Below are 57,270 nucleotides of genomic sequence, written 5' to 3'. Positions count from 1 at the left end.
TTGTTGATCAGCTCTTCGGCGACGCGCTTGCCCTGGTTGATGGGGATCGCGAAGCCCAGGCCGATGCTGCCGCCCTGGCCGCCTTCGAGGCCCGAGCCGGTGTCCGCGGCGCGTATCGCGCTGTTCACGCCGATGACATGGGCCTCGGAGTCCAGCAGTGGGCCACCGGAATTGCCAGGATTTATCGGAGCGTCGGTCTGTAGCGCGTTCACATAGCTGACATCGCTGCCGTCGCCCTTCTCACCGCCCGCGGTGATGGGGCGCTCCTTGGCGCTGATGATGCCGGAGGTCACGGTGTTCTGGAGGTCGAAGGGGGCGCCGATGGCCACGACCGGGTCGCCGACCTGCACGTTGTCGGAGTTGCCCAGGGGTAGCGGCTTGAGGCCCGCGACCCCGGTGACCTTGACGACCGCCAAGTCGTAACCGCTGTCCTTGCCGACGACCTTCGCCTTGGCGGTCTCGCCTCCGCTGAAGGTGATCGTGATGGTGCCGCCGGTCCCGGCGGGCTCCACGACATGGTTGTTGGTGAGGATGTGCCCCTGCCCGTCAAGGACGAAGCCAGTGCCCGTGCCCTGCTCTCCGGCGCCGCTGACGTGCAGGGTGACGACGCTGGGCAGCGCACTGGCGGCGATGCCCGCGACGCTGTCGGGGGCGCGTCCCTTGCCCTCGGCGTCTCCCGCCTTGGCGGCCTGGGGCAGCTCGACGGTGGTGAGCCCGCCGTTGCGCTCGATGTACGCACCGATGCCGCCACCGACGCCACCGGCGGTCAGCGCGATGAGCAGCGCCCCGACCAGCAGCGTGCCGCGCCGGCCCCCCTTGCCGCGCCCGGAACCGCCGCTGGCACCCGGGGCCCCGGGGCCGCCGTGATGGGTCAGCGCCTCCTGGGGGGCGCCCCAGGGGTCGTACTGGAGCCACTGGGGCGGCTGGTTTGGGTGGGGGGAGGGCTGGGGCTGGTGGAGGTGCCGCGGCGGCTGCGGTTGGTCAGGGGTGTGCGGCTCCTGCTGGGGCTGCTCCGCGTACGGCGGGGGCGGCTGTGTGGGAACACCCGCGCCGTTCGCCACAGGTGCGCCCCGCGGCGTCGGAACCGGAACCGGGCGCTGCACCGGCGGCGCGAGCGCCCAGGGTCCTGGGCCGCCGTACGGCGGTGTGCTGTAGGGATCGGGGGCGTGGCGCGGCTGCGGCTGGTCCGCGGGCTCCGGTATCCGCTGCGACGGCTCGGCAGACCTGGCTACCGGCGGGCCCGGCTCGGCGGCCACCGCGGGGTCTGCGGGGTCTGCGGGGTCAGCGGGGTCAGCGGGGTCAGCGGGGTCAGCCTCTCGGGGTGCGTCAGCATCAGCCGCAGCCACTGTCCCCACATTCGAATCCGCATTCGCGCTCGCATCCGCGCTCGCGCTGCGTGCACTCGCCGGACGGCTCCACCACTTCGCCTTCGGCCCCGCGGGCTTGCCCTCGTCCATGCTCTCCCCGCAACCCCATGAGCACGCCGCTTGGGCAGTGCCACCTTGTTCGCCGCGCCCCGTGAAGGGCCCCTTCCAGGGATTCAACCAGGTTTGTGAAGGACCGCGCAGGAGCCGGTCGGCGTCAGCGGGAAACAGGCAGTCCGGACTTGGCCGGGACCGCCGACTGAGTGGGCGGCGGCGAGAGCGCCATCGCCGGGCCATGGGTGGAGGCGTTGATGAACGACGGAGCCGATCCCGACGGACGTATCAACGGCAGCGGAGAGACCGCGGACAGCGCCGGTGCCGGTGCCGAGAACGGATGCGTCATGGGGTGCGTCATGGAGTGACCCTGCCCCGGGCTCGGTCGCGCTCCGAGGAGCACGGACGGCGGCGCGGTGGCCGAGGTCGACGCGGCGGCCGAAGCAAGGGCCGAGGTCGACGCGGCGGCCGGAGCAAGGGCCGAGGCCGAGCGGCTGCCGGAGCCGGACAGCGCGAGCAGGCCGCTCCCGCCGCCCTGACGGCGGCTGTTCTCGGGTGTGACGCCCGCAGGGCCGGTGGTGCGCATCGGTGTGACACTGCCGGAGCCTTCGCCCCTGGCATTGGTCTCGGGTGTGGATCCCAGCGGCATGGCGCCGCCGAGCGCGATCGCCGCGAGCGAGACCGCGCTCGCCGCCACGAAGGCGAATCGCCAGCCCCGTCCGCCGGAGCGCTCCGCGTCGGAGCGGCCCACGTCGTGAATGCGGAACCCACGCCGGCGCGCCGTTTCCGGGAGGGGCCCGGAATGCGCCCCGGCCGGTTCATAACCGAAGGGCCCGCCGAAACTCATTCTTCGCTCGTCGACTCCGAAGACCCCGTTTCCGAAGCCCCCGCCGCCGAACGGCCTTTCCTCGTCACGGCCGTCACCTCCGGGCCCACCGGGCAGCCCCTGGAGCCGCGCGAGCAGCCCCTCGGAGGGGGGTGGCGGTGCCGCCTGCGAGAAGACGCTCTTGAGCCTGCGCTGGGAGTCGGCCTCGGTCTTGCATTTCGTGCAGGACGCCAGATGCGACAGGACACGCTCACGGACGTCATGGCTCAGCTCGCCGTCCACCAGAGCCGCGAGCCGGTCGCCGAGATGCTGTTCCGCGGGGGTCGGTCGGGTGCCACTCACTCGGCTCCGCCCTCTCCGCCCACCACAGGGATGCCATGGCCCACCGTCGCGAAGGAGCGCTGCTCGGCGCGCGCCTGGGGAGACCGGTGCTGCAGGGCCTTGCGCAGGTGGGAGCGGCCGCGGTGGATACGGCTGCGCACGGTGCCGAGCTTGACGCCCAGCGTCGCGGCGATCTCCTCGTAGGAAAGGCCCTCGATGTCACAGAGAACGACTGCGGCACGGAACTCGGGCGCGAGAGTGTCCAGCGCCTGCTGCACGTCCGCGTCGAAGTGGGAGTCGTTGAAAACCTGCTGCGGGGACGGCTCACGGCTCGGCAGCCGCTCCGCCGCGTCGTCGCCGAGCGCGTCGAAACGGATCCGCTGCTTGCGCCGGACCATGTCCAGGAACAGGTTGGTGGTGATGCGGTGGAGCCAGCCCTCGAAGGTGCCGGGGGTGTAGGTCGACAGCGAGCGGAAGACACGGACGAATACCTCTTGCGTGAGGTCTTCGGCATCGTGCTGATTGCCGGTCAGACGGTAAGCGAGGCGGTAGACACGGCCGCTGTGCGTGCTGACGATCTCCTCCCACGAGGGAGGTGTCCACGCTTGAGATTCCGCATCTGAGGCGAACGTCGCGGTCTGTACGGAGGCAGCGGAGCGGGAGCTGTCAGCATTGTCGGTCACGGATTTCGGCTCGCCCGTCGACCTGAGGAAGCGCTTCAGCGCTCCCTTGCGGTCACCGGTCGCAGCCGCACCTCCCCTGTCGGCTCTGGTGGTGTCCAGTGGAGCCCCTACCATAGCCACCTCGCCCGTTAGCTCCGGATAAGCGTCTTTACGTGAATTTGGAACTCGCATACGGTCCACATCCACGCTTCCCTCTCTCTTCATAACGCCCGGTCCCATCTGCGGGTTCCCGACACCAACGGATACAGTCACCGTTGCGCGAACTACGGGGACAGGAGAGGGCCATTACCGCCAACCGGCAGACGAACTGGGCGTTCGCCGACGCCTATGTCGCCGAGGACGAGGCCCTGCGCTGGGCTCGTGATCGGGCCCGGGAGGCAGGGATCCGCTCGGTGACCCCCGGCACCGGCGCCGCGCTGCGGCTGCTCGCGGCCACGTCGGACGCCAAGTCGGTGGCCGAGATCGGGACGGGCACCGGCATTTCCGGCAGCTACTTGTTGCACGGGATGCGGCCCGACGGCGTACTGACCACCGTGGATCCGGAGCCGGAGTGGCAGCAGTTCGCCCGTGAGGCCTTCCGCGCCGCGGGTTTCGCGAGCAATCGGGCGCGTTTCATTCCGGGCCGCGCCCTCGATGTGCTGCCGCGGCTCGCCGACGGCGGTTACGACCTCGTCTTCTGCGACGGCGACCGGCTCGAGTACATGGACTATCTCGCTGAATCGTTGCGCCTGCTGCGGCCGGGCGGGATCGTCGTCTTCGAAGGTGTCTTCGCCGACGGCCGTACGGTCGATTCCTCGGCCCAGGCGCCCGAGGTGCAGCGGCTGCGTGAACTGCTGCGCGCCGTCCGGGAGAGCCGCGGGCTGATGCCGACGCTGCTGCCGGTCGGCGACGGGCTGCTCTGCGCCGTACGCCGCTGAGGGCCGTACGCCGCTGAGAGCCGCCGTACGCCGCTCAGCACGGCTCCCCACTCCCCTGCGCCTGCACGGACCCGCCGCCGGGGATCTTGACCGGGCTCGACGCGCCCGGGGCGCCGCCCCCAGGACACACCACTGCCCCGGGACGCTGTGTGCGTACCGGGGCAGTGACAGTGTTGATCGGGGTCCAGCCCCGTAGCCCGAAGTGTCTGGGCGCGTTCCGCGTCAGCCGACGACCTTCTTCAGAGCGTCGCCGAGGGCATCGGCCTCGTCCGGAGTCAGCTCGACGACAAGTCGCCCGCCGCCTTCGAGCGGAACGCGCATGACGATGCCCCGCCCCTCCTTGGTCACCTCGAGCGGGCCGTCGCCCGTCCGCGGCTTCATGGCCGCCATGCTCGTTCCCCTTCCTGAAACCAGCTCATCGCAGCCGACAACCCAGGTGTCACCGGCATCGAACACATTGCTTCCAGGCCATTATCCCGCATCCCAGGACCCAATGACCAACATCAGTCGGCATCGCTTGTGCAACGCGCTCTCTCAAAACGCCGCAATTCGGCGGTACGGCTGCGATACTTCGCCGCTGTCGGCCGCTCCTGGGCCCCGGTTTGTTAGACACACGTCACATGCCCACGTCCCCGGATCTCCGCCATGCTGGGCTCGACATGCCTGCCCGAGCCGCAAAAGGGGACCTACTGATGGCCGACACCGTGCTCTACGAGGTGACCGCCGGACTCGCGACGATCACGATCAATCGTCCCGATGCCATGAACGCCATGAACACCGCGGCGAAGGTCGCCCTGCGTGACGCGGTGCAGGCCGCGGGGGCGGACACGGCGGTGCGCGCGGTGCTGCTCACCGCCACCGGGCGGGCCTTCTGCGTGGGCCAGGATCTCAAGGAGCACATCTCCATGCTCACCGCGGACCGCGAGGCGGGCACCGGCAACACCATGAGCACCGTGCACGAGCACTACAACCCCGTCGTGCGCGCCCTGACCGGGATGCCGAAGCCGGTCGTCGCCGGGATCAACGGCGTGGCGGCGGGCGCGGGCTTCGGTTTCGCCCTCGCCGCGGACTACCGGGTCGTCGCCGACACGGCCTCGTTCAACACGTCCTTCGCCGGGGTCGCACTCACCGCCGACTCGGGCGTTTCGTGGACCCTGCCGCGTCTGATCGGCCAGAGCCGCGCCGCCGACCTGCTGCTCTTCCCGCGCTCGATCAGCGCTCAGCAGGCCTACGACCTGGGCATCGCCAACAAGCTGGTGCCCGCAGCCGACCTGGCCACCGAGGCCGCGGCCGTCGCCCGCGCACTGGCCGTCGGCCCGACGCTCGCCTATGCCGCGCTCAAGGAGTCCCTGGCGTACGGGGCGGGCCACACCCTGAGCGAGACGCTGGAGAAGGAGGACGAACTCCAGGCGAGGGCGGGCGCGTCGGAGGACCACACCATCGCCGTTCAGGCCTTCGTCGGGAAGACCAAGCCGACGTACCTGGGCCGCTAGGAACTGCCGGACGCCCGCGTCCCCGGCCCCCTGAGCCCGCCGGACACCGCTCCGGACGCTCAGGGGGCTATGCGCGGCGCCTCGCGGGCCACGCAGCGCACCAGATGGTCATTGACCAGGCCACAGGCCTGCATCAGGGCGTACGCCGTGGTCGGGCCGACGAAGCGGATGCCGCGCTTCTTGAGGCCCTTGGAGAGCGCGGTGGACTCCGCGGTGATCGCCGGGACGTCCGAGATCGTGCGGGGCGCCGGGCGCGTCGCGGGATCCGGGGCGTGCGACCAGATCAGCGTATCGAGCTCGCCGGCCGGCCAGTCGGCGAGCGTCCTGGCGTTCGCGAGGGTGGCTTCGATCTTGGCGCGATTGCGGATGATTCCGGGGTCGGCGAGCAGCCGGGCGGCATCGGTGTCCGTGAAGGCCGCCACCGAAGCGATCTTGAAATCGGCGAAGGCGGTACGGAGGCCCTCGCGCCGGCGCAGGATCGTCAGCCAGGACAGGCCGGACTGGAAGGCCTCCAGGCAGAGCCGCTCGTACAGCGCGTCGTCGCCGTGGACCGGGCGGCCCCACTCCTCGTCGTGGTACGCGACGTAGTCCTCGGTGGAGAGGCCCCAGGGGCAGCGGAGGCCGCCGTCAGGGCCCGCCGCGACGCCGCCGGCGTCCGTCATGAGCTCGGCTCCTCGCCGGTGCGCTTGTAGAGGTCGAGGCCGCCTATGGCGTCGGCCTGCAGGCCGGCCAGCGCCACCTCCAGCTCGGCGATCCGCGCGTCCCGCTCGGCCAGCTCGGCGCCCACTCTGCCGAGGACCTCGTCGACGTCCGACATCCGATATCCCCGCACGGCCAGCGGCAGACGCAGGGCCTCAATATCCGCGCGGCCCACCGGGCGCGTCGCGGGCAGCGGGTCCACCAGGTGATCGGGCGCCGCGTCGGGCAGCACGCCGCCACTGTCGCTGCCGACCACGGCGAGGGTGACCGCGGCGACCACCACGACCATCGCCACCACCAAGAACAAGAACACGAGCGTCTCCCCGGGCCACGCGCAGAGCGGAAACTGTCCAGCCCCGATCGTGCCATGCGGGACTGACAGTTAAGGTCGCAGGCGACCGATGCGAGGAGGAAACACGGTGCTCAGGCTGGGACAGCGCGGGTTCGACGCGCACGAACCGGTGATCATGGCGATCGTGAACCGGACCCCGGACTCCTTCTACGACCAGGGCGCGACCTTCCACGACGAGCCCGCGCTCGCCCGGGTCGAGCAGGCGGTGTCCGAGGGCGCCGCGATCGTCGACATCGGCGGGGTGAAGGCCGGCCCCGGCGAGGACGTGAGCGCCGAGGAGGAGGCGCGGCGCACGGTCGGATTCGTGGCCGAGGTGCGCAGGCGCCACCCGGACGTGGTGATCAGCGTCGACACCTGGCGGCACGATGTCGGCGAGGCGGTCTGCGAGGCGGGGGCGGATCTGCTCAACGACGCGTGGGGCGGGGTCGATCCCAAGCTGGCGGAGGTCGCGGCCCGATTCGACGTGGGCCTGGTCTGTACGCACGCGGGCGGCGCGGAGCCGCGGACGCGGCCGCACCGGATCGCGTACCCGGACGTGATGGCCGACATCCTCGGCGTCACGCTCGGTCTGGCCGAGCGCGCGGCGGATCTGGGCGTGCGGCGCGACGCGATCATGATCGATCCGGGGCACGACTTCGGCAAGAATACCCGGCACAGCCTGGAGGCGACGCGCCGACTGGAGGAGATGGTCTCGACGGGCTGGCCCGTCCTCGTCTCCCTGTCCAACAAGGACTTCGTCGGCGAGACGCTCGACAAGCCGGTGAAGGAACGGGTCATCGGGACGCTGGCCACGACGGCGGTCTCGGCGTGGCTGGGGGCGCGGGTGTACCGGGTGCACGAGGTCGCGGAGACGAAGCAGGTGCTGGACATGGTGGCGTCGATCGCGGGGCACCGGCCGCCGGCGGTCGCCCGACGCGGGCTGGTGTAGCCGGGGGCGGACGCGTGGGCCGGATGCCGGGGCGGGGAGGGGCGGGGAGGCCGCTGCGGGGAGCTGCCCCCTACCCGCCCCTTCCCGCTATGACATTTCGCGGCTGCCGCCGCGTGGTGGGCCTCCGCCCCGGACCCCGGTCCTCAATCGCGGGGGGGGCGGATTTTGGGCCGGCCCGGCGATTGAGGACTTCGGGAAGGGGCGGGGTGGGGAGAGCCCCGCGCAGCGGCCCCACACTCCCCGCCCCTTGGCGGTCGCGCTACTTCCCCGTCTCCTCCGCCACCAGCGCCACCGCTTCCTTGACGTCGTCCGTCACGTGGAACAGCAGCAGGTCCTTCTCCGACACCTTGCCCTGTGCCACCGCCGTGTCCCGCAGCCAGTCGACCAGGCCGCCCCAGTACGCCTTGCCGAAGAGCACGATCGGGAACCGCGTCACCTTCTGGGTCTGGACCAGGGTCAGGGCCTCGAAGAGTTCATCGAGGGTGCCCAGGCCGCCCGGCAGGACCACGAAACCCTGCGCGTACTTGACGAACATCGTCTTGCGGACGAAGAAGTACCGGAAGTTCACGCCGATGTCGACGTGCTGGTTGAGCCCCTGTTCGAAGGGGAGCTCGATACCCAGGCCTACCGAGACGCCCTTCGCCTCGCGGGCCCCCTTGTTCGCCGCTTCCATCGCACCGGGCCCGCCGCCCGTGATCACCGCGAAGCCCGCTTCGACCAGGGCGCTGCCGAGCTCCACGCCCGTCTCGTACTCGGGGCTGCCCGGCGGTGTGCGTGCCGAGCCGAAGACACTGATCGCACTGGGCAGTTCGGCGAGTGCGCCGAAGCCCTCGATGAACTCGGCCTGGATGCGCATGACCCGCCACGGGTCGGTGTGCACCCACTCGGAGTCGCCCTCGGTGTCCAGCAGCCGCTGGTCCGTGGTGCCGGGCTGGACCTGGTCGCGGCGGCGCAGCACCGGACCGAGCCGCTGCTCGTCGGGTGCCCGCTCCTCCTCAGGAATCGTCATGCCGTACTCCCTCCGCTGCCGAACGTTGTCCGGTCAGGGTAGGTCCACAGACGTGACGAAAAGTGAAATTCAGGCGGTCAGCCAGGTGCGGAGTCGCTCTTCGCAGTGCGTGATGCGTTCCACGGCGACGTGCTCGTCCCGCTTGTGCGCGAAGAGCGCGTCACCGGGCCCGTAGTTCACCGCGGGCACGCCGAGCGCGCTGAAGCGTGAGACGTCCGTCCAGCCGAACTTGGGCTGCGCGGTGCCGCCCACCGCGGCCATGAACGCGGCGGCGGCCGGGTGCGAGAGGCCCGGCAGGGCCGCACCCGAGTGGTCGTCCACCACGAACTCCGCGATGTCGCAGTCCGCGAAGACGTCCCGGACGTGCGCCAGCGCCTCGTCGGCGCTGCGGTCGGGCGCGTAACGGAAATTGACCGACACCGTGCAGGCGTCGGGGATGACATTGCCCGCGACCCCGCCCTCGATCTTCACCGCGTTGAGGCCCTCGCGGTACTCCAGGCCGTCGATGACCGGCCGCCGCGGCGCGTACGCCGCCAGCCGCGCCAGGATCGGGGCGGCCGTGTGGATCGCGTTGGAGCCCATCCAGCCGCGTGCCGAGTGCGCCCGCTCCCCCGCCGTCCTCAACAGAACCCGCAGCGTGCCCTGGCAGCCGCCCTCGACCTGCGCGTCGGACGGCTCAAGGAGTACGGCGAAGTCGCCCGCCAGCCAGTCCGGGTGCGCCTCGGCGACATGGCCGAGGCCGTTGAGGTGGGCGGCGACCTCCTCGTTGTCGTAGAAGACGAAGGTCAGGTCCCGGTTGGGCGCGGGGACGGTCGCCGCGATACGCAGCTGGACGGCGACCCCGGACTTCATGTCGCTGGTGCCGCAGCCCCACAGGACGCCGTTCTCGTCGAGCCGCGAGGGCACATTATCGGCGATCGGGACGGTGTCGATGTGCCCGGCCAGGATGACCCGCTCGGCGCGCCCCAGGTTCGTGCGGGCCACCACGTTGTTGCCGTACCGGTCGACGGTGAGGTGCGGCAGGGCACGCAGCGCCTCCTCGACCGCGTCGGCGAGGGGCTTCTCGTTGCCGCTCTCCGACCGGAAGTCGACGAGCCGGGCGGTCAGCGCGGGGGCGTCCAGAGCGAGGTCGAGCGGGGTTTCGGGCATGGCCCCGAGCCTAACGCTCCGCCCCGGAGCGGTCCGAAGCAGTGGGACCCAGCAGGCTCTTCACTCGCCTCCAGTACCTTTGGCCACGTGTCTGAGTCCACCGTTTCCAACCGCCGTGGCCGCGCCCTCCGCATAGCGGCGGGTGTCGCCGTGCTGCTCGCCCTGGCCGGGTACCTGGTGGCGCAGTACGTGACCGGCGGCGGGGGCGCGCCCCGCTGCACCGTGCGCCCGGCGGAGGGCGACGGGGCGACGTACGAGATCAGCCCCGAGCAGGCCGTCAACGCCGCGACGATCTCCGCCGTGGGCACCTCGCGAGGGCTGCCCGAGCGCGCGGTGACGATCGCGCTGGCGACCGCGCTCCAGGAGTCGGCGCTGCGCAACATCAAGCACGGCGACCGCGACTCGCTCGGCCTGTTCCAGCAGCGCCCCTCGCAGGGCTGGGGCACCGAGAAACAGATCTTGGACCCCGGCTACTCGGCGGGGAAGTTCTACGAGTACCTGGAGAAGGTGCCCGGCTATTCGCGGCTGCCGCTGACCGTCGCCGCCCAGCGCGTCCAGCGCAGCGGCTTCCCGCAGGCGTACGCGAAGCACGAGCCGGACGCCGCGCTGCTGGCCGCCGCGCTCACCGGCCGCTCCCCCGCATCCCTCACCTGTACGGCGGCGCGGGACGCGCAGGTGGGTAAGCCGGCCGACGTACGGGCCGCGCTGGTGCGGGACTTCGGGTCCGATGTACTGCCCGGGACCCGGGCGGTGGGCGCCGGGGCCACCGCGAATCTCGGCGGCTCCACGGCGAAGGCGACCGTGACCGTCCCGGTGCCCACTCAGGCGGCGGGCGTCGCGGGGACGGCCCGGGGAGCGGGCGGGGAGCGGCGCGGCTGGGAGCTGGCCCACTGGGCGGTCGCCCACTCGTCCGCGTTGCGCATCGAACGCGTCACCTACGGGGGCCGGGTGTGGACCGCGGGGGATTCCGGGAAGGCGTGGAGCGAGGCGAAGGGCGCCGCATCCGGCCCGGCAGAGGTCCGGATCAGCACCGCGCAATAGTGCGGACGGCCACTCGAAAGAGGTAAGCGGCCCCTCTCGGTTCCGCTATTCGCGGCAGGCCGCACGCCCCCTTCCCGCCACCCCCAGAAAACCCTGCGAACAAAGGGAACCGGCGGCACGGCAGGCCATTTCGGGGCGGCTCTTTTGCCCGTATTCATCCATAACTGATAATGCGACGCATTACTAATTCTTTACCTTGGTGTACCGCAACCAACCCCTCCCCCCGAGGGGTTGTTCAGTGCGTCCGATCGCCGGACAAGACAGCGTCCACGAACGTCTTCTCCCGTTTAAGGAGCACCATGTCCCTCCCCCTGGCCCGTCGGATCGCCCGCGCCGCACTGATCATCGCGGCCGGCGCAGCCCCCGTGGTCGGAGCGGCCGGTTCCGCGAGTGCCGTGGACCTTCCCGCGGCTCCCAACCTGGGCGGCGTGACCGCACTGGACGGCGCCGGACTAGGCAACGCCGTCGACGGTGCGGCACAGAAGTCCACCGATGTGGCGGGCGACACCGGCAGCAAGGCCGTCAAGAAAGCCGTACCGACCGCAGGCAAGACCGTAGGCAAGGCAAGCAAGACGGCCACCCCCGCCGCGCAGAACGCGACCGGTGATGTCGCGGGCAGCGCCGGCGAGATCCTCGGCGAGACCGCGTCCACCGCGACCGGCGCCGGCAGCGGACTCCCCTCCGGCGGCGGCCTGCCGACCGACCAGCTGCCGCTGAAGGGCCTGCCGCTCGGCTAGTCCGTACGGCACGGAAAGCGGAACCAAAGCGGAAGGGGCCCCGGGGAGCACGAACTCTCCGGGGCCCCTTCTTCCACATCCAAATACCCGCACGAATACACGCACAAATCGCGCACGAATCTCGTACGAATCACGCGGAATCCGTACGAGGCCCCCGCACGCGCGGTCAGGTCAGGCGAGGCGCTTGACCGCCGCCGCGACCCGCTCGTCGGTGGCGGTGAACGCCACCCGTACGAACCGCTCCCCCGCCGGGCCATAGAAGTCCCCCGGCGCCACCAGGATCCCCAGCTCCGCCAGGTGCCCCACCGTCTTCCAGCACGGCTCGTCGCGCGTCACCCACAGGTACAGGCTCGCCTCGCTGTGCTCGACCCGGAAGCCGTGCGCCTCCAGCGCGGAGCGCAGGGCCGCGCGCCGGGCCGCGTACCGCGCGCGCTGCTCGGCGACATGCGTGTCGTCCCCGAGCGCGGCGACCGTCGCGGCCTGCACCGGGGCGGGCGTCATCATCCCGCCGTGCTTGCGGATCAGCAACAGGTCGCCCAGGACGTCCGCGTCACCGGCGAGGAAGGCCGCGCGGTACCCGGCCAGGTTGGAGCGCTTGGAGAGCGAGTGGACGGCGACGATGCCCTCGTACGTACCGCCGCAGATGTCCGGGTGCAGTACGGAGACGGGCTCGGCCTCCCAGCCCAGCTCCAGGTAGCACTCGTCGCTGAAGACCAGCACGCCGTGCTCGCGCGCCCAGGCCACCGCCGTACGCAGCTCGTCGGCGCCGAGCACCTGGCCGGTCGGATTCGACGGCGAGTTCAGCCACAGCAGCTTGAGGCCGGCCGGGTCCAGGTCGGTGACGTCGTCGTACGCGACGGGTTCGGCGCCGCACAGCCGCGCGCCCACCTCGTACGTCGGGTACGCGAGCCGCGGGTACGCCACCTTGTCCCCGGCGCCGAGCCCGAGCTGCGTCGGCAGCCAGGCCACCAGCTCCTTGGAGCCGACGACGGGCAGGACATTGGTGTGCGCCACGTCGCGGGCGCCGAGCCGCCGCTCCACCCATCCGGTGAGCGCGTCCCGCAGTGCGACCGTGCCCCACACCGTCGGATACCCGGGCGAGTCGGCGGCGTCGACGAGGGCGCGGCGGATCAGCTCGGGGACGGGGTCGACGGGCGTGCCGACGGACAGGTCCACGATGCCGTCCGGATGGGCCGCCGCGGTCGCCTTGTACGGCTCCAGCTTGTCCCAGGGGAAGACGGGCAGACGGTCGGTGACTGCGGACACGGTGCATCACTTTCTTGTGCTCGTACGGGCTCGTACCGACTCCTACGACCCCGCACGGGCGGTCTCGTACCGGGGTCTCGTACAGCGTTCTCGTACTGCGGTCTCTCGTACCGGCGGCAGGACACGGAAACACCTCGGTCCCGTACGGCGGACAGGCCCGTACGGGACCGGGGCGGCGCGGCTTGCGAACGCCTACTGGTTCTGCGGCGGCAGCGCGGCGATGAAGGCGTGGTCACGCTCGATCAGGCCGAGCTTGGAAGCACCACCGGGCGAACCGAGTTCGTCGAAGAACTCGACGTTCGCTTTGTAGTAGTCCTTCCACTCCTCAGGAGTGTCGTCCTCGTAGAAGATCGCCTCGACCGGGCAAACCGGCTCACAGGCGCCACAGTCGACGCATTCGTCCGGGTGGATGTACAAGGACCTGGAGCCCTCGTAGATGCAGTCGACCGGGCACTCTTCGATGCAGGCCTTGTCCTTGACGTCGACACAAGGCTGCGCGATGACGTAGGTCACGCTGTCGTTCCTCCTCGATAGGGCGCGGCGGGCCGATCTGCGGCTCCGTCGCGCGGCGCGCGGGAGCGCGGCGTCGTCGATGCCCGCCTCTAGTATCTCCGTTCCCGGGCACGATCCGAACAGGAGGGGCGGACAGAGCTGTGGAATTCACCAGCAGCGGACAACTCACGGTCCGTATTACGCCCGATGACGTGGGCAAACGGGTATCAGTCAGGCGTACGGACGAGGCTGGACTTCCGGGGGCGAAGTTCACCGACACGGTCGGCGTTCTCACATCCTGGAAGGACGGTGTGCTCTCGATCACACGAAGGAGTGGCGAGTCCGTACACATCGACGCTTCGACCCTGGTCGCGGGCAAGGTCGTCCCCGCCGCCCCGGCCAGGCGGCGCGGCCCCGCGGCGACCTTCGACGAGCTCTCCCGGGTGACGGCACGCGCCTGGCAGCCCGTCGAGAGCGAGCGGCTCGGCGCCTGGCAGCTGCGGGCAGCCGGCGGCTTCACCCGGCGCGCCAACTCGGTGCTGCCTCTGGGCGACCCTGGGATGCCGCTCGACGCGGCGCTGGAGCGGGTGCGTGAGTGGTACGCGGAGCGCGGACTTCCGGCGTATGTCCAGACCGCGACGGGCGCGAAGGGCACCCAGGAGCTGCTCGCTGCGGAACTGGAACGGCGCGGCTGGGCACTTGAGGTGACCGCCGAGGTGTGGACCGGTGCGCTCGCGCCGGTCGGAGACCTGGACGCGGACGTCTCGCTGGTGCGTCTGGACCGGAGCTGTGACGCGGGGTGGCTCGCCCGCTACCAGCGGTTCACGGAGCGGGGGCCGCATGTGCTGAAGGTGCTGGGCAGCGGGCCTTCGGTGTGGTTCGCGTCCGTTCCCGGCGCCGGGAACGCGCCCGCCGCGATCGGGCGGTGCGTGGTCGACGGGCGCTGGGCGGGGTTCATGGCCGTCGAGGTCGCCCCGGAGTACCGGCGACAGGGGCTGGCCACCGCCGTGATGGCCGCGCTCGCGCGCCGCGCGCTGGACGAGGGGGCTTCGGCGGCCTGGCTCCAGGTCGAGGCGGACAACGGCAGCGCGCGGGCCCTTTACCGTCCGCTGGGCTTCGCCGCCCATCACAGCTATCACCATTTCCGGTCGGCGTAGGCGGGGTACGAACCGCATATGCAACCGGAACCCGAATCCGGATTCGCCCAGCGGCGGCAGCGATTCGCCGATGAGGTCCGCTCCGAGCGGCCCGACCTGGCTCTGTTGTGTCTGCTGGTGAGCGCCGAAGCGGATGAATCGCTGGACCAGGCCGGGATCGACGCGGCCGAGATCGAACTGGACCGGCTGGCCGGGCTGCTGCCCTTCGGACCGCCCGCCGGGGCGCGGGGCTGGGCTGCGGCAGCGGCCGAGCTGCTCGGCGCGCGCTGCGGCTTCAGGGGCGCCCCGGGCGACTATCAGCGGCTCGGGTCCTCGCTGCTGCACGAGGTGCTGCGGCGGCGGCGCGGGCTGCCGATCCTGCTGTCCGTCGTGTGGATCGAGGTCGCCAGGCGGGCGGGCGCCCCGGTGTACGGCGTCGCCCTGCCCGGCCACTTCGTGGTCGGCTTCGGCCCCCCGGAGGACCAGATCCTCGTCGACCCCTTCGACGGCGGACGGCTGCTGACGGGACAGGACACGGACCTGCTGGTCGCGGGCGCCACCGGCGCGCCGCTCGACCCTTCGATGCTGGCGCCGGCGGATCCGCTGGAGATCGTGCTGCGGATCCTCAACAACATCCGGGCATGGGCGGCGGCCCGCCCCGAGCGCACGGACGTCCAGCTGTGGGCGGTGGAGCTGTCGCTGCTGCTGCCCGCGCACCCGGCGCGGCTGCGCTACGAGCGCGCCCAGTTGCTGATCCAGCGCGGCGACTTCCTGGGCGGCGCGGCGGCGATGGAGGCGTACGCCGATGTGGTGGCGGCGGTCGAGCCGAGCACAGCGGAAACGGTCCGACGCCGGGCACGGGCGGCTCGGGCGCGGCTGAACTGAGGGGCCCCGGCGCGGGTTCCCGCTCCGGGCGGGCACGGCCGTGCCCCCGCCCGGAGTCCAGGTGGGGGCCCGTGAAACTGCCGTGGATCAGCTCCCGTTGAGGTTGATCTCCTGGATGCGCTCCGCCGGCGTCTTGCCGATGAGCGCGGTCTGCATCGCCTGGGCCACGTCGTCCGCGGTGATCTGGTGCTTCTTGCCGTCGCCCTTGGTGGCCAGGACCCCGTCGAAGACGCCGTCGAGAAGCTCCTGGATCGCCGGCTTGTTGTAGACCGGGACCAGGGTGCCGTCGATCGCCTTCATGGAGAGGATCTTCGGCAGCGACCTCTCCGGGCCGAACTGGATCTGCTTGCCGCCCGCCTTGATCGTGATCAGGCCGGACATCGCGGGCTCCGCGAACTCCTTCATGGCCCGGGAGATCTCGGCCTGGGTGATCGTCGGTTCCTTGGAGGCGACGGGCAGTTCGACGACGTTCGGCTTGCCGGTCTCGACCTGGGCGCGGTACGCGTCCTTCACCGAGCGCACCGACTGGTTGACGTCGAGCTGCTTGCCCGATTTGCCCGGTACGGCGACGGCCTTGCCCGGTACGAACGTGACGGTGCCCTCGACCGCGGTGCCCGAGTCGCCCGCGAGGTCGGCCAGTGCGACGCTGAGCTTCTCCTCGTCGGCCGGGAGTACGGGCTCGGCGACCCGCTCGCCGCCGAAGAGCGAGCCGATCACCGAGACGGGGTTGTAGTCCGCTCCGGCGGCGGCGCGGACCGTCTCCTGGCTGTCCAGGGTGAGGCCCGCCTGCTCGGGCGAGAGCTTGGTCTTCTCGCCGTCGACGGTCAGCTGGAGCGGGCTGGCGGCGCGCTTGCCGAGCGCGCCGTCGAGCTTGCCGACCGCCTCTTCCCTGGTGCCGCCACCGATGTCGACGCCGAGGACCGTGGTGCCCTTGGGTACGTCGGAGTGGTTCATCAGCAGCCCGGCGCCATAGGCGACACCGGCCAGTCCGACGACGCCGACGGCCGCCAGGACCAGCTTGGAGCGGCCCTTCTTGGCGGGCGGGGTCGTGGCCCGCGCGGGGGCCGCGGCCGGGCCCGGCGCCGGGGGCTTGGCGCCGTCCGGCAGGCGGGGCGTCGGGTCGGGGGTGAAGCGGGCGGCCTGGCCGTTGCCGCCGCCGGCCTGGGGCCCGGTGGGGAAGGGCGAGTGCCGGTCGGCCGAGGGGACGACGGGGATGCCGCTGCTCAGCGTGTCACCGGAGACGTTGCCGCCGCCGGGAGCCGGCTTCTGCGGGGTCAGCACGGCGGTGTCGTCGGACAGGCGCGGCGGGAACGGCGCGCCGGTCTGCGGATCGAAGGACGGGTCGCCGCCTGGCGGACGCGCTCCGTTGCCGGGGCGCGAAGCGGACGGCGGGCCGGCCGGGCCGTAGCCGGGCGTCGGACCGTTCGGGTCGTAGCCCGACATCGGCCCGGACTCCGGGCTGGACGCCGTTCCTGGCAGGCCCGGCTGGTAGCCGGACAGCGGTGAGCTGCCGGTGGCCGGGCCCGTCGTCGGCCCCGAGGGGCCGCCGCCGGAGAAGCCGCCCGGCGGCGGGCCGCCGTTGCCCGTGTCGAGATCGCTGAGCGCGCTGCGCGGCCGGCCGCCCTGCGGCTGCTGCGGGTCCGGCGTGAAGTACGGGAGGTCGGGGCGCTGTCCGCCGCCCTGCGGCGGGGTGGGCGCGGCCGGGCCGGGGGCTCCGGGCGCCGACTTGCGCGGGGCGAACCAGTCGCTGGGGGCGCCCGGCTTCTCCTCGCCACCCGCGTCACCGCGCTCGGCCGGGGGCGGCGGGCCCTCCCGCTTCGCCTCGGGCCACGGCGTGCCCGAGGTGCGCTCGGTTCCGGCGTTCCCGGCGCCGTTGCCGTTTCGGTTGCCGGCGCCTCTGGTGCCACTGCCCGCGGCCGGCTCGGAGGCCGCGGCCGGAGCGGCCCCCGGCGCCGGATCGAGGTCGCTCATCGGCGTACGCATGACGACGGGCGGGATCGGGCGCGACCCTGGGATGTTGATCCGGATACGTGTGGTCAGCGTGGTCTCGGTCCTGGGCTCGTCGGGCTCCACCGGTGCGGGGGCGGCCTGGGAGGCCTCCTCCGGCGCGTCCTGCGCGGGGTGCGGCGACGGATACTGGCGCGATCCGTACGGCGGGGTACCCGAGGGGTACGCGGCTCCGCCACGCCCCTGGGGGCCGGACGACGAACTGTCAGTTTCACGACTCAAGGCAGGTTCTCCCGGTTGGCTCCACCGCCCGCTCTTACGTTCTTGCATGCCTGGTGCGGGCAGCTCGGCGGCGCGCACCACCATACTTGGCGCCGACCGCACGCACCCCGCGACCGTCGGAAGCGAGGACCGACGCTCGTGCGGGGGTGCTCAATTCACCGACTCAAGTGGTACGTCATTTGCCAAGTCGAGTGGCGCGTCTGCCCGGTTGCGGCAGGTCCAGCATCGTGGCACACATCACAGCGAGCGCCATTCCGCCCAACATGTAGAAGTACGAGACGGAGCTGCCCCCGATGAGAAGGTCACCCTCGGGCCGACTGAGGCTCAGCAGCACGATCGAGACGATCCATCCGGCGGCGGCCGTACCCGCTCCCGCCTTGGTGCCCATCGCTTGCATGGCGCCGCAGAAGAGGGCCGTGGACGCGAGCAGGGCGAGCAGCAGCCCGCCGGGGAACCAGCCGGCGTGGACGAGCACGCCCGCCGCGCCGACGACCGCGCCGAGCACGGCGATCAGCGCGTAGGCGGCGAGGCGGGCCGGGGTGGTTCCGGTCATGACGCCGCCCCCGCGCTGCCAGGAGCCGCCGCGACTCCGGTGGTTCCCGCGATTCCGGCGAAGAGGTCGGTCTCGCGCCCGCCGTCGGCGGCGCCGGACTCTCCCCGTACCAACTCGTAGAACTCAGTGGTGAAGATGGGCTGTCCCAGGTGGTTGGAGAGCGCGAAGAAGGGGTCATAGACCGCGATCTGGGTGGCGTGGGCGCGCATGGCGGCGACCTTGGCACCGGCGTACGCCGTGCCGTCGATCTCCGTGGTGACCGAGGCGTCATCGGTCACACCCGGCACATCGCTCACGGCGGCGGTCCCGGGAAAGTCCGGGCCTGCCGCACGGAGGCGGGCGAAGCCCTCCTCGACGACGGTGCGCGGCACCCGGTTCCAGTAGATCTTGCTGATGGTGTGCGGTGCGCCGAGGTCCGGGCGGTGGTCCGGGTCGGCCGCGAGTTCGGCGCCGCGCGTCGCGACGCGATGCGCCTGAATGTGGTCCGGGTGCCCGTAGCCGCCGTCCGGGTCGTACGTCACCAGCACCTGGGGGCGTACGGAACGGATCACCTCGACGAGGGACGCCGCGGCGTCGTCCACGCGTGCGTGCCAGAAGGCACCCTCCCGGTGGTTCTGCTCGGTGCCCGTCATCCCGGAGTCACGGAAGCGGCCGGGGCCCCCGAGGAACCGGTGGTCGGTGACCCCCAGCTCCTTCATCGCGGCGGCGAGTTCACCGGCGCGATACGGGCCGAGCGTGTCGTCCCGGTCGGCCGCGAGGTGGGCGAGCGGGGCCGGGATGACCTCGCCCTCCTCCCCGAGGGTGCAGGTCACCAGGGTGACACCGGCGCCCTCGGCCGCGTACTTGGCCATGGTGGCGCCGTTGTTGATCGACTCGTCGTCGGGGTGCGCGTGCACCAGGAGCAGACGACGAGCTGGAAGGTCCGTCATGGGAACAGCCTACGAGGCGCCGCGGCCGGGGGGTGTCCTAGAACTTGATGCCGCCGATCATCCCGGCCACGTTGGTGGTCAGCTCGTTGATCGTGGGGGCGATGGACGAGCTCGCGAGGTAGAAGCCGAGCAATACGCAGATCACCGCATGTCCGCCTTTGAGTCCGGATTTCCGGACCATCAGGATGACGATGATCGCCAACAGCACTACCACCGAAATAGAGAGTGCCACGGCGGTTCACCTCCACTTACCGTAAGGGCCGTTTGTACGGAACGGGCATGACGACAAGCGCCAGCAGCTTCATACCCACCTAGCGCTACGGATCATAACTATCCGTGCCTCCGCATTGATCGCGCACGGCAGCACGAGGGGCGCATGGCGGCGGAGGCGGAGCGGTAGTTTCGGTCGTATGACCTCGCAGCAGCTCACCTTCCCAAGGCAGTTCGCCAGGACCCAGCGCTTCACCCTCGGCGCACCGCGCGCGTTCACGGTGTCACCGGACGAGGCGCGTGTGGTGTTTCTGCGCGCCCCGTCCGGCACCGATCGCGCCAACGCACTCTGGGTGCTCGACCTGGAAGGGAGCGCACAGGAGCGCATCGCGGCGGATCCGCAGGTGCTGCTCGGCGGGGCGGCCGAGCAACTGTCGGCGCAGGAGAGGGCGCGCCGCGAACGCAGCCGCGAAGGGTCCGCCGGCATCGTCGGCTACGCGGTGGACGGCGCGGTCGAGCTGGCGGCCTTCGCGCTGTCGGGCCGGCTTTTCGTGGCGGAACTGCGGGCCGGGACCGCACGCGAACTGCCTGCGGCGGGGCCGGTTATCGACCCCCGACCGTCTCCCGACGGGCGGCACATCGCATACGTCGCCGGGGGCGCCCTGCGGATGGTCGGCGCGGACGGCAGCGGGGACCGGGGGCTGGCGGAGCCGGAGGACGAGCACACGACGTACGGTCTGGCGGAGTTCGTCGCGGCGGAGGAGATGGGGCGCACGCGCGGCTTCTGGTGGTCGCCGGAATCCGACCGGCTACTGGTCGCCCGCGCCGACGACGCGGCCGTGACGCGTTGGTGGATCTCCGACCCGGCCCATCCGGACCAGGAGCCCTCGGCGGTCGCGTATCCGGCGGCCGGGACGGCGAACGCCGACGTACGGCTGTTCCTGACGGAGGTGGTGGCGGGGCCGGAAGCGGCTCCCGGCGCGGGCTCGGAGGTGGCGCGGACCGAGGTGGTGTGGGACCGGGAGCGCTATCCGTACCTGGCCCGGGTCCACTGGTCGGGCGCGGGTGCGCCGTTGTTGCTCGTGCAGGCCAGGGACCAGCACAGCCAGCTGTACTTGGCGGTGGACATGCAGACCGGGGCGACCCGGACGGTGCACGCCGACGAGGACGAGGTGTGGCTTGATCTTTTCGACGGGGTGCCGGTGTGGGCGCCGGACGGGCGGCTCGTGCGGGTCGCCGACGAGGGCGGCGTGCGGGTGCTCGCGGTCGGCGACCGGACGCTGACCGGGCCTCGGTTGCACGTACGGGCGGTGCTCGACGTCTCTGCCGACGACGTCCTCGTCTCGGCGTGGGCGGGCGTGGAGGCCGAAGAGCCGCAGACCGGTGAGGTGCATGTCTACCGGGTCGGCGAGCGAGGCGTGGAGCGTGTGTCGGAGGGGCCCGGCGTGCACTCGGCGACCCGGTCCGGCGGGGTGACCGTGCTGTCCTCCGCCCGTCCCGACCGCAGCGGCACGGTCGTCCAGGTCCTGCGCGACGGCAAGCCGGCGGCCGTGGTCGCCTCGTGCGCGCAGGAGCCGGCGCTGCACGCACGCGTGCGACTCGTCGAGGGGGGCGCGCGGCGAATTCCGTGCGCCGTCCTGCTCCCCACGGACCACAAGGAAGGGGATAGTCCGCTTCCGGTGCTGATGGACCCGTACGGGGGGCCTCACGCACGGCGTGCGATTGCCGCGCACGACGCGCATCTCACCTCGCAGTGGTTCGCCGACCAGGGCTTCGCGGTGGTCGTCGCGGACGGGCGCGGCACGCCCGGCCGCTCCCCCGCCTGGGAGAAGGCCGTCAGGAACGACTTCACGCTCACGCTCGACGACCAGATCGAGGCACTGCACGGGCTGGCCGGGGAATTCCCGCTGGACCTGGAGCGGGTCGCGATCCGCGGCTGGTCGTACGGCGGCTATCTGGCGGGCATGGCGGTGCTGCGGCGTCCCGACGTGTTCCATGCGGGGATCGTGGGGGCGCCGGTCACCGACCTGCGGCTGTACGACACGCATTACATGGAGCGGTATCTCGGGGATCCGCGCGAGCAGGCGGACGTGTACGCGGCGAATTCGCTCGTCACGGACGACGGGTTGTCCGGGGCGGCGGAGCAGCACCGACCAATGATGATCATCCATGGGCTGGCGGACGACAACGTGGTGATGGCGCACACGTTGCGGCTGTCTTCGGCGTTGCTCGGGGCGGGGCGGCCCCACGAGGTCCTTCCGCTGACCGGGGTCACGCACATGACGGCTCCGCAGGAGCAGGTCGCGGAGAATCTGCTGCTGCTTCAGGTGGACTTTCTGAAGAGGGCGCTGGGGATGCGGCGGGGGTAGCCGGGGGGGATCGGCCGGGAGCGAGTGCGGGTCGCCCGGCCGCGAGTGCTTGCGGGTGCGGGGCGTGCAGGTGCGGGGCGTGCGGCGCTGTTCCCCTACCCGCCCCTTCCCGTTGTGTCATTTTGCGGCTGCCGCCGCGTGGCGGGGCTCCGCCCCGGACCTCAGTCCTCAAACTCCCCCATTGCTAAAGACCTCGGGGGCAATGGAAGCGTGGATCAGCGAGCGGCGTCCTGCGGCTTCGCGTCCAAGGCGGAGGAGGGAGGCGACGCGGAGCGTCGTCGACCGACGACAACGCCGGAGGCGGAGTCGCATGACGCCGGGAGCCCGCGCACTATTGCCCCCGAGGTCGTAAGGGGGTGGGAGGGGCCCCCTCGACAGGCTGAAATGGGCGGAGGGGCCAAGGGGGTGGAGGGGCAGAGCGGGCTTGGATGGGGCGGGAAGCGGGCCGGCCGGGTGTGCGCGGGAAACGGCGCGGCCGGGTGTGCCCACCGGCCTGGCTTCGAGGCTTGCGGGTCGAATCACCAACCCGGCGGTCTCGAAGCCGGGGCAAGCGTCCCCCACCGGCCCGGCTTCGAGGCTTGCGGGCCGAATCACCAACCCGGCGGTCTCGAAGCCGGGGGTGGTGGGGCCAACGCGCGGGGGGTCGTTGTTGGGCGGATGGCCGGTGGGACTCCTCTGCGGGCCAGGGCCAGCAGCACCACCGTGCCCGCCAGCAGCTCGAACAGAGCGCTCGCGTACTGGAGTTGGGTCGACGTCGGCGCGCTGCCCACGTCCGTCAGCGCGCCCCCGCGCATCGCGTCCGCCAGCGCCGTCCCGCCCGTTCCCGCCAGGAGTGCCGCCGCCACCATTCCCAGGGGGCGTGAGTAGACGGTGTGGAGGAGCGCGCCGATCGCCGCCGCCCATGCCATCAGGACGAGTGCCACCGCCAGCCAGCCCGGTGGCGCTCCCAGCAGCGGCGCCCTGATCGCGTCGCTGCCCGTGAACCGGTCCAGATACGCCACCGGGTCCCGGCTTCGGGTGGCCCAGTGGACCTCCCACGCGGCCACCACCGAGGCCGCCGCCCCCAGGAGAAGGAACGCGGTCACCGAGGGGCCCCGGGCCGGGCGGGTCGGCCGGGGTTCGTACACCGAGACGGTGGGCCTGCGGCCGGCCGCCGCCGTGACCAGCAGGGCCGCGCCGAGCGCGAGTGCCACGAACGTGCTCAGCACCGCCTGCTCCCGCAGCTCGTGGTGCATGCCGTCGGAGCCTCGCGCCCACACCCCGGGCAGGCGCCACGCCAGGGTCGCGATCCCGGCGGTGAGCAGCGCGGACGCGGCGACCGTCGAGCGCAGCGCCGCGATGCCCACCACGACGTACACACAGAACAGCAGCGGGTCGCGGAAGGTGGTCACGATGTCCGGGGCGGAAGGTCCGCCGCCCGTCCAGAGGGGCCAGAGCCGGGACGGCTCCGCGAGCCCGAGGTCCCGGCCGATCCAGGCCGCCGTCTGCAGCGCGAGCAGCGCGCACAGCACGGCACCGACGAGTCGTGCCCCGTGTGCGAGTACCTGTGGTTGCCGCATGACCGGACACCCCCAACGGCGATGCTCCACCACCGCCCCACGGTGAACAAGAGGCCCAGCGGCACGGAATGCGACCGGCCGGGGCGACATGGCGCGTCCCGGCCGGCCTACGGCACCCGCACGGCCGTACGCTGTTCAGAATGACGCGTTCGTATATCGGTGTTGGGACAGTCAAGTTGCTTGTTTGTTAACGAAATTGATGAGCATTCATCATCAGATGTCGCCCGCCTTTTGGGTTTGTCAAGCACGCCATCACGCCGATCCGCGCACAACCTTCGCTCAAGATGATCGAGAATGCCCGCCTCGCTCTGCCAGACCCTCGACTCGTGCAGACCCGCCTTGCCACAGTCCGCCCATCTGCGACGAGTTCGTTGGCGGGGGCGTGCGGCGACGACAAGTCCATCCCAGGCCGTTGCGAGGGGAGTTGACACTCTTTCATCGGACCCGGGGCAAACGCCCGGGGCACGGGCGAGGAGTCGGAGAAACTCACGGGCCGCTCCCCCGGGCAGCTCATGTGGCGTCGCTTCAGGCGAGACGGAACCGGTGCGATTTCCACGTACGTCGTGATCCCGTTCCTGGCGGGCGAGGCGCTCGACCCGGCCTTTTCCCGGCTCTACGGAAAAGATCCTTACACCACCTACGGACTCGACCGTCCGGCCTGCTCAATGAATTCTTCTATCCGGTGAAGCCGAACGGCGGCATCGACGGCGAATTCCGGTTCGGCCTCGAACCGGGCCCGGGCCGCGACGTATTCACGCAGCTCTTCCACGGCAGGCACACCTCCCTGATGATCGCCACGGCCACCACCGTTCCGTACGTGCTGAGCGGCATCCTGACCGGCTTCACCGCGGGGTACCTGGGCGGCAGGACCGACTACCTCCTGGGCCGCTCCATCGACCTGCTGCTCGCCTTCCCGGCCCAGCTGTCCTTCATGGCCTTCACGACGGCCGACGCCAGGCCCGAGGACATCATCCTGGATCCCGCCCTGCGCGAGCTGGAGAGGCACCCCCTAGGGGGTGCCGTCCGGCCCGGCCGCCACCGGGACGACCTGCTTCTCCTCGGCGAAGTGGCAGGCCGAGTCGTGCGCCGCCGGGGTGCCGACATCCCGGAACGCCGCAGGCACCGCGAGCAGCGGCACCTCCAGCGCGCAGCGCTCCTGCGCCTTCCAGCAGCGGGTGCGGAACCGGCAGCCGGACGGCGGGTTCGCCGGGGACGGCACATCGCCGGTGAGGATGATCCGCTCGCGGTGCTCACGCGCGAGCGGGTCGGGCACGGGCACGGCCGACAGGAGTGCCTGGGTGTAGGGGTGCGTGGGGTGGTCGTAGATCTCCTCGTCCGTGCCGATCTCGACGATCCGGCCCAGGTACATCACGCCGACCCGGTCGGAGATGTGCCGCACGATCGACAGGTCGTGCGCGATGAAGATGTACGACAGCTGGAACTCGCTCTGCAGCTTGTCCATCAGGTTGACGACCTGCGCCTGCACGGACACGTCGAGCGCGGAGACCGGCTCGTCGGCCACGATGATCTCCGGCTGGAGGGCGAGCCCGCGCGCGATACCGATGCGCTGGCGCTGGCCGCCGGAGAACTGGTGCGGATAGCGGTTGATGTACTCCGGGTTGAGGCCGACGACGTCAAGGAGGTCCTGGACCTTGCGCCGCCGCTCCCCCTTGGGCGCCACCTCGGGGTGGATCTCGTACGCCTCCCCGATGATGTCGCCGACCGTCATGCGCGGGTTCAGCGAGGTGTACGGGTCCTGGAACACCATCTGGATGTTGCGGCGCACGGTCCGCAGCGCGCGCCCGGACAGCTTGGTGATGTCCTCGCCCTTGTACTTGATCGACCCGGCGGTCGGCTGCTCCAGATTGACCAGCATCCTGGCGACGGTGGACTTGCCGCAGCCCGACTCCCCGACGATGCCCAGGGTCTCGCCCTTCGACAGGTCGAAGGAGACCCCGTCGACGGCCTTGACCGCGCCCACGTGCTTCTTGATGACGATGCCCCGGGTCAGCGGATAGTGCTTGACCAGGTCGCGCACTTCCAGAATCGGCTCGATCGCCTGCCGGGGCCGCTCGGCCCGCTCAAGCTGCTGCTCAGGCATCGAGCGTCTCCTTCCAGAAGTGGCAGGCGCTCTGCCGGGTCTCGGAGACCTGCGCCAGCGGCGGCACATCGGTCCTGCACACGTCCTGGGCCATCGGGCAGCGCGGGTTGAAGGCGCAGCCGGGCGGGATGTGCATCAGGTTCGGCGGCAGGCCCTTGATCGCGTACAGCTCCTTGCCCTTCTGGTCCAGGCGCGGAATCGATTCGAGCAGGCCCTTGGTGTACGGGTGGGCGGGTGCCTTGTAGATCTCGTGGACCGGCGAGGTCTCCACGATGCGTCCCGCGTACATCACCGCGATCTTGTCGGCGACGTCCGCGACCACCCCGAGGTCGTGGGTGATCAGGATGAGCCCCATGTTGAGCTCGCGCTGCAACTCGGCCAGCAGCTCCATGACCTGGGCCTGCACGGTCACGTCCAGCGCGGTCGTCGGTTCGTCCGCGATGATCAGGGAGGGTTCCAGGGCCAGCGCCATCGCGATCATGATGCGCTGGCGCATGCCGCCGGAGAACTGGTGCGGGTAGTCCCCCACCCGGTCCTTCGCCGCCGGGATGCGCACCCGGTCCATCAGCTCAATGGCCTTCGCCTTCGCGTCCTTCCTGGACATCCCCCGGTGGACGATGAACATCTCACCGAGCTGCTCGCCCACGCTGAGTACCGGGTTCAGTGAGGAGAGCGCGTCCTGGAAGATCATGGCCATCTCCCGGCCCCTGACCTTGCGCCGCTCCTCCTCCTTGAGCTTCAGCAGGTCGCGGTCCTGGAAGATGATCTCGCCGCCGGTGATCTTCCCCGGCGGCATGTCGAGGATGCCCATGATCGCCTGTGCGGTCACGGACTTCCCGGATCCTGATTCGCCGAGGACAGCCAGCGTCTCGCCCTCGGACACCGAGTAGTCGACCCCGTTGACGGCCTTGGCGACGCCGTCCCGGGTCCGGAACTCCACGTGCAGATCGCGCACTTCGAGCAACATGGCAGCGGGCTCCTCAGCGCAGCTTGGGGTCGAGGGCGTCGCGCACCGCGTCGCCGAGCATGATGAACGCGAGCACGGTGACCGCCAGCGCACCGGCCGGCCAGAGCAGCATGTGCGGGGCGTTGCGGATGTACTGCGAGGCGGCGGAGATGTCGATGCCCCAGGACACGGCGGGCGGCTTCAGGCCCACGCCGAGGTAGGAGAGGGTCGCCTCCAGCGAGATGTACGTACCGAGCGCGATGGTCGCCACGACGATGACCGGGGCGATGGCGTTGGGTGTGACGTGCCGCAGCAGCATCCGGGAGTTGCTGGCGCCGAGCGCGCGGGCCGCCTGTACGTAGTCGTTCTGCTTGACGGTGATGACCGAGCCGCGCGCGATGCGGGCGATCTGCGGCCAGCCGAGCAGCACGATGAATCCGATGACCGGCCAGACGGTGGTGGAGGTGATGACGGACAGGAACACCAGGCCGCCGAGGACCACCGGGATGCCGAAGAAGACGTCGGTGATCCGGGACAGCAGCGCGTCCCAGCCGCCGCCGAAGAAGCCGGCGAGGCCGCCCAGGAAGGAGCCGAGCAGGGCGACTCCGAGGGTGGAGCAGACACCGACCGTCACCGAGGTCCTGGCGCCGTACACGGTGCGCGTGTAGACGTCGCAGCCCTGGCCGTCGTAGCCGAAGGGGTGGCCGGGCGCGGGGCCCCGCTGGGCCTTGCCCAGGTCGCACTGGAGCGGGTTGCCGCTCGCGATGAGCGACGGCCAGATGGCGATGAGGACGAGGAAGGCGATGACGAGCCCGGAGATGATGAAGACCGGGTTGCGGCGCAGATCGCGCCAGGCGTCGGACCACAGGCTGCGGGGCTTGCCCGTCGAACCGGTCCCGTTGGGGCCGCCCGGGTTCTTCTCCAGCGTCTCGCCCTCCTGCATGGCGAGCTGCGTGGCGCCGCCGGCACCGGCCGGCGACATCGCTGCGTCGGGTTCGTTGCGCGGCTCAGGCATACCGGATCCTCGGGTCGAGTACGGCGTACAAGAGGTCGACGATCAGATTCGCCACCAGGAAGACCAGCACCAGCACGGTCACGAAGCCGACGACGGTCTGTGAGCTCTGCCGAAGGATGCCCTGGTAGAGCTGGTAGCCGACGCCGTGGATGTTGAAGATCCGCTCGGTGACGATCGCGCCGCCCATCAGGGCGCCCACGTCGGTGCCGATGAAGGTGACGACGGGGATCAGCGAGTTGCGCAGCAGGTGCCGGGAGATGACGCGGCGCCTGGGCAGGCCCTTGGCGACGGCGGTGCGGACGTAGTCGGCGCGGGCGTTCTCGGCCACCGACGTCCTGGTCAGGCGGGTGACGTAGGCGAGTGAGACCGAGGCGAGCACCAGGCCCGGGATCAGCAGCTCGTCGACGGTGGCCTCGGGCGATACGGCGGGCTTGATGATGCCCCACTTCACGCCGAGCAGCAGCTGGAGCAGCAGGCCGGTGACGAAGGTCGGGATCGAGATGACCACGAGCGTCAGGAGCAGGACGACGGTGTCGACGGGACGGCCGCGGTGCAGGCCGGTGAGCACGCCCAGGCTGATGCCGATGACGACCTCGAAGACGATGGCCACGATGGTCAGCCGGATCGTGATGGGGAACGCCGTCGACATCAGCTCGGTGACCTCCTGGCCGTTGAAGGCCGTACCGAAGTCGCCGGTGAAGACATTGCCCATGTACGTCAGGTACTGCTGCCACACCGGCTTGTCGAGGCCGAACTCCGAGCGCAGCTGGGCGGCGGTCGCCGCGTCGCACTGCCGGTCGCCGCAGAGGCCCGCGATGGGGTCGCCCATCACGTTCACCATCAGGAAGATCAGCAGCGTGGCGCCGAAGAAGACCGGGATCATCTGCAGCAGACGCCGGATCACATAACGTCCCATGAAGGGCTCCGGGGGTCGTGGGAAGCGGTGCGGCCCGGCACCCTGGGCGCCGGGCCGTACGGGTGCTCGACGGCGCGTCAGTTGACCGTGATCTCGCTGTAGACCGGGACGCTGAACGGGTTCAGGGCCACGTTGGAGACGCGGTCGGAGTAGCCGGCGCTGCCGTTCTGGTACCAGAGCGGGATGGCGCCCATCTCGTCCCGCAGGACCTTCTCGGCCTGCTGGAAGAGGCCGACGGCCTTACCCACGTCCGATTCGGCGTTGGCCCGGTCGACGAGCTTGTCGAACTCGTCGTTGGTCCACTTGCCGTCGTTGGACGAGGCGTCCGTGTAGTACAGCGGCTGGAGGAAGTTCTGGATGAGCGGGTAGTCCATCTGCCAGCCGGCCCGGAACGGGCCCGTCATCTTGGACTGGGTGATCTGGTTGCGGTAGTCCGCGAAGGTGCCGATCGGGTTGCCCGCGCACGCCTTGTCGTTGCCGAGCGCGTTGTTGATGCTGTTGCACACCGCGTCGACCCACTCCTTGTGGGAGCCGGTATCGGCGTTGTACGAGATCTTCAGCGTGCCGCCGGGGATGCCGCCGCCGTCGGCGACCAGCTTCTTCGCCGCGGCCGCGTCGTAGACGCACGCGTCACCGCACAGCCCGTCGTCGAAGCCGCCGTCACTGCCGAGGACCGGGGAGGTCCAGTCCTTGGCCGGGGTACGGGTCTTGGCGAAGATCGTGTCGGTGATCTGCTCGCGGTTGATCGCCTTGGACAGGCCGGTGCGGACCTTGTCCATGCCGGCGGCGTCCCACTTCTTGTCGTAGAAGGGGAAGGCGAGGGTCTGGATGATGCCGGCCGGGGTGTTGATGTAGCGGTCACCGAGGTCCGCCTTGACGTTCTTGAGCTGCGAGGCCGGGACGTCGTCGACGAGGTCGAGGTTGCCCGCGGTCAGGTCGGTGTAGGCGGTGTTGTTGTCGGTGTAGACCTTGAGGTCGACCCCGCCGTTCTTCGCCTTGTCGCTTCCGGGGTAGTCCTCCCACTTGCGCATGCTCATCTTGGAGCCCTTGGTGTACGAGTCCACGGTGTACGGGCCGTTGCCGACGGGCTTGGACAGCCACGCGTCGTGGTCGTCGAAGAACACCTTGGGCAGCGGCGCGAAGGCGGCGTAGCCGAGGGTCTCGGGCCAGGTGGAGAACTTCTGCGTGAGCTTGACCGTGAAGGTCCTGGGGTCCTTGACCTTGAGGCCGGAGAGGGCGCCCGCGGAGGCCTTGCCCTTCTCCGGGTGCACCTTGTCGTAGCCCTCGATGTAGCCGAAGAAGTAGGCGTTCTTCTGGTTGTTCTTGAGGTGCGCACCGTAGTTCCAGGCGTCGACGAACGAGGTGGCGGTGACCTTCTCGCCGTTGCTGAAGGTCCAGCCGTCCTTGAGTGTGACGGTGAAGTTCTGCGAGTCCTTGGTGTCGATCTTCTCGGCGAGCATGTTCTTGGCCTCGCCCGTCTTCGGGTCGTACCGCTTGAGGCCGCGGAAGAGCATGTCGAGGACCTTGCCGCCCTGCACCTCGTTGGTGTTGGAGGGCTCCAGGGGGTTCTGCGGGTCGCCCCAGGAGGAACTGACCACTCCCGAGGCCCCGCCACCGCCGCTGTCGTCCCCGCCGCCGCCACAGGCCGTCGCAGTGAGGGCGACGGCGACCGCGCAGGTGGCCCACTTGGTGTGCCTGGCTCCGCGCATGGATCTCTCCTAGGGTCCTCAGCGTTACTTAGGCCCAAATATCACCGCACAACCACACACATCGCATGTTCTCCGCGTCCATACGGATCATGACCGCGCCCCGGAAAATCGCTGGAGCGGAGCCGGACCTGCTGGCACACTCGGCGTCATGACGACTGATCACGCCACGGCTCCGTCCCTGACCACCGGGGGCAAGGACGCCGACCTCACCGCCCGCCTGGACAAGGAACTGGACGCCTTCAACGAGGGCCCCACCGGCGCGGCCCCCCAGAGCTCGCTCTCCGTCCGGGTCGACAACGCGGCGGGCGAGCTGATCGGCGGCCTGGCGGGGTGGACCTGGGGCGGCCTGTGCGGCATCGAGATGCTGTGGGTGCGCGAGGACAGCCGCACGGACGGCTGGGGAAGCAGGATCCTGCTGGCCGCCGAGGCCGAGGCCCGGCAGCGCGGCTGCGACCGCGCGATCGTCTCCTCCTTCACCTTCCAGGCCCCGGCCTTCTATCAGCGCCACGGCTACATCGAGACGGGCCGCACCCCGGGCATCCCCGGCGGCCACGAGGACGTACACATGTTCAAGATCCTGGCGCCGCCGGCATCGACGCCCGCCGGGTGAGGAGCCGCTCGAAGGCCGTGGGGGCCTGCCGCCGCGACAGGAAGTCCTTGATCTCCCCCGCGCACTCCGCCGGGCCGCCGGTGCTGGTGTCGCACTCGACGTCGTAGACGCCGTGGGCGTGCACGCGTGCGAACTGCTGGGCGGCCAGCCCCCGGCCGCGGTCACCCCGGGCCCGCTCGCGCCGTTCCAGTTCCGGCAGGGGGCAGTGCACGCCCACCAGGACGACGTCCTCGGGAGCGAACAGGTCCAGGCAGTCGGCCAGGCGCCACGGTCGGCTCAGCACATGGTCCACCACGACCGTGTTGCCACTCGCGGCCATGCCCGCGACCGCGCGGTGGAAACCGCGGACCGCGCGGTCGATCTCACCCCGCAGCTGCTCCGGCGGGATCGGCCACGGGGACCGCATGGCGTGGAAGGCGTCCACCCGCAGATGGAAGGACGTGGTGTCGAGGATCTTGAGGAGTTCGGGCGGCGATGCTCGACTTCCCGGAACTCGACGTGCCGTTCAAGAAGATGATCAACCCGGTCGGCGCGGTCATCAAGAGGCCCCCACTTCGCATCTCGGTGCACGACTGGCGGTGCACGACTGGCGGTGCACGACGAAGCCCCCGCGGGCCGGTGTCGGTCCGCGGGGGCTTCGTCGTGAGCATGTACGGGTATCAGCCGGTCTTGGCGGTCCCGGTGTTGCCCTGGTCCTTCTCCATCGCCACTAGGGCGGGGTCGAGGATGATGTCGTGCTCCCGCGGGCCGGTCGTCGGGTCCTCGGGAAAGTGACAGGCGGTCAGGTGCCCCGCCTTATTGCCCGAGATCTGGACGAGCGGCGGCTCCTGAGTGGCGCACTTGTCCTGCGCCTTCCAGCAGCGGGTACGGAAGTGGCAGCCGGACGGCGGCGCGATCGGCGAAGGGACGTCACCGGAGAGCCGGATCCGCTCCTTCTTGTCCACGTCGATGTCCGCCTCGGGCACCGCCGAGAGCAGGGCGTGGGTGTACGGGTGGCGCGGGCCGTTGTAGAGCGAGTCGCGGTCCGCGACCTCGACCACCTTGCCCAGGTACATCACGGCCACGCGCTCCGAGAAGTGCCGTACCACCGCGAGGTCGTGCGCGATGAAGACGAACGCGATGCCCATCTCCCGCTGCACTTCCTGCAGCAGGTTGACCACCTGGGCCTGGATGGACACGTCGAGGGCCGACACCGGCTCGTCCGCGACGATCACCTTGGGCTTGAGCGCCAGGGCGCGGGCCACGCCGACACGCTGGCGCTGGCCGCCCGAGAACTCGTGCGGGAAGCGGTTGTAGTGCTCCGGGTTCAGGCCGACGATCTCAAGCAGCTCACGCACCCGCTTCTCGCGGCCACCGGGCGGGTTGATGCCGTTGATCTCCATCGGGCTGGCGATGATCGTGCCGACCGTCTGCCGCGGGTTCAGCGAGGCGTACGGGTCCTGGAAGATCATCTGGATCTCGGACCGCACCGGCGCCAACTGCCTGCGGTTGGCGCGGGTGATGTCCTTGCCCTGATAGGTGATCGTGCCCGCGGTCGGCTCAAGGAGGCGGGTCAGCAGCCGGCCCGTGGTGGACTTGCCGCAGCCCGACTCACCGACGAGCCCCAGGCTCTCGCCCGGGAAGATGCTCAGATCCACCCCGTCGACGGCCTGCACCGCGCCGACCTTCCGCCGGAACGGAAAGCCGCCATAGATCGGGAAGTGCTTGGTCAGTCCCTTGACCTCGAGCAACGGCTCGGTGGATCCGGAGGCCCGCGGCGAAGGAACCGCATCGGCCACTGCGCTGGTGTTCGTGTTCGTCTCACTCATGATCTCTGCCCCAGTTGCCGGTCAGCCCAGCCGGGGCTGAATCTTCTCAATGAAAACCTGCTGCTTCTGCTCACCGGTCAGGTGGCAGGCGGACGCGCGCCCATCGGGAAGCTCCGGACGCTTGGTCACGCAGCTCCCGCTCTCGTCCACCAGGCCGGTGAACGTGCACCGCGGGTGGAACGCGCAGCCCGAGGGCGGGTTGAGCAGGCTCGGCGGAGCGCCGGGAATGGGCATCAGGGGCTCGGACACATCGGCGGAGAGCCGCGGCATCGACCCGAGCAGACCCCAGGTGTACGGGTGCTGGGGCTGCTTGAGGATCTCGCGCACCGAACCGCGCTCCACGGCCCGGCCGGCGTACATCACCAGCAGGTCGTCGGCGATATTCGCGACGACGCCCAGGTCGTGGGTGATCAGGATGATCGCCGAGCCGAACTCCTGCTGGAGGTCCTTGAGCAGGTCGAGGATCTGCGCCTGGATGGTCACGTCGAGGGCCGTGGTCGGCTCGTCGGCGATCAGCAGGGCCGGGTCGCAGACCAGCGCCATGGCGATCATCGCGCGCTGACGCATGCCGCCGGAGAACTGGTGCGGATAGTCGTCCACGCGGGCCTTGGCGTCCGGGATGCCCACCTTCTCCAGCATCTGGATGGCCCGCGAGCGGCCCTCCTTCTTGCTGGCGCCGGTGTGCTTGATGTACGGCTCGGCGATCTGACGGCCGACCGTGTAGTACGGCGACATCGCGGTCAGCGCGTCCTGGAAGATCATCGCCATCTTGTTGCCGCGGAGCTTCTCCAGCTCCCGGTCCGACTTGCCCGTGAGGTCCTGGCCGTCCAGCACGATATCGCCGCTGACCGTGGTCGACTGCGGGTTGTGCAGGCCCAGGACGGACAGGCTGGTGACCGACTTGCCCGAGCCGGATTCGCCGACGATCCCGAGCGTCTTGCCGCGCTCCAGGTCGAAGGAGAGTCCGTCCACCGCCTTGACGGCGCCGTCCTCGGTGGCGAACTGCACCCGCAGGTCGCGCACGGAGAGGAAGGCGGCCGAATCGGTGGTTGCCGGGGATTCGCCGGACTTGGTGAGTGTCGTCACGGTCATTCTCCTAGGACAGCCGCACGCGCGGGTCGATGAGTGCGTACAGCGCGTCCACGATGATGTTGAACAGCAGAATGAAGGCGGCGCTGATCAGCATGACGCCCATGGTCACCGGAAGGTCCTTCATCTGGACCGAGTCGCGGGCCAGACGGCCGATGCCGGCGAGGCCGAAGGTGATCTCGGTGACCATCGCGCCGCCGAAGAGCGCCGCCAGGTCCATGCCGAGGATGGTGACGATCGGGGTGAGCGATCCGCGCCAGGCATAGCGGAAGAACACGAAGCGGGATGACATCCCCTTGGCGCGAGCCGCGCGCACATGCTCTTCCTGGAGCTGTTCGATCATCGTCGAGCGGGACATACGGGTGTAGTTCGCCGTGAAGATCACCGACATGACGAACCATGGAATCAGCAGGCCCATGAACCAGGCCGATGGACTCTCGGAGATCGGGACGTACTTCGGCGCGTCCAGCCAGCCCGTGGAGTAGACCAGGAGACCGACGACGACCGGGCCGAGGAAGTAGATCTGGAGGGAGCTGAGGCCGATCGACGCGGTGGAGAACACCTTGTCGACGGAAGTGCCCTTCTTCCAGGCGGCGATCATGCCGGCGCCCAGGCCGAAGGTCAGGAAGACCAGGAGTCCACCCACCGTGAGGGAAACGGTGAGGGGGAAGCGGTCCATGATCGTGTCCCAGACCATCTGCTGGTTGTCGAAGGAGACACCGAAGCAGGGGGCCGCGCAGTGGCCGACCGGGAAGTCGCGCCCGGCGAAGATACCGACGATGAAGTCCCAGTACTGCACAGGCACCGGCTTGTCGAGCCCGAGGTTCTGGTGAATGATCGCCAGCGCGTCCGGTGTGCAGTTCTTGCCACACATGAGCATGGCGGGGTCCTGCGGAATCGCGAAGAACATGAAGAACGTGAACGCACTGATCAGGATCAGGATGACAACGGCGCCGAACGTCCGGCGAAAGAGGAATTGAAGCATGGCAGATCGCTGCTCTCAGGACGGCGGCTGAGTCTGAGGGGGTGGTGGTATGGAATGGCCCGCCACCTCGGGGGTGTGTGCTCCGCCGTGCGCACACCCCCGAGGACGGCCTGAGCGGCTGCTACTTCTTGAGGAAGATGTTCTTCACGTCGATGTAGCTGGTGTCCGAGGAGTACCGGGCACCGCCGATGTTGGAGCCCTGGATCTGGAGCACCTTGACGAAGTACAGCGGGGCGGCGGGGTTGATCTCCTCCACGATGTACTTGTGCAGCTTGGTCCACTCCTTGGTAGCCGCGGCCGGGTCCGTGATCTTCAGGATCCGCTCGATCTCGGCGTTCACGTGCTTGTCGTTCAGGTGCGCGTAGTTCGACGCGCCGTCCTGGATCTGCTTGCCGTCGAACGACGGCGGGATGACGGTGGAGGCAGACGACCAGTCCTGGCCCCAGCCGGTCATGTAGACGTCAAAGCCGTTCTTGACCTTGCCCATCTGCTCGTACCAGGTGGCGTTGTCGACTTCCTTCTTCTGGACGTCGAAGCCGGCCTTCGTCAGGGCGTCCTCGATGATGACCGACTGCTGCTGGCGCACCGGGGTGTTGGAGTAGGCATAAACAAGCTTCATGCCCTCCTTGCCGGCTTCCTTCAGCAGCTGCTTGGCCTTCGCGATGTCACCGGCCGGCTTCTTGATCTTGCCGTACGGGTCGTAGCCCTTCTCGTAGCCCGGGACGGTCGGGGCCATCAGGCCACCGGCCGGCTCGCCGCCGTACGTGCCGCCGTCGGGACGGTAGACCTGACCGCCCGGCATGGCGTAGGTGATCGCGTCGCGGATCTTCTTGTCCTTGATGCGGTCCATGTTCATGTTCAGCTGCCACACGTACGGGGCGTAGCCCGCGATCGTGCGCTTCTTCGCCGCGGGGTCCGTGACGACGGCCTTGACCTGGTTGGTGGCGACCTGACCGGTCATCATGATGGCGTTCTTGGCTTCACCGCGGTCGGCCAGGATGCGCTTGGTCTGGTCCGTGTCGTCGTGGTTGAAGCTGATGTCGAAGGCGTCGGCGTACTGGTGGCGACCCGAGTCGGTCTTCTCGTCCCAGTTCGGGTTCTTGACAAGCTTCATCGACTTGCCCGGCTTGAACTCGGAGATCTTGTACGGGCCGGTGGCGACCGGCTTGGTGTCGTACTTCTCCTTGGTGTCCGTCTTCTCCGGGACGATGGAGTAGCCGACCATGGCGAGCGCCTGCGGGAGGTCGGGCTGCGGCGCCTTGAACTTGAAGATGACCGTCTTCGCGTCCGGCGTCTCCAGGACACTGTCCGGGAGGTGCTTGCCCTTGTACGGACCGTCCGGCAGAGCCTTGCGGTACTCGGTGCCCGCGCCCGACAGCCACTGCTGGATGTAGATCGGGCCGTCCGTGATGAACGGCGCGTACATGCGCTCGAAGGTGTGACGGATGTCGGCGGACGTGATCGCCTTGCCGTTCTCGTCCTTCACCCCGTCCTTCAGGGTGTACTTCCAGGTCTTGCCGCCGTCCGACTTCGTGCCCGAGTCGGTGGCGATGTCGCCGACGACGGTGACCGCGCCCTTGTCGTCCTCGTTGTTCGCGGTCAGACCGCGGTGGATGAGGTTGCCGAGGAGGCGGCCGTCGCTGACGTAGGTCTGCGCCGGGTCCAGGTGGGAGAAGTCGTTCTCCTGGTAGACCGCGATCGTGCCGCCGGGCTTGGCACCCGCGACCGGCTTGGCCGGACCGGTGGAAGCCGCGGCATCACCGAAGGAGACGGCCTGGGCCTGCGTGGCGGCGTCGTCCTGCGACTTGCCCTTGGGCTTGTCGGAGCTGTCGTTGCTGCTGCCGCAGCCGGTGAGCGCCAGTGAACCGACGGCCACGGCGGCTATCGCCGCGCGTGTTCCGCGTGAACTGAGGATACTCATGAGGTTGAGCACACCTATCTGTGAGTAGTGATCCAACTGTGCTGCCGAACGAACCGGCCGGAACTGGCGCCACACAAGTGGCCGCCGCGTTCATCGAGTTGGACGTCAGCGCCCGGACTTGGGGTCGAAGGCGTCTCGGACGGAGTCGCCGAGGAGGTTGAAGGCCACGACGAAGATCACCATGGCGATACCCGGGTAGAACATGTACGCCGGGTCCTGCTCATAGATCTTGCCCGCGGTCGCGAACATGCGGCCCCAGTCCGGGGTGGGCTCGACATAGCCGACGCCCACGAAGGACAGGAAGGCCACCGAGAGGATGGTGGAGGGCAGCATGTAGGTGCCCTGGACCAGGATCGGCGTCACCAGGTTGGGCAGGAGCTCCTTACGGATGATCCGCCACGGCGAGGCGCCGGCGACCTTGGCCGCCTCGATGAACTCCCGCTCGCGCAGGGAGAGCACGGAGGCACGGACCAGCCGGGAGAGCCCCATCCAGCCCAGGAACCACATGACGCCGATGATCGCCACAGTTCTGACGTACGTGGGAGTCTCTTCGTTCGGACTGACGAACACGGAGACGATCACGGGCATCGCGGCGATGAAGAACAGCTGGCTCGGGAAGGCCAGCAGGAAGTCCGTGAAACGGCCGAGCAGGTAGTCCGTCTTGCCGCCGATGTATCCGCCGAGCAGACCGACCAGCACGCCGAAGATCACCATCAGCAGCGTCGCGACCAGCGCCGTGTACAGCGAGGTGCGCATGCCGTAGAGCAGCTGGGTGAAGACGTCGCGGCCGAGGTCCGGCTCGACGCCGAACCAGAAGTCGCCGGACATGCCGCCCAGGGGCCCGGTGGGCAGACCGAACTCGTCGAGGAGCTCGATGTTCTCCTGCCCGTACAGGGTGTACGGATTCTTGCCGTACAGGGCCGAGATCACCGGCGCGAGGGCCGCGATCGCGAAGAAGAAGATGACGATGAACGCACAGACGACGCCGGTGCGGTCACGTCTGAAGCGTCGCCACATCAACTGCCCGGGGGTACGCCCGGTCGTGTCCGATCCCTTGCCGGCCTCTTTACCGAGGGCGGCTTCCGAGTCGGCTTCGGGGACTTTGGTACCGGCCGCTGATGCCGGGGTAGAGCTGGTCATGACGCGGAGACTCCCGCACTCGGAATATTCGTGGGACGGCTCAGGGCGGCCTGAAGTGCCCTGAGCCGGAAAGACCCTGACGAGAAGTCACCGGCGGGAATCACGCGATGCGCGCCGGGGCGGGGCCTGAGCCCGCCCGTGCCGTCGCCACCACGGTCAGCAGTACTGCCGGGAGCAGTCGCAGTTGGCGCAGCGATAGCCGCCCACTCGACCCACCCGGCGCTTGTGGCGCCGCGCATGGGTGCCTCCTCAAGAGTCCACTTGTTCATTGACAAGCAAGGGAGCCGACTCTCCACCGACACCCCTGACGGCGAAGATCAACACCCTCTGCATGCTCGTGAGTCGGCGCACATAACGACGCGTAACCCATTGACCCGAGCTCTGTGGCCTCAACTATCAGCCATGGGCCACGCCGCGACTACAGTGTTTTGATCTCGGTTCGATCACACATCGCACCCACAACTCCCACAATCTGGGCAAACAGATACACGATAGATGGTCGCGAAACGGACTTGTTACATATCTATCGGGCAGACCTCTCCGCTCACCGAACAAGACATCCCCGAAATTCGGTTGCGCAGATCCGCGCAACTGCGAGAGACCTCACACTTGGACCGCCCCGGACATGCCGACGGCCCGGTGCGCCACGAACGTCGTGGCGCACCGGGCCGTCGGTCGGTGCGTGCTGTGTGCCCGACCCGAGGGGTCAGCGCTTGGCGCGCGACGCGGTGCGGCCGCGCTCCTTCTGGTCCAGGACGACCTTGCGGATACGGACCGTCTCCGGGGTCACCTCGATGCATTCGTCGTCGCGGCAGAACTCCAGCGACTGCTCAAGCGACAGCTTGCGCGCGGGCACCACGTTCTCCGTGTTGTCCGCCGCCGCCGCACGCATGTTGGTGAGCTTCTTCTCCTTGGTGATGTTCACGTCCATGTCGTCGGCGCGCGAGTTCTCACCGACGATCATGCCCTCGTAGACCTCGGTGCCGGCCTCCAGGAAGATGACACCGCGCTCCTGCAGGTTGACCATCGCGAACGGGGTCACCGAGCCGGAGCGGTCCGCGACCAGCGAGCCGTTGTGGCGGGTCCGCAGCTCGCCGAACCACGGCTCGTGGCCCTCGAAGATCGAGTGCGCGATGCCGGTGCCGCGGGTCTGCGTCAGGAACTCCGTACGGAAGCCGATGAGGCCGCGCGACGGGACGATCCACTCCATGCGGATCCAGCCCGAACCGTGGTTCGTCATGGTCTCCATGCGGCCCTTGCGGGTCGCCATGAGCTGGGTGATCGCACCGAGGTGCTCCTCGGGGGAGTCGACCGTCATGCGCTCGATGGGCTCGTGCAGCTTGCCGTCGATCTGCTTCGTGACCACGACGGGCTTGCCCACGGTCAGCTCGAAGCCCTCGCGGCGCATCTGCTCGACCAGGATGGCGAGCGCGAGCTCACCACGGCCCTGGACCTCCCAGGCGTCGGGGCGCTCGGTGTCCAGGACGCGCAGCGAGACGTTACCGACGAGCTCCTTGTCCAGGCGGTCCTTCACCATGCGGGAGGTGAGCTTGTGGCCCTTGCCGCCCTTGCCGACGAGCGGCGAGGTGTTGGTGCCGATGGTCATGGAGATCGCGGGCTCGTCGACCGTGATCAGCGGCAGCGCGATCGGGTTGGCCGGGTCGGCCAGCGTCTCGCCGATCATGATGTCCGGGAATCCGGCGACCGCGCAGATGTCGCCGGGACCGGCCTTCTCGGCCGGCCGGCGGGTGAGCGCCTCGGTCATCATCAGCTCGGTGATGCGGACGTTCGCGATCGTGCCGTCACGCTTGATCCACGCGACGGTCTGGCCCTTCTTCAGCTCGCCCTGCTCGACGCGGCACAGCGCGATACGGCCGAGGAAGTTGTCCGCGTCGAGGTTGGTGACGTGCGCCTGGAGCGGGGCGTCCTCGATGTACTCGGGGGCCGGGACGTGCGACAGGATCGTGTTGAAGAACGGCTCGAGGTTCTCGCTGTCCGGCGGGACGGTGCCGTCCGCGGGCTTGGTCAGCGACGCCACACCGTCACGCGCGCAGGCGTAGACGATCGGGAACTCGATCTGCTCCTCGTCCGCGTCCAGGTCCAGGAACAGGTCGTACGTCTCGTTGACGACCTCGTCGATCCGGGAGTCGGGGCGGTCCGTCTTGTTGATGCAGAGGATGACGGGCATCTTCGCCTGGAGCGCCTTGCGGAGCACGAAGCGCGTCTGCGGCAGCGGGCCCTCGGAAGCGTCGACCAGCAGGACGACCGCGTCCACCATCGACAGGCCGCGCTCGACCTCACCACCGAAGTCGGCGTGGCCGGGGGTGTCGATGATGTTGATGTTGACGACGGCGCCGCCGTCCTTCGGGTGGTACTTGACCGAGGTGTTCTTGGCCAGGATCGTGATGCCCTTCTCACGCTCCAGGTCGTTCGAGTCCATCATGCGGTCGTCGAGGTGCTCGGCGGCGTGCGCGGCGAAGGCGCCCGCCTGCTTGAGCATGGCGTCGACCAGAGTGGTCTTGCCGTGGTCGACGTGGGCGACGATGGCTACGTTACGGATGTCGTGGCGCGTGGGCATAGGAGACTTGCGCTTCTCTCGATCGTGGGATCGGGCGTCGTCATCGGTTCGGTCCTCATACGCCCGCCGGGCGGACGCGCCACGGCTTCCCCCATGGTACGGGGCTACTGCCGCGCGGGCTTCCCGGGCAAGGAAAACCGGGGCCCTCAGGGGCCCGCGACGGGCCGAAGGGGCCTCGGGAACGCGTTCCGGGGCCCCATCAGGGGCAGTGTGACGAATCAGTCAGAGTCCTGCGGGGTGGGAATCGTGTCCCGGGTCGGCGGATGGCACGACCTTGCCCGTCGGGGGCGCCGGCGGGCAAGGGAATTGAGCCAATCCTGAGGGTTCTGACCTGCTATTTCTTCTTGGTCTCGGCGGTTTGCGGCTTCTTGAATCCAATGTCCTGGTAGCGCGGGGCGGCCAGGCCGAAGGCGCCCGCGTTGGCGAGGTTCGGCTTGATCGCGACCAGCTCGGGACGCTGGAAGAGCGGGATGGACCCGGCCGCGGCCCAGATCCGGGCATCGGTGCGCCGCATCAGGTCGCGGGCCTCCTCGTCGTCCAGCTCACCCGCCGCCTGGTCGAACAACTGATCGATATGATCCGTGCCGACCCGGGTGTAGTTCTGCTCGACCTGGAGCGAGCCGTCCGCCGCGGGCTCCGGCTTGGCGAAGATCGGGCGGGCGTCGGTCGCCGGGTAGGCGGTGGCGGGCCAGGAGTAAAGCGCGAGATCGTAGTCGCCCGCGGCGATGTGGTCCTTGAAGTAGCTGGCGTCGGAGACCTTGATCATCTCCGTACGTACGCCGATCTCCTCCAGCATCCGCGAGATCTTGTCACCGACCGTGCGCAGCGGCTCGGAGCCGGGGCCCGACGGCAGGACGAAGCGCAGCGTCAGCACCTTGCCGTCCTTGCCGAGCGGGCCGCCCACGACGGCGGGGGCGGCGGTGCCGCGCGGGGCGTAGGCGCCTGCGACGCCGCCCTTGCCCTTCTCGTTGGACTTCGCCTTGGCGTTGGCGTGGGTACTGACGCCGGAGCCGGAGCCGGGGTCCGAATCGGAGCCGGAGTCGGAGTCGGATTTCCTGTCGGACTTCTTCCCGTCGGACTTCTTGCTGCCCGAGTCCTCGCCCTCCGAGTCCTCGCCGTCCGACTTCCGGGTGTCCGACTTCTCGGTGTCCAGCGACGAGGCCTGCTGGAACAGCGCCTCGCCCTGGAGCGCCGCGATCCGGGCCGGGGCCAGGACGTAGCGGCCGGACTCCGAGCCGTAGCCGCCGTCGCCCGGCTTCGAGTCGCTGTCGCCACTCTCCTCGTCGCCGACGATGTACCCGCCGTCGTCGGACGCGTCCTCCTGCTCGGCCTTGTCCCCCTTCTTCCCCCCGTCGTCCTTCTTGCTGTTGGGCTTGCTGCCCGCCTCGGTCCCGTCCGGCGTCTCGTTCGCCCCGCTCGGTGTCCAGCCCGCGTCGGCGAGCAGCGCCTGTGCGGCCCGGGTGTCCTGCTTGCCCAGCGCGCCGCTGCTGTCGGCGTACGCCTGCTGGCCGGCCAGCGCGAGGTGGCTGCCGAGCGGCTCGGCGGGCAGGCCCAGCGGCTTGAGCACGGCCTCGGCCAGCTCCTGGCGGTCGAGCGCACGGGCCACGGCCCGGCGCACCCGGTCGTCGGTGAGCGGGCCGGATGTGCCGTTCAGCGCGAGCTGCGTGTAGGCGGGCTCCAGCGACTTGCGGATGGCGAAGCCGCGCAGCGCGGCCTGCTCGTCCGCGTACTTCTTCACCGCTCTGCTGTTCTTCTCCCGGATCTCCTGCTCGGCCTCGGCCTTCTCGTCCGACGAGCCGTTCGCGAGCGCCCAGGATCTGAGCGCGGAGGCGGGGGTGACCGTCGCGCCGGGGCCGTGGTTCAACTGCTGACCCTTCGCGGCGCCCGCGTCCCTGGCGGCCAGCGTGACGCGGTCCACGGCGCTGCGGCCGATCTCGGCGATGTCGAGCTTGCCGCCGGCCAGGGCCGCGGTGCGCTTCTCGCTCGGCACCGCGCGCAGAACCAGCGTGTCCAGCTTGGCGGGCTGCCCCCACCAGCGGGGGTTGCGTACGAGCGTGGCCTTGTCCTCCGCGCGGTCCAGCTCCTTCAGCGCGAAGGGGCCGGCCGTCACCTTGAGCTTGCCGCGGGCCCCGTCGTTGAACGAGTCGGGGCTGCCCATCACGTCCTTCGGGTACAGCGGGGTGAAGAGCGCACGCCAGTCCGCGTAGGGCTTGCGATAGGTGACCTTGACTTCGAGGTCGTTGGCGCCGCGCTCGATCCTCTCGATGCGCTCGTAACCGGCGTTGCGGGCCGTCCAGTACGCGGTGTCCTTGCCGCTCAGCGCGCGCCACTGGGCCACGAAGTCGGGCGCGCCGATCTCCCGGCCGTCGCTCCACACCGCCTGCTGGTTGAGCTTGTAGAGCACGACCTGCTTGGGCTCGCGCTCGACGACCTCGGCGGACTCCAGGTAGTCGGCGTTGCGCTGCGGCCTGCCGCGCTCGTCGAGGGTGAAGAGCGAGGGGAGAACGGCCCCTGCGATCCGCGTGGTGGTGGCGTCCGCGTCCGCCTGGAAGGCGTTGAGGGTGGCGGGCATCGTGTCCACGGCCCAGCGCACCGAGCCGCCGTCGGCGACCAGCTCCCGCCCGGCCGGGGCGACGTCCTGAGCGGCCGTCACCGCCTGGGCCTCCTCGTCGCCCGCGCTGCATCCGGCCAGCACGGGCAGCGCGAGCACGCCGGTGGTCAGGAGCGCGAGGGAGCGGCGGCTTCGCTGGGGCGTGCAGCGGGATGCCTTCCCGCGTGGGACGCCGACGTGGGACATGGCAGGTACCTCCAGGGCCGGCCCGGCCCACTCCCTGTCGGAATGAACCCGGTTTTCACATTTGGCGGCATATGCAGCTGATCACATCTATTGCCCTCTCACTGAAAAGGACCTCGCGCGAGAGAAGCCGCCGACACGGCGACAGAGCGCCCCAAGCCCACCCGTGCGGCCCAACGAAGGGCGGTGCGCGACGCCCCAGGACCGATACGGACCGGCCGGGGACCCGACGCGGACCGGCCAAGGGGGCGCGTACGGAGGCGCGTACGGAGGCGCGCACTCCAGGAATCCCCGCAGATCTCTTCACAAGGGGGGATGTGACGCGCGACACTCGCAGGCGCACACGGAGCCCGGGGGTGCGACCCCCTGTCCCGCATGCCACCCACCACCGCGGAAGTGAGGGCAACACATGTCCCTGCAAGACGAGTTGACGGCCATCCGACGCTGCGTGGACGACCTGGCCAGGTCGCTCGCCCGACTGGAGCAGGAGATCGGCGGCAGCGGCCTGGAGATCAGACGCGTACGCACGGACGCGGACCATCTGCGCGAAAGCCTCGCCCTGCTCAGCGAGGCCGCTCCCACTCTCCAGCAGCCCCGGCCACGCCCGGACCTGGTGACCATCCCCGACGCCCCGTACGACAGCTCGCTGTGGACGGACACGGACGACGAGGGCCTGGGCGCCCGCGACCGGCACGCGCCCTGACTCCGGCACAGTCCGCCCGACCGCCCGACCGTTCCCCCTCCCGACTGCCCGCTCCCTATGGAGTCCTCGTTGGCCACTGGCACAGAACCTCAAGCCTCCACGGGTGTACACGGCGCGTCTCGCGCCGCCATCACGCCCCGCCATCTGCGCACCGACCGCTGGTGGCTGGCGCCGGCCGTGACCGCCGCCGGACTGCTCGCCTTCATCGTCTACTCGACCTGGCGGGCCTTCTCGAACGCCGACTACTACGCCGCGCCGTACGTCTCGCCGTTCTACTCCCCGTGTCTGGCGGAGAACTGCGCACCGATGAAGGGCGGCCCCAACTGGGACATCCTCGGATCCTGGTGGGGCCTCTCCCCCGCACTGCTGATCCTGATCTTCCCACTCGGCTTCCGGTTGACCTGCTACTACTACCGCAAGGCCTACTACCGGGGCTTCTGGGCGTCTCCCCCGGCCTGCGCCGTCGCCGAGCCGCACAAGAAGTACACCGGTGAGACCCGCTTCCCCCTGGTCCTGCAGAACATCCACCGCTACTTCTTCTACGCCGCCGTGCCGGTCGCGGGCATCCTCACGTACGACACCGTGCTCGCCTTCCGCGACGAGCACTACGCGTGGGGCCACATGGGGCTCGGCACCCTGATCTTCCTGGTCAACATCGCGCTGATCTGGGCGTACACCTTCTCCTGTCACTCCTGCCGGCACATCGTCGGCGGGAAGCTCAAGCACTTCTCCAAGCACCCGGTGCGCTACCGGATGTGGGGGTGGGTCAGCAAGCTGAACGCACATCACATGGGCCTCGCCTGGGCCTCGTTGATCAGCGTCGCGCTGGCCGACTTCTACGTCTATCTCGTGGCGTCCGGCGCCTTCGACGATCCGCGCTTCTTCTAACGGTGAGGGCCTTTTGATGACGCAACTCGAACGGCAGGAGTGGGACGTCGTCGTGGTCGGCGCGGGCGGCGCGGGGCTGCGCGCCGCCATCGAGGCGCGCGAACGCGGCGCCCGTACCGCGGTGATCTGCAAGTCCCTCTTCGGCAAGGCCCACACGGTGATGGCCGAGGGCGGCATCGCCGCGTCCATGGGCAATGTGAACTCCGGGGACAACTGGCAGGTGCACTTCCGCGACACCATGCGCGGGGGCAAGTTCCTCAACCAGTGGCGGATGGCGGAACTGCACGCGCAGGAGGCGCCGGACCGGGTCTGGGAGCTAGAGACCTGGGGCGCGCTCTTCGACCGTACGCCCGAGGGCAAGATCTCCCAGCGCAACTTCGGCGGACACGAGTACCCGCGGCTCGCCCACGTCGGCGACCGGACCGGCCTGGAGCTGATCCGCACGCTCCAGCAGAAGATCGTCTCCCTCCAGCAGGAGGACTTCCGCGAATTCGGCGACTACGAAGCCCGGTTGAAGGTCTTCCAGGAGTGCACGGTCACCAGAATCCTGAAGGAGGACGAGCGGGTCTCGGGGACGTTCTGTTACGAGCGTGAGTCCGGCCGCTTCTTCGTCCTGGAGGCGCCGGCCGTGGTCCTTGCCACCGGCGGCATCGGCAAATCCTTCAAGGTGACGTCGAATTCGTGGGAGTACACCGGCGACGGGCACGCGCTGGCGCTGCTCGCGGGCGCCCCGCTCCTCAACATGGAGTTCGTGCAGTTCCACCCGACGGGCATGGTCTGGCCGCCCTCGGTGAAAGGCATCCTCGTCACCGAGTCGGTGCGCGGCGACGGCGGGGTGCTGCGCAACTCCGAGGGCAAGCGCTTCATGTTCGACTACGTCCCCGACGTCTTCAAGGAGAAGTACGCGCAGTCCGAGGAGGAGGGCGACCGCTGGTACGAGGACCCGGACCACAACCGGCGTCCCCCCGAGCTGCTCCCCCGCGACGAGGTCGCCCGCGCCATCAACTCCGAGGTCAAGGCAGGCCGCGGCTCCCCGCACGGCGGAGTGTTCCTCGATGTGTCGACGCGTATGCCCGCCGAGACGATCCGGCGCCGACTGCCGTCCATGTACCACCAGTTCAAGGAACTCGCGGACGTCGACATCACCGCGGAGGCCATGGAGGTCGGCCCGACCTGCCACTACGTGATGGGCGGCATCGCGGTCGAGTCCGACAGTGCGGCCACCCGAGGCGTCCCCGGTCTGTACGCGGCGGGCGAGGTGGCCGGCGGCATGCACGGCTCCAACCGGCTCGGCGGCAATTCCCTGTCCGACCTGCTGGTCTTCGGGCGGCGCGCCGGACTGCACGCGGCCCAGTACGCCGCCGGCTTCGCGACCGGCGCCCGGCCCGCGGTGGACCCGGCCCAGATCGACACGGCCGCAGCCGAGGCGCTGCGTCCCTTCAGCGCGGAGAGGCCCCAGCCGGGCGAGGAGAACGGGCGCCCGCCGGAGAACCCGTACAGCCTCCACCAGGAACTCCAGCAGACGATGAACGACCTGGTCGGCATCATCCGGCGGGCGCCGGAGATGGAGCAGGCGCTGGAGAAGCTGGCCGATCTGCGCGTACGGGCCCGACGGGCCGGGGTCGAGGGTCACCGGCAGTTCAACCCCGGCTGGCACCTGGCCCTCGACCTGCGGAACATGCTGCTGGTCAGCGAGTGCGTCGCGCGCGCGGCCCTGGAGCGCACCGAGAGCCGGGGCGGCCACACCCGGGAGGACTGCCCGGCCATGGAGCGGGACTGGCGGCAGGTCAACCTGCTGTGCCAACTGACTTCTGTGGCAAATGAGTTGGTGCCGGCCGACCCGACGCAAGGACAGGTCTCCCTCCATCGGGAGAACACCGTGCCCATCCGACCCGACCTGCTCGCCCTCTTCGAGAAGGAAGAGCTGGTCAAGTACCTCGCCGAAGAGGAGCTCCACGAGTGACGTCGTACAAGGCCAACTTCAAGGTCTGGCGGGGCGATACGGGCGGCGGGGGGCTCAAGGACTTCACCGTCGAGGTGAACGACGGCGAGGTCGTCCTCGACATCATTCACCGGATCCAGGCCACCCAGGCCTCCGACCTCGCGGTCCGCTGGAACTGCAAGGCGGGCAAGTGCGGTTCGTGCAGTGCGGAGATCAACGGGCGGCCCCGGCTGCTGTGCATGACGCGGATGTCGGTCTTCTCTCCCGAGGAGACGATCACCGTGACTCCGCTGCGGGCTTTTCCCGTCGTCCGTGACCTGGTGACGGATGTGTCCTTCAACTACGCGAAGGCGCGAGAGGTGCCCTCCTTCGTACCACCACCGGGGGTCGCGGCGGGCGAGTACCGGATGCAGCAGGTGGATGTGGAGCGCTCGCAGGAGTTCCGCAAGTGCATCGAGTGCTTCCTGTGCCAGGACACCTGCCATGTGGTGCGCGACCACGAGGAGAACAAGGCGTCCTTCGCCGGTCCGCGCTTCCTGATGCGGGTCGCGGAGCTGGACATGCATCCGCTGGACGCGGCAGCCGAGACGGGCCTCGACCGCAAGCGGACCGCCCAGGACGAGCACGGGCTGGGTTACTGCAACATCACCAAGTGCTGCTCCGAGGTCTGCCCGGAGAACATCAAGATCACCGACAACGCGCTGATCCCGCTGAAAGAACGGACGGTGGACCGGAAGTACGACCCGTTGGTCTGGCTGGGGAACAAGATCCACCGCCGGGGCGAACGAGGGACGGACCCCGAGTGACCGACCGCGGGTGACGGAATAGTCGTGGTGCGCGCCGTGCTGCACCTGCCGCACCGCATCGATTTTTGATGTTCGACGCGACGGGACCGAACGGGGATTTTCGGCATGTGGAACGGCGACGCACTCGATCTGGACGCCTATCTGACACAGCTGGGGTACGAGGGCGATCGCGCCCCCACCCTGGAGACGCTGCGCGCGCTGCACCGGGCGCACGTGCTGTCGGTGCGCTGGGAGAACCTGGACGCGTTCCTGCGCGGCGACGTCCCGCTCGACCTCGGCGCGCTGCAGGCCAAGATGATCGGCAATCCGCGCGGCGGCTACTGCTTCGAGCACGTGTCGCTGTACGCGGCGGCCCTCGAGCGCCTCGGCTTCGCGTTCTTCGGCATCCAGGGCCGCATCCATGTCGGGCCCGGCAAGATCCTGCCCGCCACGCACGCGATGCTGGTGATCGAGCTCGACGGGCGGCGCTGGCTGTGCGACGTCGGGTTCGGGGCGAGCCCGCTGGAGCCGATCGAGATCACCGACCGGACCGAGGCGACGGACGCGCAGAGCGTGTGGTCCTACCTGCTGCTGCGCGAGGAGGTCACGCCGGGCGCGGACGGGTGGACGCTGTACCAGCCGGTGGCGGGCGGCGGCGATGGCGGCGCGGTCGGCGACGGCGTGGCCGGTGGCGGCGTGGCCGGTGGCGGCTGGCAGCCACGGCACACCTTCACGCTCGACCGGCAGTACCTCGCCGACTACTCCATGGCGAACCACTTCATCGCGACGAGCTCCCACTCCCCCTTCACCGGCCGCCTCTTCGTGCAGCGCGTCTTCCCCGACCGGCTGCAGGTGATGGACGACCGCACGCTGACCACCGTCAGGCCCGGCGCCGACAGCCCGCCCGAGGTGCGGGAGCTGGAGGCGGCCGAGGTGCCCAAGGCGTTGGCCGACGACTTCGGGATCGAGCTGACCGAAGCCGACGCCGAGCTGCTGGTGGCCAAGCTGTCCACTCGCCACGGCGTTCGGAATCACCGCCTGCGGCGGATCGGGCGGTGAACAGGTGGCTGCCGACAAGAAGCAGACGCTCACCGCGAGGCCGGGTACGGCTACTGGGGCTCTCCCCCGCGAACATCCCGGCCGGCGGCTACCGGGAGTACGGCGTGGACGCGATCGGCATGCAGGTGGAGGGGGACGAGTCGCACGGCGTCGTCACCCCGCACGCCTCCTTCCTCGCGCTCCCGCAGGTCCGCGCCGAGGCGCTCGCCAACCTCAAGGCGCTCGCCCGTGACTTCGGCGCCTACGACGACGGTTATGGATTCCGGGACTCCGTCGATGTCGTGACGGGCCGGGTCAGCGACTTCGTCCTCGCCCTCGACCAGGGCATGATCGTCGCCTCGCTCGCGCAGGAGTTGAGGCCCGGTCTGCTGCAACGCCCTTTCCGCAGCGGCGGGTTCGAATCCCGGGTCCGCCCGTTGCTCGCCAAGGAGCGCTTCAGCATCTGAGCCGGCGCGGACCCGATCCGATGCGGACCTCCCGCGCCCCGGGTCAGTTCCAGCCTGCACGGTACGCCGCCCAGTCGGCCTCCGTCGCCGCGAAGTCGACGTACAGCGCCACCCCGAACCGCTCGCGGTCGCGGTCCGTGCGCCCCAGGCCCAGTCTGGCGCCACGGACCGCCGCCGCGACGGTCTCGGCGTTCTCGTGGTGCCCGAGGTCGTCCTCGTGGAAGAACGGCAGCCCCATCAGCAGGTCCGTCCCCTCGGGCGTGACCTCCAGAGCGAGGGAGGTCTGCTGGGCGACGTAGCCGCCGTACACGCTCTCCAGGGGCATCCAGGTGTCGTACGACATCACGGCGATCTGGTCGACCCTGCGGGCCACTTCGGCGAAGAACGCCTGCGACCACCACTTCTCCCGGCCGGAGACCACGCCGTTGACGGAGTGCAGGGCGGGCAGCGGGTCGATCTGGTGGGCTGCGACGGACAGCGGCGCCTTTCTGGCCCTCGTCAGGTCGCCCAGATCGTCCAGGAGCGACAGATAGTCACGGTCGTCGGAGAGCAGCGGCTCCAGATCGAAGTGGACACCGTCGAAGCCCGCGTCCAGGATCTGGCCGGTCGAGCGCACCACGGCCGCCCGGGTGTCCGCGTCGGCCGGCCTCATCCCGTCGGGCTCCTCGGTGGCCAGCCTGTCGCCGAGCCAGGCCTGCACCCGTACGCCGGGCATCTCGCGGTGCACGGCGTCCACCAGCCACCGTGCGCGCGGGTACGCCGACGCGGGCAGCGTCCCGTCGTGCTCCAGGGGGCCCGCGTGGACGTACAGATCCTTGATGCCCGTGCCCTTGATCCGGGCGGCGAACGCGGTGAGGTCGGCGTCCTTCCTGCGTCCGTCGACCCAGGCGTGACCGAGCCAGATCGCGTCGCGCCCGCGGGTGCGGGTGCCGTCCTCGTAGTCGCCCGCGTAGTTGAAGCGCAGCGAGACACCGGCGGTGAGCAGCGGGACGACAAGCAGCGGAACCAGCGTGAGGGCCACGCGTTTGGGCCACTTCAGGCGCGGACCGCGCCAGCGCCTCGCGAGTGTGTCCGTGCGTCCCATGCCGCTCCCCGTTCGGTTGATGCGCGCCGGACGGGCTTCGTTCGTACAGCCGTCCTACGCTTGACGACATCGTGGGGACGGACGCGGCGACGCCGGTGATCGGTTCCGGTCGCGGGCCCGGCAGCACGGACATAACCTCGTAAACGTGACGCTGCTGCTGAGCCGAACCGGGACTTTCCTTGCCGTGTCCGTCCTGGCGGCGGGGTGGCTCGCGGTGCCCGCCGACCGGGGCGCCCGCGCCGAGGACCCCGTCGTCCTGTCGCGCGAGGGCCAGATCACCGACAAGGTGGGCGCGCTGGGCGACCGCAGGAACGACACCGTTCGCGCCCTGGACCGGCTCTACGACGACCGCCGCCTTCAGCTCTTCGTCGCGTACGTCCGTGACTTCTCCGGAAAGTCCGCGCAGAGCTGGGCCGACAGCACCGCCGGGCGCAGCGGACTGGGCCGCGACGACGTGCTGCTCGCCGTGGCCACCCACGACCGGCAGTACGCCTACTCCGTCGACCAGGACTCGCGCCTCACCGACGCCCAGCTCGCCGACGTCGCCAGGACCGCCGTGGAGCCCGCGCTCAAGGAGAACGACTGGGCGGGCGCGGCGATCGGCGCAGCCGACGGATACGACGCGGTACTCGCCGGCGATCCCGTACCCGCGCCCGCCGTCACCCCCGGCGAGGCCGATCCCGGTGGTGGCAGTGGCGGCGAGAACAGCGCTGCGGACCTGGCGGTGCCGATCATCGCGGTCGGCGGCGCCGGCGCGGTGGCGGCATACGCGTACAGCCGCCGCAAGCGGCGCGGCACGACCGGGGCCACGACCGGCACCACTGCCGGTGGCTGGGCAGCCGAACCGAAGGCGCCGACGCCGTTGCCCGAGCTCGATTCCCGGGCCAAGCAGACGCTCGTCGAGACGGATGACGCCGTACGCACCAGCGAGGACGAACTGGGCTTCGCCTCGGCCCAGTTCGGCGAGGAGGCCGCGCAGCCCTTCGCCGCGGCCCTCGCGTACTCCAAGGGCGAACTGACCGCTGCCTTCCGGCTGCGCCAGCAGCTAGACGACGCCCACCCGGAGGACGACGAGACCCGCAGGCACATGCTCGACGAGATCATCACCCGCTGCACGGCGGCCAGCCGTCGTCTCGACTCCGAGTCCGACGCCTTCGACCAGCTGCGCGACCTGGAGAAGAACGCCCCCGGCGCGCTGGCCGCCACCGAGGAGTCCTTCCACGACCTCACCGGGCGCGTGGGCATCGCGGAGGCCACGCTGACCGCGATGCGGACGCGGTACGCGGACTCCGCCGCCGCGCCCATCGCCGGCCACGCCGAACAGGCCAAGGACCGGCTCGTCTTCGTGACCGGCAGCCTCGACCAGGCCCGGCAGGCGCTCGACGCGGGCGACACGGGCCGGGCGGCCGTCTACGTACGGGCCGCCGAGGGCGCCGTCGGCCAGGCGGCCACACTCATCGACGCCGTGGACCGCCGCGCGCGGGAACTCGCCGAGGCGGCGGGCAAGCTGCCCGGCGCGCTCACCGAGACGGAGACCGACCTCGCCGACGCGCGCGGCCTCCTCCAGGGCAGCGGCGAGGGCAACTCCACGGCCGACCTCCAGGGGCGCATCGCCCGCGCGGAGGCCGTCGTCGCCGACGTACGCCAGGAGGAGCAGTCCGGCAGGTACGACCCCATCGACGCGCTGCGCCGGGTGGATGAGGCCGACGGCGCGCTGGACGAGGCGCTGGCGGGGGCCAGGGAGCGCGAGTCCGCCGGGCAGCGCGCACGCGCCCTGCTCGACCAGGCCACGCTCGGCGCCCGCGCCTCCATCGGGGCCGCCGCCGACTACATCACCACGCATCGCGGAGCGGTGGGCAGCCAGGCCCGCACCCGCCTCGCGGAGGCCCAGCGCCACCTCGAACAGTCCGCCGCGGCTCCGGACGCGCAGGCCGCGCTGGCGGAGGCCCAGCAGGCGGATGCCCTGGCCCGGCAGGCGCAGAGCCTCGCGGAGCAGGACGTACGGGGGTACGACGACCCGTACGGCGGACGCGGCGGAGGAGGCGGGGGCGGCGGCCTGAACGGCGCGGTGCTCGGCGGGATCATCCTCGGCGGGATCCTCGGCGGCGGCGGAGGCGGCCGGGGCGGCGGCTTCGGCGGAGGTTTCGGGGGCGGCTTCGGTCAGGGCGGCGGACCCGGCAGTTTCGGCGGCGGGGGCACGCGAGGCCGAAGGGGCGGCGGCGGCCGGTTCTGACCCGTACCAGTACCCGTACCAGTGCCCGAATCAATGCGCTTAGCAGTGCCCGTATCCATAGGCCCCTGGGCCCGTACAAGGAGTCGTCCCATGTCGAAGCAGACCATCCTAGGCCGTGTGACCCAGCTGGCGAAGGCCAACATCAACGCCCTCATCGATCAGGCCGAGGACCCGCAGAAGATGCTGGACCAGCTGATCCGCGACTACACCAACAACATCGCCGAGGCCGAGGAGGCCGTCTCGTCGACCATCGGCAATCTGCGGCTCCTGGAGCAGGACCACCGCGAGGACGTGGACGCGGCGGCCGAGTGGGGCGGCAAGGCGCTCGCCGCCAGCAAGAAGGCCGACGGGCTGCGCACCTCCGGTTCGGCGGCGGAGGCGGACACCTTCGACAACCTCGCCAAGGTGGCTCTCCAGCGGCAGTTGCAGTCCGAGAAGGAGGCGAAGACGGCCGAGCCGACCATCGCCTCGCAGACGGAGGTCGTCGACCGGCTCAAGACGGGTCTCGACCAGATGCGGACCAAGCTCGGCGAGCTGACGTCGAAGCGTGACGAGCTGGTGGCCCGCGCGAAGTCCGCCCAGGCGCAGAACCAGATGATGGACGCCGTCAAGAACATCAACGTGCTCGACCCGACGAGTGAACTGGGCCGCTTCGAGGACAAGGTGCGCCGTGAGGAGGCCAGGGCGATGGGCAAGCAGGAGCTGGCCGCCTCCTCCCTGGACGCCCAGTTCGAGCAGCTGGACAGCCTCGGCGACGGCGCGGAGATCGAGGCGCGGCTGGCCGCGCTGAAGGGCGAGTAGAGCCCGGCGGACCCCTCTAGCAGTGTCCTGAAGATCTTGAAATCACGCCCGTATCACACCAGTTCGACGGGATGGACATTTACTGGCAATCCGGGGTGATCCGGGTGGCCGGAGCAAGATCTTCATCGGCCTTCTAGGCCCGCATCGGCCTAGTACATGCTCAGCAGCTGCTCCACGCTCGGCTCGCCCTTCGGCCTCCCGTTCGGCAGGGCGAGTTCGAACCAGACCGTTTTGCCGCGCGGTGTCCGCCGTGAGCCCCAGGCCGCGCTGAGCAGCTCGACCAGCTGCAGCCCGCGCCCGCCCTCGTCGGTGACGCGCGCGCGCCGCCGGCGGGGCTGGACCAGGCCCCCGTCCCACACCTCGCAGACCAGCGTGCGATCGCGCAGCAGCCGGAGCCTGATCTCGCCCTCGCCGTACCGCAGGGCGTTGGTGACCAGCTCGCTGACCAGGAGTTCAGTGGTGTCCACCAGGTCTTCGATGTGCCAGGTGACCAGCTGCGCCCGTGCCAGCTCGCGCGCCCGGCCCACCGAGCGGGGCTCCCGCGGCAGCTGCCAGTCGCCGACGGCCTCGGCGGGCAGCCCCTGTATGCGGGCCATCAACAGGGCGATGTCGTCCTCGCCGTGCCGGGTGTCGAGGGTGTTCAGGACGTGGTCGCAGACGTCCTCCAGCGGGCGGACCGGGTCGGTGAGGGCCGCGCGGAAGGCCCGCAGTCCCTCGTCGAGCGGATGGTCCCGCGACTCGACGAGCCCGTCCGTGTAGAGCGCGAGCAGGGCGCCCTCGGGCACCTCGACCTCGACCTCCTCGAAGGGCTCGCCGCCCACCCCGAGCGGCATACCCGGTGGTACGTCGAGCAGCAGCGCCTCTTCGCCGGGCTCGACCAGGACGGGCGGCAGGTGGCCCGCGTTGGCGAACGTACATCGACGCGTGACCGGGTCGTAGACGGCGTACACACAGGTCGCGAGGTAGACCTCCGACAGGTCGGCCTCGCGTGCCTTGTGGGTGGCGCGCGAGGCGTGCTGGGCGCCGCTGGGCGTGCCCAGGCCGCGGGCGATCTCGTCGAGCGCCGAGAGCACCTCGGCGGGCTCCAGGTCGAGCAGCGCCAGTGTCCTTACCGCGGTGCGCAGTTCGCCCATGGCGACAGCGGCGCGCAGGCCGCGGCCCATCACGTCGCCGACCACCAGGGCCGTGCGGTGTCCCGGCAGCTCGATGACGTCGAACCAGTCGCCACCGACCTCGGTCGCCGTGTTGCCCGGCAGGTAGCGGCACGCGATGTCGAGGCCTGCTGCCTCCGGGTCGCCCGGCGGCAGCAGGCTGCGTTGCAGGATGAGGGCCCGCTCGTGCTCGCGCCGGTACAGGCGTGCGTTGTCGATGCAGACGGCGGCGCGGGCGGCGAGCTCGACGGCGAGTGCGCGGTCGCGCTCCCCGAAGGGCTCGCTGCCCTTCGTACGGGAGAACTGGACCAGGCCGACGACCGTGTCGTGGGCGACCATCGGCACGGCGAGCGTCGACTGGATCAGGCTGCCGTCCCGGCCGGGCACCACCTGGACGCGGGCGGTGCGCAGGGCGTCCGCACAGGGCGAGTTGAACGGGTAGCGGTGGACGGAGCCGACCTCGGTGGGCTCGGGCTCCTCACCCTCGGCGACGCAGCCCGGGGCGACCAGCGGGCCGTCGGACACGGCGCTGGCGAAGGCCACCCGGCGCAGCTCCGCGCTGCCGTCGGCCAGGCCGGGCGGGGCCTCGTCACCGGCCAGCAGGCCTTGGTAGAGGTCGACGGAGGCGAGGTCGCAGAAGCCGGGGACGGCCACGTCGAGGAGTTCGCGGGCGGTGGTCTCCAGGTCGAGGGAGTTCCCGATGCGGGCGCCCGCCTCGTTCAGCAGGGCCAGGTTGCGCCGGGCGTCGGCGGCCTCGCGGGCGGCCGTGTGGCGGCGGGTCACATCGATGGAGAGGCCGGCGACGCCGATGGGTCGGCCCGCACCGCTGTGCACCCGGTAGAGGTTGACCGACCAGTGCCTGCGTTCCGTGCTGCCGGGGATGACGCCGATGATCTGCATGTCGGTGACGGACTCGCCGGTCTCCAGGACCCGTTGGAGTGCGGCGGTCATCCGCACGGCCTCGGGCGGGGAGAGGTAGTCGTGGACGGTGCGGCCCCGGTGGTCCTCCACACCGCCGCCGAAGACGGTGGCGAACCGCTTGTTGGCGCGCTGCACGGTGAGGTCCGTACCGAACAGGAGGAAGCCGAAGGGAGATTGGCCGAAAATGGCCTGCGAAGAAGCGAGATCGGTTTCGATCCGGCGCAGCGCGCGGACGTCGACGACGATGCACAGCGCCGCCCGCTCGCCGTGCGAGGTCTCGCTCGGCATCACATAGATCTCCGCGATCCCGTGCGCACCCCCGCTCTCGGGCATACGGAACGGGACGAGGCCGGTCCATTCCTTGCCGTCGAGAATCTCGGCGACCTCGCGGTGGCCGCGCACGCGCAGCTCGGCCGGCATGAAGGCCTCGACCGGATCCTTGCCCACCACATCGCGTGCGGCCAGGCCGAACAGCTCCTCGGCCCGCCTGCTCCACTGCTCGACGAGCCCGTCGGGGCCGATCGAGAAGGACGCGACTTTGATGTAGTCATAGATCGAGCCGGGCGGGCTGCTCTGCCACATGGCTTCGCCCGCCGCCGCTGATATCTCGTTCACCCGACCGTCCCCTCCAGCTCAACACACCGGACCGGTCCTTCCCGCAGTATTCAGCACTACGGGCCCGAGCGTCACGGCGTTCACGATCACAGCACGGACTCGTTCCTTTTCGGCCGGAAAGGCGGCCGTGCGGTGATCGTTGTCCCTTCACTCTTCTAACGACCTCACCCACGATTGGCAGCGGCGTCGCGGCGCCTGGGACCTCCGCCTCCGGCGTTGTCGTCAGTCGCGATGGCTCCGCCATCACTCCCTCCTCCGCCTTGGATTCGAAGGCCCCAGACGTCGCTCCTTCTCCCACTGTCAATCGCGGGTGAGGTCGTAACCAGGCAGAGCCAGCTCGAACCACACCGTCTTGCCCGTTCTGCCGAGACGTGTGCCCCATCGCCGCGCGGAGCAGGCCACCAGCTGCATCCCGCGTCCTCCCTCGTCATCGGGGCCCGCGAGGCGCGCGAGGGGCGGATCCGGAAGCGGATCCGACACTTCGACCAACAGGACGGGCCCGGTGGCCGGAGGGAGCCCGGCAGGGTCGCACCGCACCAGCCGGACACCGATGGGCCCCGATGCGTACCGCAAAGAGTTGGTCACCAGTTCGCTGACCAACAGAACGGTCATATCGCCGACCGCGTCCAGCAGGCCCCAGGCGCGCAGCGCGTTACGGACGGCATGGCGCGCGGTGCGTACGGCATCGGCCTCGGCAGGGAAGGTCCACTCGGCGCGGTCGCCGTCGGTGTCGATCACGCCGACCACATCCCAGATCCCAGACAAACAGCGCGGCCCGCGTCCTTTTTCGGGGGGTTAATCAGCACATACCCGATATACGGTCCGGGTTAATCCCCGCAATGGAAGCACCGGGGCACGAAGGGCGTGCGGGAACACGGCCCGCGCCCCCACCCTGCCAGCCCCGAAGACGGTCCGCCGGGCGGGGTCAGGCCTGGCCGGCCGGTCCGGAGAGAGCACTCAGGCGGAGTACCGCCTCGGCCACCGCGGGTCGGTCCTGGTCCAGCCAGTCCACCGCGTCCGCCGCCTCGTGCGGCGCGAGCCAGCGCAGCGCGTCGTGGTCCTGGAGCGGCCGGGGTGTGCCGGAGACCAGCCGGGCCGTCCACACCTGGAGGACAAGACCGGGCTTCAGGGGCCACTCTCCGGGGATGCGCTCCACCGGCCGCACCTCGACGCCGAGCTCTTCGCGCAGCTCGCGCACGAGCGCCCGCTCGGCGCTCTCGCCGGGCTCCACCTTGCCGCCGGGAAGCTCCCAGCGGCCGGCCAGCTCGGGAGGGGCGCTGCGGCGCGCGGCCAGCAGCAGCCCCCGATCGTACACGGCTGCGCCCACCACGACACGATCAGTCATGCGCGGAGCCTATGTCGCGGGCGCCACCGGGCTCTCCTCCACCTCGCACCGGACGCGCTCCCGGTGGGCTCGCACCGGGAGCTGCCGTCAGTCGCGCCGGAGGCCCTACTGGACGCTCTGGCCGACGCGTTCGACCCAGTAGAGCTGCTTGTGCCCACGGCCGTCGAGGCTGTCCGCGATCTTCTGAGCCTCGATCTTGGTGGCGTACCTGCCGACCCGGTAGCGGTTGCCGCTGTCGTCCTGCCGTATCACCAGCCATGGGAGTACGGCGCCGCTGTCGTTCATCGTGCGCCTCCGTCCGCCGGAGCACTTACCTCTAAGGATCCCCAGGAAACCGCAATCCGCATATGCCCGAGCGTACGCCTGACCCTCACTCAGTGAATACGCTTTTATACAAAGAGGTACGCATCCGGCCATGAACGAGGGGGGCGTGCTCCGCGGAGCACGCCCCCCTCGTTTCCCCCGGCCGCGCCCGGACCTCCCC

General features: G+C 70.1%; 49 protein-coding genes and 2 pseudogenes (1 of these 51 only partly in view). 17 read left to right on the top strand and 34 right to left on the bottom strand.

Annotated elements, in window-relative coordinates; genetic code table 11:
* From QMK30_RS28745 to sigE, 3 genes are all read right to left on the bottom strand, one after another.
* Positions 1–1,457 carry the 5' portion of a trypsin-like peptidase domain-containing protein gene (locus tag QMK30_RS28745; RefSeq protein WP_283521251.1) on the bottom strand. It extends 304 nt beyond the left edge of the window, so the window shows 1,457 of its 1,761 coding nt (coding positions 1–1,457); it begins with the start codon at positions 1,455–1,457; its stop codon lies beyond the left edge, outside the window.
* Positions 1,458–1,581: 124 nt separating this feature from the next.
* On the bottom strand, positions 1,582–2,586 hold the full coding sequence (locus tag QMK30_RS28740; protein ID WP_283521250.1) for an anti-sigma factor family protein: 1,005 nt from the start codon (positions 2,584–2,586) through the stop codon (positions 1,582–1,584).
* Positions 2,583–3,362, bottom strand: a complete 780-nt coding sequence (gene sigE, locus QMK30_RS28735; protein ID WP_283521249.1) for an RNA polymerase sigma factor SigE — start codon at positions 3,360–3,362, stop codon at positions 2,583–2,585. The genes QMK30_RS28740 and sigE overlap by 4 nt, the downstream gene beginning before the upstream one ends.
* Before the next feature lie 140 nt (positions 3,363–3,502).
* On the opposite strand from sigE, the gene QMK30_RS28730 reads away from it, so the two are divergent.
* Positions 3,503–4,165, top strand: a complete 663-nt coding sequence (locus tag QMK30_RS28730) for an O-methyltransferase (protein ID WP_283521248.1) — start codon at positions 3,503–3,505, stop codon at positions 4,163–4,165.
* Between the two features lie 222 nt (positions 4,166–4,387).
* Here the strand turns inward: QMK30_RS28730 and QMK30_RS28725 are convergent, their stop codons facing one another.
* Complete coding sequence (locus tag QMK30_RS28725) at positions 4,388–4,555, bottom strand: DUF3117 domain-containing protein (protein ID WP_003966491.1); 168 nt, start codon at positions 4,553–4,555, stop codon at positions 4,388–4,390.
* A 302-nt stretch (positions 4,556–4,857) separates the two neighbouring features.
* Between QMK30_RS28725 and chcB the strand changes: the two genes are divergently transcribed.
* Positions 4,858–5,658: a 2-cyclohexenylcarbonyl CoA isomerase gene (gene chcB / locus QMK30_RS28720; protein WP_283521247.1), complete on the top strand. Its 801-nt coding sequence runs from the start codon at positions 4,858–4,860 to the stop codon at positions 5,656–5,658.
* A gap of 59 nt (positions 5,659–5,717) precedes the next feature.
* On the opposite strand, the gene QMK30_RS28715 is transcribed toward chcB, so the two are convergent.
* A complete protein-coding gene (locus tag QMK30_RS28715; protein ID WP_283521246.1) occupies positions 5,718–6,320 on the bottom strand; it encodes a DNA-3-methyladenine glycosylase I in 603 nt (200 codons plus the stop codon).
* A complete protein-coding gene (locus tag QMK30_RS28710) occupies positions 6,317–6,670 on the bottom strand; it encodes a DivIVA domain-containing protein (RefSeq protein WP_283521245.1) in 354 nt (117 codons plus the stop codon). The genes QMK30_RS28715 and QMK30_RS28710 overlap by 4 nt, the downstream gene beginning before the upstream one ends.
* Positions 6,671–6,776: 106 nt before the next feature.
* On the opposite strand from QMK30_RS28710, the gene folP reads away from it, so the two are divergent.
* On the top strand, positions 6,777–7,637 hold the full coding sequence (gene folP / locus QMK30_RS28705) for a dihydropteroate synthase (RefSeq protein WP_283521244.1): 861 nt from the start codon (positions 6,777–6,779) through the stop codon (positions 7,635–7,637).
* A 259-nt stretch (positions 7,638–7,896) separates the two neighbouring features.
* Here the strand turns inward: folP and QMK30_RS28700 are convergent, their stop codons facing one another.
* Positions 7,897–8,646 carry an LOG family protein gene (locus tag QMK30_RS28700; RefSeq protein ID WP_283521243.1) on the bottom strand — a complete coding sequence of 250 codons (750 nt, stop codon included), beginning with the start codon at positions 8,644–8,646 and terminating at the stop codon, positions 7,897–7,899.
* Positions 8,647–8,715: 69 nt separating this feature from the next.
* Entirely contained in the window at positions 8,716–9,795 is a 1,080-nt protein-coding gene (gene dapE, locus QMK30_RS28695) for a succinyl-diaminopimelate desuccinylase (RefSeq protein WP_283521242.1), read from the bottom strand.
* Between the two features lie 87 nt (positions 9,796–9,882).
* Between dapE and QMK30_RS28690 the strand changes: the two genes are divergently transcribed.
* Together QMK30_RS28690 and QMK30_RS28685 are read left to right on the top strand one after the other, a co-directional pair.
* Entirely contained in the window at positions 9,883–10,836 is a 954-nt protein-coding gene (locus QMK30_RS28690) for a VldE C-terminal domain-containing protein (RefSeq protein ID WP_283521241.1), read from the top strand.
* Positions 10,837–11,135: 299 nt separating this feature from the next.
* The gene (locus QMK30_RS28685) at positions 11,136–11,573 is read left to right on the top strand and encodes an ATP-binding protein (protein WP_283521240.1); all 438 of its coding nucleotides are present in this window, start codon (positions 11,136–11,138) and stop codon (positions 11,571–11,573) included.
* A 171-nt stretch (positions 11,574–11,744) separates the two neighbouring features.
* Here QMK30_RS28685 and dapC read toward each other — a convergent pair whose 3' ends face one another.
* Both dapC and fdxA read right to left on the bottom strand, forming a co-directional pair.
* Positions 11,745–12,839: a succinyldiaminopimelate transaminase gene (dapC, locus tag QMK30_RS28680; RefSeq protein ID WP_283521239.1), complete on the bottom strand. Its 1,095-nt coding sequence runs from the start codon at positions 12,837–12,839 to the stop codon at positions 11,745–11,747.
* A gap of 192 nt (positions 12,840–13,031) precedes the next feature.
* Positions 13,032–13,352 (bottom strand): ferredoxin, encoded by a 321-nt coding sequence (gene fdxA / locus QMK30_RS28675; protein ID WP_030573070.1) that lies wholly within the window; start codon positions 13,350–13,352, stop codon positions 13,032–13,034.
* A gap of 140 nt (positions 13,353–13,492) precedes the next feature.
* Between fdxA and QMK30_RS28670 the strand changes: the two genes are divergently transcribed.
* Both QMK30_RS28670 and QMK30_RS28665 read left to right on the top strand, forming a co-directional pair.
* Complete coding sequence (locus QMK30_RS28670) at positions 13,493–14,488, top strand: GNAT family N-acetyltransferase (RefSeq protein WP_283521238.1); 996 nt, start codon at positions 13,493–13,495, stop codon at positions 14,486–14,488.
* Positions 14,489–14,506: 18 nt separating this feature from the next.
* Positions 14,507–15,352: a transglutaminase family protein gene (locus QMK30_RS28665; RefSeq protein WP_283521237.1), complete on the top strand. Its 846-nt coding sequence runs from the start codon at positions 14,507–14,509 to the stop codon at positions 15,350–15,352.
* A gap of 87 nt (positions 15,353–15,439) precedes the next feature.
* Here the strand turns inward: QMK30_RS28665 and QMK30_RS28660 are convergent, their stop codons facing one another.
* From QMK30_RS28660 to QMK30_RS28645, 4 genes are all read right to left on the bottom strand, one after another.
* On the bottom strand, positions 15,440–17,581 hold the full coding sequence (locus QMK30_RS28660) for a peptidoglycan binding domain-containing protein (RefSeq protein WP_283521236.1): 2,142 nt from the start codon (positions 17,579–17,581) through the stop codon (positions 15,440–15,442).
* Positions 17,582–17,756: 175 nt separating this feature from the next.
* Positions 17,757–18,134 (bottom strand): DUF6113 family protein, encoded by a 378-nt coding sequence (locus tag QMK30_RS28655; RefSeq protein ID WP_283521235.1) that lies wholly within the window; start codon positions 18,132–18,134, stop codon positions 17,757–17,759.
* On the bottom strand, positions 18,131–19,063 hold the full coding sequence (gene mshB / locus QMK30_RS28650) for an N-acetyl-1-D-myo-inositol-2-amino-2-deoxy-alpha-D-glucopyranoside deacetylase (protein ID WP_283521234.1): 933 nt from the start codon (positions 19,061–19,063) through the stop codon (positions 18,131–18,133). Before mshB ends, QMK30_RS28655 begins: the two co-directional genes overlap by 4 nt.
* Before the next feature lie 37 nt (positions 19,064–19,100).
* On the bottom strand, positions 19,101–19,295 hold the full coding sequence (locus tag QMK30_RS28645) for a hypothetical protein (RefSeq protein WP_283521233.1): 195 nt from the start codon (positions 19,293–19,295) through the stop codon (positions 19,101–19,103).
* A 178-nt stretch (positions 19,296–19,473) separates the two neighbouring features.
* On the opposite strand from QMK30_RS28645, the gene QMK30_RS28640 reads away from it, so the two are divergent.
* Positions 19,474–21,642 (top strand): prolyl oligopeptidase family serine peptidase, encoded by a 2,169-nt coding sequence (locus QMK30_RS28640; RefSeq protein WP_283521232.1) that lies wholly within the window; start codon positions 19,474–19,476, stop codon positions 21,640–21,642.
* A gap of 590 nt (positions 21,643–22,232) precedes the next feature.
* On the opposite strand, the gene QMK30_RS28635 is transcribed toward QMK30_RS28640, so the two are convergent.
* From QMK30_RS28635 to QMK30_RS28605, 7 genes are all read right to left on the bottom strand, one after another.
* On the bottom strand, positions 22,233–23,201 hold the full coding sequence (locus QMK30_RS28635; protein WP_283521231.1) for a hypothetical protein: 969 nt from the start codon (positions 23,199–23,201) through the stop codon (positions 22,233–22,235).
* A gap of 637 nt (positions 23,202–23,838) precedes the next feature.
* A complete protein-coding gene (locus QMK30_RS38540) occupies positions 23,839–24,207 on the bottom strand; it encodes a hypothetical protein (protein ID WP_349362118.1) in 369 nt (122 codons plus the stop codon).
* A 3-nt stretch (positions 24,208–24,210) separates the two neighbouring features.
* On the bottom strand, positions 24,211–25,302 hold the full coding sequence (locus QMK30_RS28625) for an ABC transporter ATP-binding protein (RefSeq protein ID WP_283521230.1): 1,092 nt from the start codon (positions 25,300–25,302) through the stop codon (positions 24,211–24,213).
* The gene (locus QMK30_RS28620; RefSeq protein WP_283521229.1) at positions 25,295–26,269 is read right to left on the bottom strand and encodes an ABC transporter ATP-binding protein; all 975 of its coding nucleotides are present in this window, start codon (positions 26,267–26,269) and stop codon (positions 25,295–25,297) included. Before QMK30_RS28620 ends, QMK30_RS28625 begins: the two co-directional genes overlap by 8 nt.
* Positions 26,270–26,282: 13 nt before the next feature.
* Positions 26,283–27,263, bottom strand: coding sequence for an ABC transporter permease (locus QMK30_RS28615; protein WP_283521228.1), 981 nt, complete (start codon positions 27,261–27,263; stop codon positions 26,283–26,285).
* Entirely contained in the window at positions 27,256–28,179 is a 924-nt protein-coding gene (locus tag QMK30_RS28610; RefSeq protein ID WP_283521227.1) for an ABC transporter permease, read from the bottom strand. The genes QMK30_RS28615 and QMK30_RS28610 overlap by 8 nt, the downstream gene beginning before the upstream one ends.
* Before the next feature lie 77 nt (positions 28,180–28,256).
* On the bottom strand, positions 28,257–29,888 hold the full coding sequence (locus QMK30_RS28605) for a peptide ABC transporter substrate-binding protein (protein ID WP_283521226.1): 1,632 nt from the start codon (positions 29,886–29,888) through the stop codon (positions 28,257–28,259).
* 148 nt (positions 29,889–30,036) lie between these two features.
* Between QMK30_RS28605 and QMK30_RS28600 the strand changes: the two genes are divergently transcribed.
* Entirely contained in the window at positions 30,037–30,498 is a 462-nt protein-coding gene (locus QMK30_RS28600; RefSeq protein WP_283521225.1) for a GNAT family N-acetyltransferase, read from the top strand.
* Here the strand turns inward: QMK30_RS28600 and QMK30_RS28595 are convergent.
* From QMK30_RS28595 to QMK30_RS28560, 8 genes and pseudogenes are all read right to left on the bottom strand, one after another.
* Positions 30,458–31,058, bottom strand: a pseudogene (locus tag QMK30_RS28595) (chloramphenicol phosphotransferase CPT family protein). The gene QMK30_RS28600 and the pseudogene QMK30_RS28595 sit on opposite strands and share 41 nt — an antisense overlap.
* A 99-nt stretch (positions 31,059–31,157) precedes the next feature.
* A complete protein-coding gene (locus QMK30_RS28590) occupies positions 31,158–32,306 on the bottom strand; it encodes an ABC transporter ATP-binding protein (RefSeq protein ID WP_283521224.1) in 1,149 nt (382 codons plus the stop codon).
* Between the two features lie 21 nt (positions 32,307–32,327).
* Positions 32,328–33,392 (bottom strand): ABC transporter ATP-binding protein, encoded by a 1,065-nt coding sequence (locus QMK30_RS28585; protein ID WP_283521223.1) that lies wholly within the window; start codon positions 33,390–33,392, stop codon positions 32,328–32,330.
* A gap of 10 nt (positions 33,393–33,402) precedes the next feature.
* Positions 33,403–34,380, bottom strand: coding sequence for an ABC transporter permease (locus QMK30_RS28580; protein ID WP_283521222.1), 978 nt, complete (start codon positions 34,378–34,380; stop codon positions 33,403–33,405).
* A gap of 121 nt (positions 34,381–34,501) precedes the next feature.
* Positions 34,502–36,301: an ABC transporter substrate-binding protein gene (locus QMK30_RS28575; RefSeq protein WP_283521221.1), complete on the bottom strand. Its 1,800-nt coding sequence runs from the start codon at positions 36,299–36,301 to the stop codon at positions 34,502–34,504.
* 105 nt (positions 36,302–36,406) lie between these two features.
* A complete protein-coding gene (locus QMK30_RS28570; protein ID WP_283521220.1) occupies positions 36,407–37,441 on the bottom strand; it encodes an ABC transporter permease in 1,035 nt (344 codons plus the stop codon).
* Between the two features lie 706 nt (positions 37,442–38,147).
* Positions 38,148–40,019 carry a translational GTPase TypA gene (typA, locus tag QMK30_RS28565; protein ID WP_283521219.1) on the bottom strand — a complete coding sequence of 624 codons (1,872 nt, stop codon included), beginning with the start codon at positions 40,017–40,019 and terminating at the stop codon, positions 38,148–38,150.
* Positions 40,020–40,353: 334 nt separating this feature from the next.
* Positions 40,354–42,816, bottom strand: coding sequence for an ABC transporter family substrate-binding protein (locus QMK30_RS28560; protein ID WP_283521218.1), 2,463 nt, complete (start codon positions 42,814–42,816; stop codon positions 40,354–40,356).
* Between the two features lie 406 nt (positions 42,817–43,222).
* Here QMK30_RS28560 and QMK30_RS28555 point away from each other — a divergent pair, with 406 nt between their 5' ends.
* From QMK30_RS28555 to QMK30_RS28530, 6 genes and pseudogenes are all read left to right on the top strand, one after another.
* The gene (locus QMK30_RS28555; RefSeq protein WP_283521217.1) at positions 43,223–43,516 is read left to right on the top strand and encodes an Rv0250c family protein; all 294 of its coding nucleotides are present in this window, start codon (positions 43,223–43,225) and stop codon (positions 43,514–43,516) included.
* Between the two features lie 69 nt (positions 43,517–43,585).
* A complete protein-coding gene (gene sdhC, locus QMK30_RS28550; protein WP_283521216.1) occupies positions 43,586–44,404 on the top strand; it encodes a succinate dehydrogenase subunit SdhC in 819 nt (272 codons plus the stop codon).
* Between the two features lie 16 nt (positions 44,405–44,420).
* A complete protein-coding gene (locus tag QMK30_RS28545; RefSeq protein ID WP_283521215.1) occupies positions 44,421–46,367 on the top strand; it encodes a fumarate reductase/succinate dehydrogenase flavoprotein subunit in 1,947 nt (648 codons plus the stop codon).
* On the top strand, positions 46,364–47,152 hold the full coding sequence (locus QMK30_RS28540; protein ID WP_283521214.1) for a succinate dehydrogenase/fumarate reductase iron-sulfur subunit: 789 nt from the start codon (positions 46,364–46,366) through the stop codon (positions 47,150–47,152). The genes QMK30_RS28545 and QMK30_RS28540 overlap by 4 nt, the downstream gene beginning before the upstream one ends.
* A 105-nt stretch (positions 47,153–47,257) precedes the next feature.
* Entirely contained in the window at positions 47,258–48,190 is a 933-nt protein-coding gene (locus QMK30_RS28535; protein WP_283521213.1) for an arylamine N-acetyltransferase family protein, read from the top strand.
* Between the two features lie 33 nt (positions 48,191–48,223).
* Positions 48,224–48,636: pseudogene (locus QMK30_RS28530) on the top strand (glucoamylase family protein); the annotation flags it as partial.
* Between the two features lie 43 nt (positions 48,637–48,679).
* On the opposite strand, the gene QMK30_RS28525 reads toward QMK30_RS28530, so the two are convergent.
* Positions 48,680–49,720 (bottom strand): hypothetical protein, encoded by a 1,041-nt coding sequence (locus tag QMK30_RS28525; protein WP_283521212.1) that lies wholly within the window; start codon positions 49,718–49,720, stop codon positions 48,680–48,682.
* 157 nt (positions 49,721–49,877) lie between these two features.
* Here QMK30_RS28525 and QMK30_RS28520 point away from each other — a divergent pair, with 157 nt between their 5' ends.
* Positions 49,878–51,953 carry a TPM domain-containing protein gene (locus QMK30_RS28520; RefSeq protein WP_502963243.1) on the top strand — a complete coding sequence of 692 codons (2,076 nt, stop codon included), beginning with the start codon at positions 49,878–49,880 and terminating at the stop codon, positions 51,951–51,953.
* A gap of 90 nt (positions 51,954–52,043) precedes the next feature.
* Positions 52,044–52,754, top strand: a complete 711-nt coding sequence (locus tag QMK30_RS28515; RefSeq protein ID WP_283521210.1) for a PspA/IM30 family protein — start codon at positions 52,044–52,046, stop codon at positions 52,752–52,754.
* A gap of 149 nt (positions 52,755–52,903) precedes the next feature.
* Here QMK30_RS28515 and QMK30_RS28510 read toward each other — a convergent pair whose 3' ends face one another.
* From QMK30_RS28510 to QMK30_RS28495, 4 genes are all read right to left on the bottom strand, one after another.
* A complete protein-coding gene (locus QMK30_RS28510) occupies positions 52,904–55,408 on the bottom strand; it encodes a SpoIIE family protein phosphatase (RefSeq protein WP_283521280.1) in 2,505 nt (834 codons plus the stop codon).
* A gap of 333 nt (positions 55,409–55,741) precedes the next feature.
* Positions 55,742–56,188 (bottom strand): ATP-binding protein, encoded by a 447-nt coding sequence (locus tag QMK30_RS28505; RefSeq protein ID WP_283521279.1) that lies wholly within the window; start codon positions 56,186–56,188, stop codon positions 55,742–55,744.
* Positions 56,189–56,366: 178 nt separating this feature from the next.
* The gene (locus QMK30_RS28500; RefSeq protein WP_283521209.1) at positions 56,367–56,786 is read right to left on the bottom strand and encodes a (deoxy)nucleoside triphosphate pyrophosphohydrolase; all 420 of its coding nucleotides are present in this window, start codon (positions 56,784–56,786) and stop codon (positions 56,367–56,369) included.
* Between the two features lie 105 nt (positions 56,787–56,891).
* On the bottom strand, positions 56,892–57,071 hold the full coding sequence (locus QMK30_RS28495) for an SPOR domain-containing protein (RefSeq protein WP_283521208.1): 180 nt from the start codon (positions 57,069–57,071) through the stop codon (positions 56,892–56,894).
* Positions 57,072–57,270: the final 199 nt, after the last annotated feature.

It is taken from the genome of Streptomyces sp. H27-C3 (assembly GCF_030063415.1).
Classification (GTDB): Bacteria; Actinomycetota; Actinomycetes; order Streptomycetales; family Streptomycetaceae; genus Streptomyces.
The sequence above is the reverse complement of the archived record's forward strand: the minus strand, read 5'-3'. Positions and strand labels throughout refer to the sequence as shown.

Bases quoted from the DNA above. Each gene is read 5' to 3' on its own strand.
- sigE (WP_283521249.1), bottom strand. From the start codon at position 3,362: ATGGTAGGGGCTCCACTGGACACCACCAGAGCCGACAGGGGAGGTGCG.
- QMK30_RS28725 (WP_003966491.1), bottom strand. From the start codon at position 4,555: ATGGCGGCCATGAAGCCGCGGACGGGCGACGGCCCGCTCGAGGTGACC.
- chcB (WP_283521247.1), top strand. From the start codon at position 4,858: ATGGCCGACACCGTGCTCTACGAGGTGACCGCCGGACTCGCGACGATC.
- QMK30_RS28715 (WP_283521246.1), bottom strand. From the start codon at position 6,320: ATGACGGACGCCGGCGGCGTCGCGGCGGGCCCTGACGGCGGCCTCCGC.
- QMK30_RS28700 (WP_283521243.1), bottom strand. From the start codon at position 8,646: ATGACGATTCCTGAGGAGGAGCGGGCACCCGACGAGCAGCGGCTCGGT.
- dapE (WP_283521242.1), bottom strand. From the start codon at position 9,795: ATGCCCGAAACCCCGCTCGACCTCGCTCTGGACGCCCCCGCGCTGACC.
- QMK30_RS28685 (WP_283521240.1), top strand. From the start codon at position 11,136: ATGTCCCTCCCCCTGGCCCGTCGGATCGCCCGCGCCGCACTGATCATC.
- QMK30_RS28665 (WP_283521237.1), top strand. From the start codon at position 14,507: ATGCAACCGGAACCCGAATCCGGATTCGCCCAGCGGCGGCAGCGATTC.
- QMK30_RS28655 (WP_283521235.1), bottom strand. From the start codon at position 18,134: ATGACCGGAACCACCCCGGCCCGCCTCGCCGCCTACGCGCTGATCGCC.
- mshB (WP_283521234.1), bottom strand. From the start codon at position 19,063: ATGACGGACCTTCCAGCTCGTCGTCTGCTCCTGGTGCACGCGCACCCC.
- QMK30_RS28640 (WP_283521232.1), top strand. From the start codon at position 19,474: ATGACCTCGCAGCAGCTCACCTTCCCAAGGCAGTTCGCCAGGACCCAG.
- QMK30_RS28635 (WP_283521231.1), bottom strand. From the start codon at position 23,201: ATGCGGCAACCACAGGTACTCGCACACGGGGCACGACTCGTCGGTGCC.
- QMK30_RS28625 (WP_283521230.1), bottom strand. From the start codon at position 25,302: ATGCCTGAGCAGCAGCTTGAGCGGGCCGAGCGGCCCCGGCAGGCGATC.
- QMK30_RS28620 (WP_283521229.1), bottom strand. From the start codon at position 26,269: ATGTTGCTCGAAGTGCGCGATCTGCACGTGGAGTTCCGGACCCGGGAC.
- QMK30_RS28615 (WP_283521228.1), bottom strand. From the start codon at position 27,263: ATGCCTGAGCCGCGCAACGAACCCGACGCAGCGATGTCGCCGGCCGGT.
- QMK30_RS28610 (WP_283521227.1), bottom strand. From the start codon at position 28,179: ATGGGACGTTATGTGATCCGGCGTCTGCTGCAGATGATCCCGGTCTTC.
- QMK30_RS28605 (WP_283521226.1), bottom strand. From the start codon at position 29,888: ATGCGCGGAGCCAGGCACACCAAGTGGGCCACCTGCGCGGTCGCCGTC.
- QMK30_RS28600 (WP_283521225.1), top strand. From the start codon at position 30,037: ATGACGACTGATCACGCCACGGCTCCGTCCCTGACCACCGGGGGCAAG.
- QMK30_RS28590 (WP_283521224.1), bottom strand. From the start codon at position 32,306: ATGAGTGAGACGAACACGAACACCAGCGCAGTGGCCGATGCGGTTCCT.
- QMK30_RS28580 (WP_283521222.1), bottom strand. From the start codon at position 34,380: ATGCTTCAATTCCTCTTTCGCCGGACGTTCGGCGCCGTTGTCATCCTG.
- QMK30_RS28575 (WP_283521221.1), bottom strand. From the start codon at position 36,301: ATGAGTATCCTCAGTTCACGCGGAACACGCGCGGCGATAGCCGCCGTG.
- QMK30_RS28570 (WP_283521220.1), bottom strand. From the start codon at position 37,441: ATGACCAGCTCTACCCCGGCATCAGCGGCCGGTACCAAAGTCCCCGAA.
- typA (WP_283521219.1), bottom strand. From the start codon at position 40,019: ATGCCCACGCGCCACGACATCCGTAACGTAGCCATCGTCGCCCACGTC.
- QMK30_RS28560 (WP_283521218.1), bottom strand. From the start codon at position 42,816: ATGTCCCACGTCGGCGTCCCACGCGGGAAGGCATCCCGCTGCACGCCC.
- QMK30_RS28555 (WP_283521217.1), top strand. From the start codon at position 43,223: ATGTCCCTGCAAGACGAGTTGACGGCCATCCGACGCTGCGTGGACGAC.
- QMK30_RS28545 (WP_283521215.1), top strand. From the start codon at position 44,421: ATGACGCAACTCGAACGGCAGGAGTGGGACGTCGTCGTGGTCGGCGCG.
- QMK30_RS28535 (WP_283521213.1), top strand. From the start codon at position 47,258: ATGTGGAACGGCGACGCACTCGATCTGGACGCCTATCTGACACAGCTG.
- QMK30_RS28525 (WP_283521212.1), bottom strand. From the start codon at position 49,720: ATGGGACGCACGGACACACTCGCGAGGCGCTGGCGCGGTCCGCGCCTG.
- QMK30_RS28515 (WP_283521210.1), top strand. From the start codon at position 52,044: ATGTCGAAGCAGACCATCCTAGGCCGTGTGACCCAGCTGGCGAAGGCC.
- QMK30_RS28510 (WP_283521280.1), bottom strand. From the start codon at position 55,408: ATGTGGCAGAGCAGCCCGCCCGGCTCGATCTATGACTACATCAAAGTC.
- QMK30_RS28500 (WP_283521209.1), bottom strand. From the start codon at position 56,786: ATGACTGATCGTGTCGTGGTGGGCGCAGCCGTGTACGATCGGGGGCTG.
- QMK30_RS28495 (WP_283521208.1), bottom strand. From the start codon at position 57,071: ATGAACGACAGCGGCGCCGTACTCCCATGGCTGGTGATACGGCAGGAC.